The sequence below is a fragment of the Chryseobacterium salviniae genome, assembly GCF_035819015.1.
Lineage (GTDB): Bacteria > Bacteroidota > Bacteroidia > Flavobacteriales > Weeksellaceae > Chryseobacterium > Chryseobacterium salviniae.
This window is the reverse complement of record NZ_JAYLAA010000037.1, coordinates 1-57671: the sequence shown is the minus strand read 5'-3', so window position 1 is coordinate 57671 and position 57671 is coordinate 1. Positions and strand designations below refer to the sequence as shown.

The 57671-nt window shown below is 36.9% G+C and carries 37 protein-coding genes, 1 tRNA gene and 1 pseudogene (1 of these 39 running past the window's edge); 19 read left to right on the top strand and 20 right to left on the bottom strand.

All coding sequences use genetic code 11. The annotated features are described in order from the left end of the window. The 7 genes from SOP96_RS08935 to SOP96_RS08905 form a co-directional block, all read right to left on the bottom strand. A protein-coding gene (locus tag SOP96_RS08935; protein WP_326320637.1) for a hypothetical protein crosses the window boundary here: on the bottom strand, nt 1-772 show its 5' portion. Its footprint begins 608 nt before the window's first position; 772 of the gene's 1380 nt are visible here — the first part of the coding sequence; its start codon is at nt 770-772; its stop codon lies off the left edge, out of view. Between the two features lie 2 nt (nt 773-774). Continuing rightward, the gene (locus tag SOP96_RS08930; RefSeq protein WP_326320636.1) at nt 775-1557 is read right to left on the bottom strand and encodes an ABC transporter ATP-binding protein; all 783 of its coding nucleotides are present in this window, start codon (nt 1555-1557) and stop codon (nt 775-777) included. Next, entirely contained in the window at nt 1533-2441 is a 909-nt protein-coding gene (locus SOP96_RS08925; RefSeq protein WP_326320635.1) for an HTTM domain-containing protein, read from the bottom strand. The genes SOP96_RS08930 and SOP96_RS08925 overlap by 25 nt, the downstream gene beginning before the upstream one ends. Then, entirely contained in the window at nt 2434-2979 is a 546-nt protein-coding gene (locus SOP96_RS08920; RefSeq protein ID WP_326320634.1) for a hypothetical protein, read from the bottom strand. Before SOP96_RS08920 ends, SOP96_RS08925 begins: the two co-directional genes overlap by 8 nt. 155 nt (nt 2980-3134) lie before the next feature. Further along, on the bottom strand, nt 3135-3410 hold the full coding sequence (locus SOP96_RS08915; protein ID WP_326320633.1) for a hypothetical protein: 276 nt from the start codon (nt 3408-3410) through the stop codon (nt 3135-3137). 70 nt (nt 3411-3480) lie between these two features. Then, nucleotides 3481-4332, bottom strand: coding sequence for a GLPGLI family protein (locus tag SOP96_RS08910; protein ID WP_326320632.1), 852 nt, complete (start codon nt 4330-4332; stop codon nt 3481-3483). 86 nt (nt 4333-4418) lie between these two features. After that, entirely contained in the window at nt 4419-4991 is a 573-nt protein-coding gene (locus SOP96_RS08905; RefSeq protein WP_326320631.1) for a Crp/Fnr family transcriptional regulator, read from the bottom strand. 434 nt (nt 4992-5425) lie between these two features. Here SOP96_RS08905 and SOP96_RS08900 point away from each other — a divergent pair, with 434 nt between their 5' ends. From SOP96_RS08900 to SOP96_RS08880, 5 genes are all read left to right on the top strand, one after another. After that, entirely contained in the window at nt 5426-6808 is a 1383-nt protein-coding gene (locus SOP96_RS08900; RefSeq protein WP_326320630.1) for a T9SS type A sorting domain-containing protein, read from the top strand. Between the two features lie 9 nt (nt 6809-6817). Beyond that, the gene (locus tag SOP96_RS08895; RefSeq protein WP_326320629.1) at nt 6818-17155 is read left to right on the top strand and encodes a SpvB/TcaC N-terminal domain-containing protein; all 10338 of its coding nucleotides are present in this window, start codon (nt 6818-6820) and stop codon (nt 17153-17155) included. Next, on the top strand, nt 17155-17565 hold the full coding sequence (locus SOP96_RS08890; protein ID WP_326320628.1) for a hypothetical protein: 411 nt from the start codon (nt 17155-17157) through the stop codon (nt 17563-17565). Before SOP96_RS08895 ends, SOP96_RS08890 begins: the two co-directional genes overlap by 1 nt. Before the next feature lie 176 nt (nt 17566-17741). Then, nucleotides 17742-18188, top strand: coding sequence for a hypothetical protein (locus SOP96_RS08885; protein WP_326320627.1), 447 nt, complete (start codon nt 17742-17744; stop codon nt 18186-18188). A 282-nt stretch (nt 18189-18470) separates the two neighbouring features. Continuing rightward, nucleotides 18471-18872, top strand: coding sequence for a hypothetical protein (locus SOP96_RS08880; RefSeq protein ID WP_326320626.1), 402 nt, complete (start codon nt 18471-18473; stop codon nt 18870-18872). Nucleotides 18873-19251: 379 nt separating this feature from the next. Here the strand turns inward: SOP96_RS08880 and SOP96_RS08875 are convergent, their stop codons facing one another. Both SOP96_RS08875 and SOP96_RS08870 read right to left on the bottom strand, forming a co-directional pair. Continuing rightward, nucleotides 19252-19644, bottom strand: a complete 393-nt coding sequence (locus SOP96_RS08875) for a RidA family protein (RefSeq protein WP_326320625.1) — start codon at nt 19642-19644, stop codon at nt 19252-19254. A gap of 120 nt (nt 19645-19764) precedes the next feature. After that, nucleotides 19765-20328: a Crp/Fnr family transcriptional regulator gene (locus SOP96_RS08870; protein WP_326320624.1), complete on the bottom strand. Its 564-nt coding sequence runs from the start codon at nt 20326-20328 to the stop codon at nt 19765-19767. A 1140-nt stretch (nt 20329-21468) separates the two neighbouring features. Here SOP96_RS08870 and SOP96_RS08865 point away from each other — a divergent pair. Genes SOP96_RS08865 through SOP96_RS08850 form a run of 4 tightly spaced genes read left to right on the top strand, consistent with a single transcriptional unit; the run spans nt 21469 to nt 30765 of the window. Beyond that, nucleotides 21469-25422, top strand: a complete 3954-nt coding sequence (locus tag SOP96_RS08865; RefSeq protein ID WP_326320623.1) for a DUF5977 domain-containing protein — start codon at nt 21469-21471, stop codon at nt 25420-25422. A 12-nt stretch (nt 25423-25434) separates the two neighbouring features. Next, nucleotides 25435-26991, top strand: coding sequence for a T9SS type A sorting domain-containing protein (locus SOP96_RS08860; RefSeq protein WP_326320622.1), 1557 nt, complete (start codon nt 25435-25437; stop codon nt 26989-26991). A gap of 12 nt (nt 26992-27003) precedes the next feature. Further along, on the top strand, nt 27004-30336 hold the full coding sequence (locus SOP96_RS08855) for an RHS repeat domain-containing protein (protein ID WP_326320621.1): 3333 nt from the start codon (nt 27004-27006) through the stop codon (nt 30334-30336). A gap of 3 nt (nt 30337-30339) precedes the next feature. Beyond that, nucleotides 30340-30765, top strand: a complete 426-nt coding sequence (locus SOP96_RS08850) for a hypothetical protein (RefSeq protein WP_326320620.1) — start codon at nt 30340-30342, stop codon at nt 30763-30765. Nucleotides 30766-30959: 194 nt separating this feature from the next. Here SOP96_RS08850 and SOP96_RS08845 read toward each other — a convergent pair. Together SOP96_RS08845 and SOP96_RS08840 are read right to left on the bottom strand one after the other, a co-directional pair. Then, nucleotides 30960-31039: transfer RNA gene (locus SOP96_RS08845), tRNA-Leu, on the bottom strand. Between the two features lie 76 nt (nt 31040-31115). Beyond that, nucleotides 31116-31883, bottom strand: a complete 768-nt coding sequence (locus SOP96_RS08840; protein ID WP_326320619.1) for an MBL fold metallo-hydrolase — start codon at nt 31881-31883, stop codon at nt 31116-31118. A 53-nt stretch (nt 31884-31936) separates the two neighbouring features. On the opposite strand from SOP96_RS08840, the gene SOP96_RS08835 reads away from it, so the two are divergent. After that, on the top strand, nt 31937-33364 hold the full coding sequence (locus SOP96_RS08835) for a TonB-dependent receptor (protein WP_326320618.1): 1428 nt from the start codon (nt 31937-31939) through the stop codon (nt 33362-33364). Between the two features lie 11 nt (nt 33365-33375). Then, nucleotides 33376-33825 carry a GAF domain-containing protein gene (locus SOP96_RS08830; RefSeq protein ID WP_326320617.1) on the top strand — a complete coding sequence of 150 codons (450 nt, stop codon included), beginning with the start codon at nt 33376-33378 and terminating at the stop codon, nt 33823-33825. 236 nt (nt 33826-34061) lie between these two features. Here SOP96_RS08830 and SOP96_RS08825 read toward each other — a convergent pair whose 3' ends face one another. The 3 genes from SOP96_RS08825 to SOP96_RS08815 all read right to left on the bottom strand — a co-directional run bounded on the left by SOP96_RS08825 (nt 34062) and on the right by SOP96_RS08815 (nt 37012). Continuing rightward, nucleotides 34062-34799 (bottom strand): ABC transporter substrate-binding protein, encoded by a 738-nt coding sequence (locus SOP96_RS08825; RefSeq protein ID WP_326320616.1) that lies wholly within the window; start codon nt 34797-34799, stop codon nt 34062-34064. Nucleotides 34800-34825: 26 nt separating this feature from the next. Further along, nucleotides 34826-36148 carry a magnesium transporter gene (gene mgtE, locus SOP96_RS08820; protein ID WP_326320615.1) on the bottom strand — a complete coding sequence of 441 codons (1323 nt, stop codon included), beginning with the start codon at nt 36146-36148 and terminating at the stop codon, nt 34826-34828. A 309-nt stretch (nt 36149-36457) separates the two neighbouring features. Next, the gene (locus SOP96_RS08815; protein WP_326320614.1) at nt 36458-37012 is read right to left on the bottom strand and encodes a pyruvate decarboxylase; all 555 of its coding nucleotides are present in this window, start codon (nt 37010-37012) and stop codon (nt 36458-36460) included. A 169-nt stretch (nt 37013-37181) separates the two neighbouring features. On the opposite strand from SOP96_RS08815, the gene rpsO reads away from it, so the two are divergent. Both rpsO and SOP96_RS08805 read left to right on the top strand, forming a co-directional pair. Next, nucleotides 37182-37451, top strand: coding sequence for a 30S ribosomal protein S15 (rpsO, locus tag SOP96_RS08810; protein ID WP_066440668.1), 270 nt, complete (start codon nt 37182-37184; stop codon nt 37449-37451). Nucleotides 37452-37693: 242 nt separating this feature from the next. Continuing rightward, entirely contained in the window at nt 37694-39925 is a 2232-nt protein-coding gene (locus SOP96_RS08805; protein WP_326320613.1) for a polyribonucleotide nucleotidyltransferase, read from the top strand. Nucleotides 39926-40037: 112 nt separating this feature from the next. Here the strand turns inward: SOP96_RS08805 and SOP96_RS08800 are convergent, their stop codons facing one another. Next, complete coding sequence (locus SOP96_RS08800) at nt 40038-40805, bottom strand: GLPGLI family protein (protein WP_326320612.1); 768 nt, start codon at nt 40803-40805, stop codon at nt 40038-40040. A gap of 65 nt (nt 40806-40870) precedes the next feature. Next, the gene (locus tag SOP96_RS08795; protein WP_326320611.1) at nt 40871-41146 is read right to left on the bottom strand and encodes a hypothetical protein; all 276 of its coding nucleotides are present in this window, start codon (nt 41144-41146) and stop codon (nt 40871-40873) included. Between the two features lie 568 nt (nt 41147-41714). Here SOP96_RS08795 and SOP96_RS08790 point away from each other — a divergent pair. The 3 genes from SOP96_RS08790 (at nt 41715) to SOP96_RS08780 (ending at nt 43726) form a co-directional block, all read left to right on the top strand. Then, entirely contained in the window at nt 41715-42149 is a 435-nt protein-coding gene (locus tag SOP96_RS08790) for a cold shock domain-containing protein (RefSeq protein WP_326320610.1), read from the top strand. Between the two features lie 63 nt (nt 42150-42212). After that, nucleotides 42213-42608, top strand: a complete 396-nt coding sequence (locus SOP96_RS08785) for a branched-chain amino acid ABC transporter substrate-binding protein (protein ID WP_326320609.1) — start codon at nt 42213-42215, stop codon at nt 42606-42608. 113 nt (nt 42609-42721) lie between these two features. Continuing rightward, nucleotides 42722-43726, top strand: a complete 1005-nt coding sequence (locus SOP96_RS08780; RefSeq protein WP_326320608.1) for a glycosyltransferase family 2 protein — start codon at nt 42722-42724, stop codon at nt 43724-43726. Between the two features lie 256 nt (nt 43727-43982). Here the strand turns inward: SOP96_RS08780 and SOP96_RS08775 are convergent, their stop codons facing one another. Then, entirely contained in the window at nt 43983-45209 is a 1227-nt protein-coding gene (locus tag SOP96_RS08775; protein ID WP_326320607.1) for an aminotransferase class I/II-fold pyridoxal phosphate-dependent enzyme, read from the bottom strand. 155 nt (nt 45210-45364) lie between these two features. On the opposite strand from SOP96_RS08775, the gene SOP96_RS08770 reads away from it, so the two are divergent. Beyond that, complete coding sequence (locus SOP96_RS08770; RefSeq protein WP_326320606.1) at nt 45365-45823, top strand: Lrp/AsnC family transcriptional regulator; 459 nt, start codon at nt 45365-45367, stop codon at nt 45821-45823. A gap of 170 nt (nt 45824-45993) precedes the next feature. Here SOP96_RS08770 and SOP96_RS08765 read toward each other — a convergent pair whose 3' ends face one another. From SOP96_RS08765 to SOP96_RS08755, 3 genes are all read right to left on the bottom strand, one after another. After that, on the bottom strand, nt 45994-47025 hold the full coding sequence (locus SOP96_RS08765; protein WP_326320605.1) for a bestrophin family protein: 1032 nt from the start codon (nt 47023-47025) through the stop codon (nt 45994-45996). Between the two features lie 99 nt (nt 47026-47124). Continuing rightward, nucleotides 47125-49197 (bottom strand): alpha-ketoacid dehydrogenase subunit alpha/beta, encoded by a 2073-nt coding sequence (locus tag SOP96_RS08760; protein ID WP_326320604.1) that lies wholly within the window; start codon nt 49195-49197, stop codon nt 47125-47127. An 82-nt stretch (nt 49198-49279) separates the two neighbouring features. Then, nucleotides 49280-51382 carry a S8 family peptidase gene (locus SOP96_RS08755; protein ID WP_326320603.1) on the bottom strand — a complete coding sequence of 701 codons (2103 nt, stop codon included), beginning with the start codon at nt 51380-51382 and terminating at the stop codon, nt 49280-49282. Nucleotides 51383-51627: 245 nt separating this feature from the next. Here SOP96_RS08755 and dnaE point away from each other — a divergent pair, with 245 nt between their 5' ends. Further along, nucleotides 51628-56304 carry a DNA polymerase III subunit alpha gene (gene dnaE / locus SOP96_RS08750; protein ID WP_326320602.1) on the top strand — a complete coding sequence of 1559 codons (4677 nt, stop codon included), beginning with the start codon at nt 51628-51630 and terminating at the stop codon, nt 56302-56304. A 391-nt stretch (nt 56305-56695) separates the two neighbouring features. After that, nucleotides 56696-57671 (top strand): annotated as a pseudogene (locus SOP96_RS08745) (hypothetical protein); the annotation flags it as partial.

The window sequence follows — 57671 nt, the reverse complement described above, 5'->3', positions numbered from 1 at the left end:
ATACGATGTACATCAATACAAATGTGAGCAGCAGCCAGAAAACTTTTGCAACAATAAATAACGGAGCATTGTAGGAGTGCAGCGTTAGCAATTTTATTCTTTCACTTTTCTTAAGATAGCCTATTGCAAAATAGTTTTGTGTATGGGAAATTTTATGAATATAAAGATAAAGCTCATTGAGCCCGATTATGTTCACAAATCGGTCATTGAAAAGAATAATCAGGATGAATGCGATGAAGATCAGGATTTTGCCGGTTTTTTTAGGCACATAAAATTCCAGGAAATAAATGATAAAGCTAATAAAAAATAAAAAGGGTACTGAAAAATAAAACAATGACTTTAGATAGGCAAAAATATTAATCCCATAAGAATAATTGGAAGCAATTAACGAAATATTTAATATAATTAAGAAAATAATGGAAATGATGAATAGTGCTGCTATTTTATACAGGTTTTTGTAAAAGGGGGTATATGTTGATGTTTCTTCAAAGTAATATGTATTGCTCATGATCTCATTTTCTCTTTCACCAACGATGAAAAAAAATAATAGTAGTGAAATAATAATGTTGGAAAACACCGCACCCATATTTCCGATCCAGAATTTGTTAGGATATACGGAGATATTGCCAATATAAAACGTTACATATTCTGCCTTTTCATTGGGTATCAGCAAAAATCCCAAGACTAAAAGCACTACGGTAAATATCAGGAAATTCTTTTTTCTGATATTGTATTTTGTGTAGAGGAGACTAAGATTTATTAATTCCTTCATCTCTAAAAATATTTTGTATAATATTCGGAAGCCATTTCAAACATTGTTTTTTGATATTTGGCATGTTCTTCCTTATTTTCACTGATATCAGGATTAGGAGATGTTCTGCCTGTTTTTTCAGTGAAGCCTGCGATGCTTTCGTCCCTGTTTCCGATATGGGTAATACTGCCTTCTTTCATAAAAATAAATGTATCGGCCACGTTTTCAATTTCAGCAATGAGATGAGTGGAAATTATAACGGCAGAATTTTTAGAAATCTCCTGCAATATATTATACAGCCTTTTTCTTTCCGTACTGTCCAGATTATTGAAGGGCTCATCCAATATTAATATTTTGGGAGAATTAATTAAAGACAAAGCGATTCCGGTTCTTTGAACGACGCCTCCGGATAGGTTGAAAACTTTTACATTTTTCAGTGCTTCAAGATCGAAATCACTTAGAATAGCAGATATTTTTGTTTTCAGTTCTTTATTTTTGCATCCTTTCAGCAATCCAAAGTAATGCAAGTTATCCACAATGTCAAAATCTTTGATTAACCCGACATTTTGTGGCATAAAGCTAAGCTTAGAGAGATATTCACTATTGTTTTTTATATCTTTCTTATCATACAGTACAGAACCCTGAGTTGGTTTTAATAATGTAGAAATCACCTTCAGAAGAGTGCTTTTACCAGCGCCATTTGATCCCAGTAGGGCATACATGCCCGTATCTAAAAATAAATTAATATTTTTTAAGATATTCTTTCCGTTCTTTATGTAGCTTACATTGTTGATTTCCAGTGCCATATGCGGTTGATGTTTATTTTTTTTTGAAAATTGAATATACTTGCCAGTTTATCCGGATAAAATGCAATCATATTAAACACAATCATTGCAATAGCAAATGTATATAAACCAATCATTAATCCTATCCCGATGTGCATAAATAATATCAGTATCATGGTTATTTTTCTTGTTTTCTTTATGTAAATCAGGGCAGGGTAGAGCAATTCGAGGAACATTATGCCTATTGATAGAATTGTGTAGAGTACTTTCGGGATTTTACCTGCCAGAAAGTTTAGAAGATCCTCATTCATATAATGGTTGAAAGCCATCCACATGGCATTTCCGTTGTACCAGTCATTACCTATATATTTACCAAAGCCTCCGAAAAAATAAATGATGCAAAGCTGCACCTGCATGAGCCTCAGTGTAAAGGAGCAGACGCTCATGCTGTATTTGCTTTCTACAGATGCCAAAGAAAAGAAAAAGTTGCAGTACAAGAGAAAACCAATCATAAAATCGGCTCCATAAGAAAAAAGATAAGTAGAATTCACCAATATCGTATGTATCATGATGATGATTACGGAAAACAAAACTCTGAAATAATTCAGCAGGCTCAAAAAAATTGAGATTATATAAATCAGAATAATCATTGTAAAGGCATTATTGTAGCTAAGGCCCAGCTGTTCAATAAGATCTGTAAGATCAGTTACGGTCAGAAGCCTTTTGTCTACAAACAAAGCATTTATTCTTGGGCTGATGATGCCGTTTTTCGAAAATATTGTAAAGATGTCCGGGATTAAAGACAAGATATTGATTGACAAAATAATCAAAATCAAATTGCTGAACAAAACCGAATGATTTTTTTGAACCTCAAATTCAAATATAAATTTCCTGAGCTTATTCATGGCTAATTATTTTATAAGCTTCAAATGTTTTTACGGTATCACTTTTGTCTCCTGGTTTATATTTTTTCAGGGGGGTAAATTTTTGTACCTTTAATTTTATATTTAGTTCTTTAATAGGTGTGTTATAAGTGATATTGTTATAAAGCGATTTTGCAATATCCTGCCGGATGCTTTTGTTGTGAATGATATCGGTGAGATTTATAAGCATGGTATTAAACTTAAGATTAGACTCATAGGTTCTCATTAGGCCGTCAATCTTTTTATTCCCGTCGTAAAACTCATATTTATTTTTTATATTTCTTATGTTAGGAGAATAATAGGCATATCCTCTTATGGTACCGGAATAATTGGTGTACACTTTAATGAAAAACGGAATATTTACTTTTTTAAGGTTATCAATATAAAATTTCCCCATTACATTGAGATTCTTATCTCTGTTATTCTGCTTCAGATAATTAAAAGAAGTGATATTCACAAAAACAGAAGCGGTAATATGAAATAGAAATAGTATAATTAATACGGTTTGGATTTTTTTCACTTGCATATATTTAAAATTAAATATTGGTATTTGATGCCTGAAAGTGAATTTGTCGATTGAGAAAAATTCAGATTACTAGTTTTTTTGAGAATTAAAATAAAAAAAGAGGCTGCTTTTTTGCGAGACAGCCTCTGAATAGATTGAATTAAACCATCCTATTTAGTAGGAGCCGGTTTTGTAGGCTTAGTAGGAGCTGGTGTAGATGGGCCATTGTCCCATGCCAGGATCCCTGAGTGGTCAGAACTCCATGCTAAGATGAAGCTACCCTCTACAGCGTTTTCAGATGTCAATGCTGTAAATTCAGTGTTTTCAATTACTTCAACATCTTTCGCTGCAGAAGAAGTTTCTCTTGCGTTGGAAAATGAAAATAGAGAAATTGATAACATCAATACAGCAGACATTGCGAAAATTGATTTAGATCTGTTTTTCATGATTGTAATAGTTAATAGTTATACTCCTTGAACAGTTTTTAATCCACACAAAGCTCTACAGATTATTTTTTTATTGTAAAAGTTCAATATTATTCACTTTATCGTTTAGTAATTGTATTACTTTAAACTCTTCACTTTTAAAAGCTTCCGCAACGGTGCGCCCATCCGGCATTTTGCTGGCCAGCTGCTCAGCTGTAAGCTTTCCTTTTAAACTGCCGAGAGGATTTACTTTATAATTGTTATATACTTCGGTAAATTTTTCCTTGCTTACCGTCAGGTTAGATAGATCATTGCTCTTTGGTTTACTATCCAGAATGCCGTATTCGCTGAAGTTGGAAATTTTTTTAATGCCGGTGAGCTTCCAGAAATACTGATTTTGATTATCAGATATCTGTACAATGAGACCCGGTAATCCATTAAACTTATAAGGTCCGTCCTGAAACGGAATTTCAGAAGTAAACCAGGCTGTCCATTCTCTGCCGCCATATGAAAGTACGGCTTTTTGTGCCTCATAATTGCCGATCTTTTTCTTTTCGCCAACTATTTTCCATTCAAGAGGCATCTTTTCGTGGTAATTTAGCTCATCCTGCAATATCTTATTAGAAAAAATTATTTCCTTTATAGGATACGTTTTAGTGACTTTATAAGTAAACTTCGGAAGCTTTATAATTTGGTTCATGTCTACCCGTATGCCGGATTTTCTTGATCGCTCTATCTGATCCTGAATAAGAGAATCCTGGGAAACCATAAGATAATCTCTGTAGATAGATTTACTTTCTCCGATGTCCAGAATGGTTAAAATTTTTTCATTCTTCAGACTGTCGTTTTTATAAGTGAGCTCATAAAAAAATCTGGTTGCATTATTTTGTGAATAACTATAGTTAAATATGAAAATAATAGCAAACAATAGATTTTTATACATGGTTATTAATTTTTATCGAAATTAGATTAATAATTTTCAAATAAGTGTGATTTATGTCACATTTTTAATATTTGATAAAACAGGCGTTAAAAAAAATTTTTATTCCGTACAAAAGTTTCCCTGTTAAGTCCCAGAAAAGATGCCAGCAGGCTGTCGTTAAGTTCCTTTAATAAAGCAGGGAATTCTTCTTTCAGATATAATAATTTATCTTCAAGATTATAAGTAGTTAAAACCTCAAACCGTTTCACATGAAAACTATTGCATTCTTCTAATAAATCAACGTAAATATTTTTAAGGCCTGATGAAGAGTTTATAATGCCATAGAAATCATCACGATTGATGTATAATATTTCTGAATTTTGTATACAGTCAATTACTTCATGGTTTTCTGTGTTACTTTTAAAACTTGCTAAATTGGTGATGAATCTTTTTTCCCAGGCAAACATTCTCGTAATTTCCCTGCCTTTTTCGCTGATACAAAAAGTTCTCAAAAGACCGCTGTTGACGAAAAAAAGCTTATTGCAGGGTGAATATTTGTCAATTAAAATTTGCTTCTTCTTTACTTTCTGGGGAACAAAATGTTTTCGTATGCTATATATATCGGCATCTGATATTTTCCCGTAGTGTTCGAGAAAGGAGATTAGTTTTTCGTGATTCATGGTATTTATTAGTTTTTTATGTTAAACAATTTATAAAAAAATGGTAAAACATAATTATAATGTACAATCTACACATTTTTAATGATATATTCATACAAATGATCCAAAACTAAACTTTTGATAGTAAGATAAAAAATAATGGCATCAACGTCTTTTAGCTGATATTATTTATAGCTGTATCTGCTGCCGAAAAATGTTATGTGCTGGAATTAAGACCGTAACGTAAATAATTTCTTTATAAGATTATATTCAATTAAATATTTTTCAACATAAAATGCTTATTATTAAATTTTTTGTTTACTTTTGAAAAAACAAAACTAATCACCATAATGAAACACCAACTTTACAAACGTTTTCTTCATTTCCCGAAAACACGGCAATCTTTCTTTTAAATCTATTTTACTTTAAATAATTAAACCAACATAATCTACATTATGTCAAAACTTCCATGCGTAAAAATGGCATTGTTGTTCACGATCATGTGCTCATCCAATGCATACTCTCAACTCGTAGGATCAGATGTTCAGATCTGGGAAAAATATACACCCGCAATAAGAGAAGCAAGTACAATTCCTGAGGAAAATCTCCTGAATTTTCATCCCGGAATTAAAAACAGGCTTTTCAAAAAATACATTAAACACAGTAAAAATAAAAGCCATACTCTAAGCCTGGTTCATACTTCAAAAGAAGATGAGAAAATATGGGAACGGGAAGAAAAGAAAAGTGCCTTAAACAGTAATTCTTATGAAATAAATGCCGGGAAAAAAGTCTTCAGAATCAAAAAGAAGCCAAGCATTTTTACCCTCAACAGCAATGCTGAAAGAGATAAAGAAAAAAATGACAGCGTACAGATTTCTTTTGATGACCGTAACCTTTTTGAGCTCATCTTTATTCCTAAGAAATCAAAGCCGATGGATTTGAATAAGATACACTCTTATTTGTCTATAAAATATGGGATATCACTTGAAAAAGGCAAATATTACGGCAGCGACGGAAAAGTTATCTGGGATCCTGAAAAGCATAAGGAATTTACCCATAGGCCTACAGGTTTGGGAAGAGATGATGGATACGAGCTTTATCAGAAGCAGTCTTGTAATCAGGAAGATCAGTTTTTAAGCATCGGAAAGACCGATATTAAAAACCTCAATGCAGAAAATCAAAGCCCGTTCGATCACAACAATTTTGTAATATGGTCTGATGACGACAAGAAAATGTCTTTTAAAAGAGACGGTAATTTTGATGTTTTGGAAAGAAAATGGGAAATTAATTTCATAGGCTCAACCATAACAAAGAATAATTATAAAGTAAGAATTGACAAAAAAGCAGTTAATCCGGATGATGTACCATTGGTGTACTGGATGATTTTACAGAATACAAGTGGAGAAACCACCAAGGTTCAGGGTGTTGCAGACCAAAAGTATGTAAGCTTTTCCGCAGTAGATTTTCTTCAGGATAAAAATGACGATTATTACAAAACATTCACCTTTGCCGTTACACCGCTGCGTTCTGATATAAGGGAAGATATAAAAGGATCTGAAACTTCAGAAATCAGACCGGAGCAAATATCGCTAGATCTTGAGCAGATCATACTTTATCCTAATCCTGTAAAAAAAGGAGAAATGTTTACCGTAAAATTCCCGGCTATGGAAAATCTGAACATTTCAATATATGATGGAGGAGGCAGATTGGTAAGATTGGAAAAAATTGATCATAAAGCCAAATCATATACCAGCTCACTTTCTGTCCAAAGCTCTTATCTCATCACACTTACAAGAGACGGAAAAGTCATTAAAACATTTAAACTTATTGTTAACTAAGCCATAATCATGAAAATACGACTCAATAGACTTCCTTTTACCAAAAGGTCGGTGCTGCTTATTTGCTTTTTTGCAAGCATGTTTCTATTTGCAAGCCTGCCGAAAGAAAACAGGCAAAAAATAAGAGAATTCAAACTTAAAATGGTGGAAAAATATTTTCCGCATAAAGAAGAGGTTTTTGCGGAGGGAACAGAGCCTGAAACAAAAGAATTGCTCAAAAAAAATGCAATGCCAGACAAGGTTGGAAATGCTGCAGATATTATGCAGTTTGAAACAGGGTTTTCTAATGCTGTTGCAGACCCGCCGGAAATTTCGGCACAATTTGAATCTATAGAAAAGCAAGGCCTTATCGGTGAGTTTTCAGAAGAAGACACCGACAATCCTTCAGATAACTTTTTTACCATCAATATTCCGGAAATAAAGAACTCTTCTTCAAAAGTATTTTTGCAGTATGAATTGTTTGGGCTGGATAGCTATCATTCTGTATCCCGTTCCATTAACAGGAACATTGCGTTTGGTGGAAATATCATTGTTCCATCAAATAAATGGAGTACCCAGAAGGAACAGATCAGCATCAATGCTCTGCAAAATGGGAAGAACAGCATTCTATTTACGTCTTCTATCGGTGGGATTAAATACAAGATAAAGAATGTAAAGATAATCTTTGAAAAAGCGGATCGTTCAGCAGAGACAATATCGGCTTTGTTGTCAGGTAATCAATTATATCTTAAAGGAGTTGGGAGCGCCTCTTCGAAAAATTTACTTCAAATCAATAATGCACCCGTTTCACGGATAAAAGATGAGTTTGAAGCGGTTATCAATTTAACTGAAGAAGATAAGGCGAAAGGTTTTGTGTCGTTAGCAAACGGCGCTGAAATTAAGCAATATAAAATTCCGCAAAATACCACATCTTTTAAAACCATCGCAGACGAAAAATTCAGTCCTGTAACAATTGAGTTAGGAAAAGATTCTGAGTTTACAAAAAATTATGAAGGGACAACGATTAATGTAGAAAAAAATTCAGTTGTAGAATCTGCAGCTATTCAGGTTTTAAAGCTCAGAAAAAAGGATTTTCCTGCGATTATCGGAGAAATTAAAAATATGACACCCAATGCATATGCATATCGCTTCAAGAAAATTTCAGGCGTATTAACAAAAAAAATAAAGCTGTCTATACCGTATGATGACAAAAAGCTGGGTGCCAGATCAGCAAAAGAACTGAAAGCTTTCTATTTTGATTATGCTTCTAAAAAATGGAAAGTAGATCCCACAGGAAAAGTGGATCCTGAAAATAAAGTGATAACTGTTGAAGGAGACGGTGATACAGATTATATCAATGGGATTATTTCTGTTCCTGAATCTTCTCAGCTTGAAGCGTTTACCCCAACAAGCATCAGCGGCCTCAAAGCAGCAGATCCAACAGCTGGGCTACAACTAATGGGTGTTCCTACAGCTACTCAAAAAGGTGATGCTTCTGCAAATTATCCCATCAGAGTACCAAGCGGTATCGGAGGATTGCAGCCCTCCTTGTCTATAGGTTATAGCAGCGGTGGCGGCAACGGATGGATGGGAGATGGCTGGAGCATCAGCGGTGTTTCTGCAATAACCGTCGATACACGTTGGGGTACACCAGAATTCGACGGAGCCGGTGAAACAGAATTATATTCATTGGACGGAGAAATGCTTGTTTATCCCAATTCATATCTTCCGCACAGACATAATGATGTTAATGAAAATAATACGGCAATCACAACAGACCGTCAGCAAAGAACCGATTTCAATACTAATGGAGTTAAACAGTTTTACCTGAGAAAAAACCATGATTTCAGTTTAATTGAAAGAATAGGAACAAGCCCGGGTAACTACACCTGGAAAGTAACATCTACGGACGGAACGAAGAGTTATTACGGAGGTTCACCGGATTCTATGCTTTCCGGATCAGGAGGCCTTGTGCACTGGGGCCTGAGAATGGTTGAAGACGCTCACGGAAATACAATGGAATTTACCTACTATAATGAGGGAGCCAGTGGTGGAAGGTTTTTCCAGATCAAAAAAGTTGCTTACGGTAAAAATAAAGATTACACGGTAAATTTTAACAGACAGGCCTCTGTTACCAGAAAAGATATTAATATCAATGCTAAGCAAGGATTTGCAAAATCGGAACCTTACCTGTTGGATAACATTGAAGTTAAATATAAAACAGAGCTTGTAAGAACTTATAAGATGGATTATATGGATGGGGAGTTTTTCAAAACACTTCTGAAACGCATCTATATTGTCCCTCATAATCCGTGTTCAACCACATTAGCAAGCAAACAGGAAAATAACAGCGATAATAATACTGCCAAAAGTGAAAGAGAAGATATTGATGACGGAAGCGGCGGAAACGGTGGTACCAGCGGTGGTATTGAGCCCACCTGTAATGAAATTACTGATAGCTACACATTTGATTACTATAATGACGTGCGTGACGGCCAGGGAAATATGAGAATATACGGCCCGGATACCCATATCGGTTTACAAAATGATAAAACAACCTATCCGGGTATTGTAAGCGGTTTAATTACCCCATCAAAAATTAATGGAAATATCAGTTCAGAAAAAGGCCTGAATTTCAGAATTGCAGCCGGATTGAATTTTTATTATCCTTCTAATGACGGTTATGGCCATTTAATGTTTGGTTTTCCATTTGGATATTCCAATGCCGAAGCCAGAAATGCACAGCAGCTGATTGATTTTAATGGCGATGGTATTCAGGATATGATATACAGAGTGCCTGATGAAGGGCTTTTTCTAAGAACCGGTTATCTTAATGCGTCGGGGAATTTAGGCTTTAATTCTTCGCTGCCAATTGGGAATTATAGTGGAGACTTCTCATTTACAGAGACTAAAACCAGCAATTACGGCTGGGATATGGGAGCAATTATATACAGTAAATCCCAAATCAGTTCTTCTTCCACAAGTACCACCAAAACATACCTTATCGATGCCAATTCAGACGGTCTTACGGATATTGTGAATAATGGTGAAGTGTGGTTTAACAGATTTGACAGAAATACGGGTAAATCTGAAATGACTAAGCACTCTGAGCATACAGAAAATATGATTGTAAAGGCGAAAGCTGTGCAAAATCCTTTGAGTGCGTGCCCGGACCCTAAGAGATGTCCGCAGGACCCCGTACTTCCGCCCGTTCCTATTACGGATGTGGTAAAAGTATGGGTAGCTCCAAAAGATGGTTATGTGAGATTTACGGATACGGTAACATTGTCAGCATATGGCCAGCTGCAGTCTCCTCCGCAGAAAATGTATTATTCTGTTGAAATACTTAATCCTGTACCTACCGGAAATCCTCCTACCTATAACAACGGAAGAATTTATTTATCCGAAGTTGTTGCAGGAGCGATGACGCAAAATATTTATATTGAAAGGTACAATGATTATTTAAGCCAGATTCAGACTCTTCCCCAGAATGGAGTTAACAGCCATAATGGTATCAATAGCAGCAACAGGCTTTTTGTGAAAAGTGGCGATAAGATTTATGTAAGGCTGCATAAAAATACAGACCAGAATTATCAGGTAAGCTCAAATCCCCTTATTACTTATGTAGATCCGAATACAGGTACTCCAATTAATAATGATTACGGATTGTCGCAGGATCAGTTTCAATTAAATAACGGCAGTTACGGAAGCAATATGTTGTTAAATAATATATCAGCGCCTATTTACTTTGATGCTGACGGAACTGCATCAATTGAAATACCGAGCTTGCATTTTTCTTATTTAACAGATAAAGTTACATTCAGGGTGTATACCGAAAATGCTGTCGGAACAATTACCGATCTGATTACCCCGGAAGTGTATGATTCGGCGAACCTTACAACGACAGCGCATTCTATTAATTTAACGACCAGTGCAGCCGATCCGGTACACTTAAAGTTTGTGGTAGAATCTGATTCACATACTAATTTTTACAATGTCAACTGGAATGGTCAAATTTCGGTAGAATATCAGGCATCTACAAGTTACAACCCAAACATATTTGTTCACCATATACCGGTTCCTGAATATCCTTCATTTGTGGTTACACAGCTAAGCAATAAGCTCCACGTGAACCAGCTGCCAAACCCGGGAATTTCTGGGACGCACAATTTTGGAATCCAGATTAACAAGAATATCTCGAATTTTTCCGGTCTTGGGACAGGGTCTTTCTATTATATTATAAAAAAAGGGAATGACATCTTGGCTAAGCGTAAAATAACGATATCAGCCAGCAATAATCTTATTGAAGAACACGATATGTCCAATGGGCAGTTAATTAGTGGCCTGTCGCCGGTTGCGTTTTATACGGGAGATCCGGCATCCGGAAATAGCAATGATCTGATAACCGTTCAGGTATATACAAAAACAGGTGGTGACTTTGCACTGTACAATAATTATAATGCTCAATTTCTGGGAAAACCGTTTGTAGTATATTATGATTCTGTAAATGTTTATTCCAACACCTCTGCAACAGCAGTTAATACTGCAATGTATAATACCAAATCTGTTTTTTATAATAACTGGGGTCAGTTCCTGTATCAGCCGGGCAGCTTTAGTGATTACACTTATGGCCCAACTATACAGACAACTGCATTTGCATCCAGTGTCACTACTCAAAACACATACCCACAGTGTCAGGGTATCACCAATAATGCAGATTTAGCACAATGTATACTTAATGCAACGAGTAATCCTAATGCGGGTAATAATACAGTATCTAATACGGTTGCTATTATGAAGCCAAGCTTGGTACAGGCAAGAAATGGCTTCAGGAGATATTGGGTTGGAGTAGGGCCTAATCAGTTTTCTGCTGAATTGGGTTTCAATAATGATGAAACAGTTAGCTACTTCAGCAATCCTGTTCCTGTTTTGCCACCGGTAAATCCCGTTACTTACACGTCAGGTCAGCTATCTGTTGATACAACGATGAAGGGGATTAACAAGGTAAACAAAAGTGGTTCCTACAACAATACAGAAGGTCTGAGTTATGGAATGGGTAGCGCCGGTAATTCTGTTACTCAGCTTTCCGGAATAGGCAGTGTGGAAACCCAGACGTTTTCCGATCTTAATGGAGACGGATATCCGGATGTTGTATATCCTCAATCCGTTCAGTTTACCAATTCTACCGGAAGTTTAAATAATATGCTTGTTCTCGATTCGGGTGATTTCCCTACGAGATCAAACAGTTATCAGAAAGTGAATTCTTTAGGATTTTCCTACAATGCGTTTTCGGCAACAGGAAGAATTAAATCACAAGGAAGTTTGGGAACAAGCACGCAGCCCGATACCGGGATGCCATGGTCGGCAGGAGCTTCTGTGAGTGCCGGAGTAAATAACTATTACGATTCATATGATTCAGGTAAAACCTTTTGGATGGATCTTAATGGTGACGGTCTTCCGGACAGGATTAGAGATGGAGATTCGCAATACATGGCTTATGCCTTAAATTTGGGAAAAAGCCTGAGCAGTTATTCATCTTATGAAAACCTGATCACTTACCGTTCCAGACCTAAAGGCAGCTTCAGCCTTGGAATAGGAGCTTCACTTGGAGGTTCTGCAAACCTGAGTGCATTAAGCAGCTTTGGGTTCGGTATCAGTGCGAGTGCAGGTGCATCGGCATCTACCGGAACTGCCGAAACAGTATATGAAGACATAAACGGAGACGGATTGATTGATATTCTTGAGGTGAATAACTCCAATAATTCATCAACGGTAAGATATAATCTGGGAAGCAAATTTGATACCCCGACACCGCTTCTTAAGTCTTCAGGATCAATTGATTTTACCGATGAAACAAGATCATTTAACGGTTCTTTTTCATTTGGAGGAACTTATATGTTCAATATAGGGCCAATAACGCTCATTCCGCCAATTGTAGTGTTAATTCTCTGGATTAAAGCAGGAGGAGGAGCTACCGCCAATGTGGGCCTCAATGTTTCTGAGACCAGAAAAGCATTCAAGGATATGAATGGTGACGGTTATGCTGATCTGGTGGTTGATAACAACAGTGGTTTTACGGTAAACTATTCACAGGTAGGCAGAACCAATAAACTGAAATCAATTACCAATACCATTTCAAAAGGAAGATATAATTTAGATTACGAATTTTCAAGAGCAAATTACGATAGCCCGCATGCAAAACTGGTCGTTAATAAAATAACTGTGGCAGAACCCGATGTATTTTCTCAAAATTATACCACAGACCAGGGTAACAAAATGGAAACCAGATATTCTTTCGGCAAGAGAAAATATGACAGAAGAGAAAGAGATGATTTCGGTTTTGAGATCGTTACAAAACAAGAAATGAATGGTGGTTCAACAGAAAGAACCTCTACTGATTATTATTACAATAATAGTTATCTGATGAATGGAATGCCGAAGAAAAGCATTGTAACAGATGGCAGCGGAAATATGATTTCTGAAACCAATTTTGAATATAAACTGCAAAGATTCATCAACAATACATCGCAAATAGATTTAAATTCAGACTTGGGTACAAATTATGACACTGGTGGTAGGGAAGGTAGAAAGATGGCGAGAGCACTCCTTTACAAGAAAACCAGGACAGTACATGAGTCAGGTGGAAGCATTGCTGTTGAAGAACGATTTAAATATACTCCAAAAGGATTAATTTCAAATTATCAATACAGCAGTCCTTCTACAAGTTACAATACCAATATGTCTTATATGTCATTGAACAATAATATCATCCTCACTTCAGAAGTGGATGTTTACGAAGGTACCGGAACCGGAACATTGTTAAGACAAAGAAGAATTGGTGCTGTAAACCAATATAATGGAGATATAGGGCAATATATAACTTACGACGGAACTGATGATTTAATAACAAATGTAGAATATTATCCTTCAGGAAACATCAGAAAAATAACGTATCCGCCAAATAGCCTCAACCAAAGGTATTGGATTGAATATACTTATGACGATGCAGTTACCGGTAAGTATATAACAATGGTAAAAGATGTGCATAATATTCAGTCTACATCCACATACAATCCGCTGTTTGATGTCGTGACAAGAAAAGTAGATACCGGTGGTAATGCAATGGTATTTTATTATGACGGTTTCGGAAGAACTTCTTCCATCATGGGCCCTAATGAAATCGCAAGCAATTCTACCGTTCCAACGGTTAAATATAAGTACTGGACAGATCACGCCGGAATTCCGAATAACAATACTGCGGTTAAAATTTACCGTGCTTCAACATCAAATTTTGACCCGGAATATGCCAGTACAAATAATACGATTATGACGGATACCTATGCTGACTTTTTAGGAAGAGTAGTGCAGGTGAAAAAAGATATTGAGATTGATGGTTATGAGAGACGTTCCATTTCCGGCCCGGCGGTTTATGATATGCTCGGAAGAACAACAAGACAATACCATCCGAAATATGAAATCACGGGTAATAATAATCTTTATTTGAATGGCTTCAACGGACCAAACACTTCTCAAACCTATGATAGCAGAGATAGAGTAATTACGGCTACTGATGAAGATGGTAATACGCAGACAACTCATTATGCGATCACAAATAATTTACTGAAAACAACAGTAGAATTTATAGATCAGAAAACCGAATCTTACACCAATGCCGAAGGTAAACCGGTTCAGAAAGACGATTATTTATACAGTCAGCCGCTTTCAACAACGTTTAAGTATAACAGTATAGGTGAGTTGACCTATGTTCAGGACCCTGAAGGAATGGTAACGAGATATTCATACAATCTTGCAGGTAAACGTATCCAGCAACGCCATCCGGATAAAGGAACAACAACGTATCAGTATGACAAGGCAGGCAATATCAGCAGAATGACCACGGATAATTTACTGAATGATCCTACCATCAGTTCAAATTATATAGAGTACCTCTATAACTACAACAGATTGGAGAAAATAATGTTGCCCGACCTTCCAAACGGAAACAGCAACCCCAACAACGTAAGCTATTCATATGGTTTGTCCACAGCAGGAAATAATGCAGGTAAAATGACTGCAAAATATGATGGTTCCGGAGATACGTATTATAAATATGGAAGAATGGGGGAGATTATCTCAGAAACGAGAACGGTACGCGGTGATCATATTCCGGAAATGTACTTCAAAACCTATTTCAATTATGACAGCTGGAATCGAGTAACTAAAATTAAATATCCGGATGATGAAATTGTTTCATACCATTATGACAAAGGGGGTAATTTAAAATATGTTAACAATAATTACGGTGAAACTCTCATAGAAAATATCAACTATGATTACTATGGACAGCGATTGAAGTTTAAAAACGGAAACGGTGCAACACAGTATTATGGCTATAATTACCAAAACAGAAGACTGGATAAGTATTTCCTGATGGATAATTCGAATCAGATGATGCTGAATAATACCTATAAATACGATCAGTTTTCCAATATCACCATGATTCAGAATCAGGCTGAACCTTTGGCAAACGGCTTAGGAGGTGCATTCCAATTTAGTCTTAGTTATGATACACTCAATAGGTTAATAGGAACAGAAACAAGACAGGTTATTATTCGTGATAAAGAAGAACAACCCATGCCAATAAGCTCCTATGTACCGTCAACCTATCATTTAAGGATGGAGTATAATAACTCAGGAGGTATTGTTATAAAGCAACAGCACCATGAAAGAGATCAAAATGTAGTACCGGAAAATACGTACGAGAATAAATACGAGTATATCCCTGAAACACATAAAGTGAGCGTAGTAAATGATACCCAGACAGGAAACTATGATGCATTCGAATATGATTACAACGGAAATGCAACAATCCATGCGGATCCAAACGGCACAAAACGAATGTTCTGGGATGAGCAGGACCGCCTGAAAGCATTTTACAATGACGGGAATGGTATCTATCAGTATTACACCTATGATGATAAGGGAGAGCGTGTTATAAAATACGGGCTTGAAATTCCTACACAATTGTATCAGAACGGAGCGCCGGTCGAGATTAATGAGCTGAAACTATTTGAATATAAGCTCTATCCAAACCCTTATGTAACGGTAAGTTCAACAGGACAATACACCAAACATTATTTCGAAGGTTCAAGAAGATTTGCCAGCAGATTGATGGATGGAGCCAATCGCTTTGAAGATCCTTCAGTGCTTTATACCAACCGTACGGCAGACGAGAAACCCGCAGAAAAACCGGCAGATGTAAAATCGGATTTCGAAAAATATCTCGAAAAATCAGGTCTTGGAGATGAGGTGTCAATAGAATTGAGAGAAAGGCCATGGCAGACCGGTTTGTATTATTTACATGGCGATCATTTGGGAACGGCAACGTTCGTAACTAATTCGCAATCGGACGCAACACAATATTTTGTAAATTTACCCTTCGGAGAGACCATGTATGAAAGAATGGATGGATCATATGATAATCCGTACAAGTTTAATGCGAAAGAATTGGATGAAGACACGGGCCTTTACTACTACGGAGCAAGATATTACAATCCGAGATTGAGTATTTGGTATGGGGTGGATCCATTGGCGGAAAAGATGCCAAGCTGGTCACCTTACAATTATACTTTTGATAATCCGATTAAATATATTGATCCTGACGGTAAAAGTCCAGTAGATATTATTTTTAACCTTTATGATGTATCTTCCGGAAAATATAAAGAGTATGCGAGAATTAAATCTGAAAAATATAATATGAGTGTTAATATCTCCGCACCATACCCTTTTCACGGAATATCATTAGCCCCTGATACATCTCAAAGAAGAACCTACGGGAATTATAGAGGAATTTCTGGAAAATATAAATTTGACGAATTGGCATCATTACATGGGGATCCGGATGCATTATCAATAGGCCTGGGAGGAAATATTTCAGGAGGTGCTGGATTTGGTTTAAGTGTTTCAGTAGCTTTAATGCTTAAAGGTCCGGATGCTGGGAAAGCAGGACTATATGGTACTGCCAATAATTTGGAAGGTTTTGAAGCATCAGCTGGTATTCAAGCAAGTTTTATGTTCTCAGATATTTCTTTGAAAGAATTTAGACTAAATACATTGGAAGGTTATGCTGAGGGAGTTCAAGGCGGAGGAGGCCCTGTAGGAGTTTCTATGTTTAAAAGTTATGATGGTGAATATAAGAGCAAAGGAGGTTGGTTCTCTGGTAAGACATTTCAGAAAAAGTCTTTGCTTTATCATGGATACAGCTATGGATTAGGAGTTGGGCCAGAAGATGTTTCAGCATCAGCATCAGCCTTTTCTGGTGATACTAAATATCTTGGAGAAGTTACAAATATTATAAAGTCTAAATAATGAAAAGAAAATATTGTTTTTTTATCTTAATGATTTTTTTATCATTTATTTTGATAGAATGTAAAAACGCTCCTGTTGAATGTAATACTTCAGTTATTCAAATTGAAAACAGATGGCACGATGATAATGGTGGAATACATTTTCTGGATGTAAAGGCTAAGAAAGATAGAATATTTATTTGTAGTAGAATTAATAATTTTCAAAAAGGCAAAGATGTGAGGATAGCTTACAGTTACGGTGATATAGATATATATTTAAATGGTAGAAAAATTCAAGCCATTTTTACTTATCGAAACGGAGTTGTATATCGGGTAGGAGTTGGTAAGTATGTCTATGATGAAGCTTTAACCAAGCGAATATTGAAACTACTAAATATAAGCAAGCGATGTTGGGGAGAAGATTGTCAGTAATTTTAGAAAAAGAATTTAATCTTAATTTCCTCTCTGCCTCACGAATCCTTTTGCGGGGTAGTTTGGACCGCATTTTTCTTGAATTACTTTTGGTGAAATTATATAAGGTATTATAATTTCAGGACAATCAGAAATGTAATTTGCTGAAAAATTGATACAAGATTAAAAATAAACATATGAAATATTTAAGATTTATCATATTATTTATAGTCTTCATTGCAATTGTAATGTATGTATCTTCAAATGGATCAGACAAATCTGAAAGCAAGAATAAAGTTTTAGATAATAATGTTAGTTTTGCTGGAAACGTAACTGATGTTAAACAGTCCAACAATCATGCATTTGGTATTATAACTTTAAATCTCACTAAAAGCAATGTTAAAGATTTTAATGGGCAATTACAAGATGGGATATATCCTTATAGAATTCTGGGAAACACGGCTGATTTGTATACCATTATACCTGATGGAATTCAGATTGGGGATAGCGTAAGTTTAAAATCAAATGAAAAAAACTGCCATTATTATTATGTTAAAACAAAACAGAAGTCTGAAGGTTATGTGTGGGTAATCACAGAACCAACTGATATAAAATTTGTCAAAGAAAATTCTATTTTTAGATAGCGTTTCTGTAATAGTTAGAATATTTATTTACTATTCCAAAAATGAAATTAGAAAGAATGGCTTGGATTTATAATCTGAGCCTTTTCTAATATAGTCATCATATATTTGAAAAGGCATATTAAATAAAACTAACGAAGATATAATAAAAAAATGTGAAAGTGGATTATTTGATGAGCTGAAAAATTATCGGGATAAAGGAAATAATATGATTGAAGTACAAGTTAAATATCCTAGTAAAGAGCATGTAACTAATGGAGGGACTAAAAAGCAAAATTAAATATAATGAGAAAATCAATCATATTCTGCTTGTTGATACCAATAGCTATATTGTCAAGCTGTACGATAAACAAAACAAAAGATTTGTACATTGATAAAGAGGAAGTTTTGAGAGTGGAAATAAAAATTAATGATTTTACTATTCCACTTGATTCAGTGTTAATAAAAGATTTTATTGACGATTTTAATAAATGTAAACATGATCATTCTGTTAAATCAGTTGTCTATAATTTAGATTTGAATATTTATAAAAAGAACGACGATATTTTATATTTTAAATCAAATGGTAACAACGAATATGTCAACAAATCAAAAATTTTTGAATGTAAAGAAAATTTGATTCTTAAATATTGGAAAATAAACGAGGAGAATATCCCTTTACTTAAACCTCCAAAAAGCTTAAAATAGTATAATTAAATTATTTATTTCATAATTAAGATTCTTGTAATTCCTGAAAAATGATACAAGATTACAATAATACATATGAAATATTTAAAATGAATTCGTCAATACTTAATCTGTTTTACAGTTATTCAATTTGATTGTAACTGTCAGATTAAGTATTGACTCATTCACATTACAGAGAGCTCAAAAGAGCTCCATTACTTCGGTAATAGGTCCGGCTTATGGTTTTTTAATAGATTCTCAGGATGACAAAAGCGTAATTTTTTAAATCTTTATGTTATAATGTATCTATAAACCTTCGATTAATATTAGAAACCATATTTATCCTTTTTAATATTATTTTAATGATAATGATGGATTCATTTATTAAATATGGAGCATCCTATTTTACCACAGTAGCTTCCAGCTCTACATTCAGGGTTTCATTCAGCTTAACAACCTGTAAGAGTGTGACTGTCTGTTTCATTCCATGCCTGGCTACGAAATCCTGAAACAGATCGAAACAATTATTGATGAACTCATCAGATGACGTTGAATAAACCGTAAGCCTTACAATATTTTTGGCTTCATAGCCTGCTTCATCAATTACTTTCTCAAGGTTCTGTATAGCTAAAGCGAGCTGAGTCCGCATATCTGCATTGCTGGATGTCCCATCAGGGTGCACCGCAGCCTGTCCCGAAACATATAGCGTACCCTGTACATTTTTTACTTCAACAGCCTGTACATAACTAAGCTGATTTTGCCATTCCCATGGACTGAATTCTTTTTTTTCCATTTTTTAATCTTTATTTTACAACATCCTTAAATGTATTGATCAATCATTTAATTTGTAAAGCAAAGTTCATAAGAAATGAAATAAATTCTTTGTGACAAATCTCACAATTCCGCTGAGCTGTTACGTCTTAAGCCTGCTGAGTGTTTCCCTGCTTACACCAAGATATGAGGCAATCATGGTATGCGGAACGCGCTGGAAAAGCTTCGGATATCTGTGCAACAGCTTGTCATAACGCTCTTTGGCATTGGTGCTGATTAATTCCAGAATCCGCTGCTGGGAACTGATATGTCCTTTATTAGCCTTTTGTAAAAAAAAGTAAGTTATTTTAGGAATGTTGCTGCATAGCGCATTATAGCTGCTCAGGGACATGCGGAGAACCTGTGTATCTTCAAGGGCCTGCAGAGACATTGTTGCGGGCAGCTGATTAAAAAAAGCATAATAATCCCCTTCCCACCAGTCTTCCATCGCAAAAGCTACCACATGCTGCCTGCCCAGATGGTCTTCATAATCAAGCTTTAACAGACCTTTCACCACCCAGAAGGCATATTCCACCCTTTCACCTGTCCTGATCAGAAAATCCCGCTTTTTAACATTAATTACTGAAAAATGAGACAGTATCTCATTGAATTCATCATCTGTTAATGCAATGACCTTTTCTATATGTGCTCTGAATAACTTCTCCATATATTACTCATTTCAGTCTGAATATTTTTCATATTGTCTCTTGGACGATTATTTTATTCATCAGTAAAATTATGTAAATTATTCTATAGAACATTCCATTTGAAATCGGGCAATGCATCCACCAACTTTTTGAATTCAGTAATAATATCTTTTCGTTTTACTGTATTTCCGTTTAGTTTAACATTTTTCGCAGTAATATCCAGCGAAGCAAATCCACGTTATTTTTATTTAAGCACTTATAACATATTTTTCTATGATCGGCCTGTCGCTGGTTTCATCCCAAATTAATTTCCAATTTTCTGTTTCAATAACATTAATTTCTTTTTGGCTTTCTTTTTCTCTGGTTGCAGATGTACCTGAAAACGTATATCAAATCGATTTCTTTCAGTTTCCTCGTAAAATATTAACGAGAAATTTGTTTGTTACTTATTGACCATAGAAGTAATAAAATAAAGGGCACCAACTATCTTTAGTTGGTGCCGTTTTCGTTTGTACCAGGACCGAAGAGATATCGAAACATTGGTGGAAGATTTGGAAAGAATTATAGAATTAAATAATTCTGCCATTTGACCTTGATAGGACTATTTTCAAATCATTTATTACAAGATATGGATGACATTTTGAAGGTGCTACTGGTATTTAAGTTATAAAAACGAAATCAGAAAATTTTTATCTATATATGATAATTTTCTGATAAATAAAAACATATCATAATATCTTCTTCTCATAAAAAGCCTTATAAAAATTAATTAGTACATTAAATATATAGTTGCCTATTTTAAATTCAACTTAATTATAAATTAACAAACCTAGGTAATTTAAATTAATGTATTATTGTTGTATAGTTCAAGAATATTATATCTATTTGTTTTACAGCTTTTTTAATGTTGTAAAATTGATTTGTTATGTTTAGTATGGCCTTTCCATATTACCTTTCTATTACACCAATATTTTTAAATCATTAACTTTTGAAATATTCTTTTTTCACGTTTTTTTATGCTATAAATTCGTTCGATAAAATTAATCTGTCCCTTTTTAATTAATGCAATAATCCGTAGGAAGGCTTCTATGCTCTACCGGAGTTTTATGTTAAAATAAGGAATTTTAATTTAAGATAGAATATATGAAATAAAACAGACCATGAAACAAAAGGTATTATTACCACTAATTTTAACATTACTTAGCATTAATAAGGCCTATTCACAAGAGGTACCAAAAGTAATGCCCCCTTCCCCCAATGCTTCTGCATTAGCCCAGTACGCTAATCAGCCAGTTAGTAATTATACGGGCGTTCCTACTATTTCTATACCATTATACAGCGTAAAGTCAGGGGAAATAGAACTACCAATTTCAGTAAGCTATCACGCTTCTGGAATAAAAGTTTCCCAAGAAGCCGGTTTGGTGGGGCTTGGTTGGGCATTCAATGCCGGCGGCGCTATTACCAGATCTGTTAATGGGGTAGATGATCTGGATTCTTTTAAAGGTTATGTTACTCTTACCGATTTACCTTCTGCAAATAACGACAATGTAATAATAGATGATGGCTCACAATATTACAATGATTACAAGGAAATTAATACGGGAGCAAGAGACGCTAAGCCTGATATCCTTTATTATAATTTTGGTGGAGAAACAGGAAAGATGATTTTCGAAAAAAGGCAGCCCAATACTAATAAAATAAAAGGAATACCTCTTAAGCAAACCAATTCTACATTTGTTTATGACTTTGATACCAAACAATGGGAAGTAACGGACGGTAACGGCTGGAAGTATTATTTCACGGTAAGAGAAATTTCACGAGGTTATAGCGCTTCCGATGATCGCGCAGCCCCTGCCTATCTCGTTGATGACCTGCAGCGATCTGAATCGTTTGACAGATTAGACCCAAGTATCAATTATGACGAATACATCTCCGCATGGTATATCAGTAAAATAGTCACTCCAAAAGATGACTCGATTATTTTTGAATATGACGCGAGTGCAGGGCGTAAAAGTATCAGCCAGCTTAGCTTCTATGAACAGGAAAGTTATTACGGTAATCCTCTCATTAATTATGGGAAATCATGGTATGGAAACTTTCTTGAAAAAAAGAACAGTATATCGGTGAGTATGACAGCATCGGATAACATTAATTTGACTAAGATCAGGTTTAAAAACGGATATATTGACTTTCACACCAGCGATAGGGAAGATCAGCGTCCCGCCAACAATTTCGGTACTTATTCTCCAAAGCCTCAAAAATTGGACTCTTTTGAAGTTTTTAATGGAAATGGGGAATCAATCAAGAAAGTTGAATTCGGATACAGTTACTTTGGCGACTCTTATTCCGGGAAGAATAAAGAAAATTATTGGAGGCTAAAATTAAATCGTGTTCAAGAGTCATTTTACGATAATAGTACGGCTACCTATAAAGGGAATCCGCCTTATACTTTTACCTATAGCCCCGTTTTGTTTCCCGATAAGACTTCAGCTTCAATAGATCATTGGGGATATTTTAACGGATCTGATAATGACCATCTTATGTGGTATGATGATGTGACACAATATTTAAACGGACAAGGCCCTATTTTGGAACAAAGCCCAAACCCATCATATTTTTCCAAAACCTATCAAAGTTTTACCCCTGCTCAATTAGAATATGGATTCACTGCAAATGGTCAACGTTTTCCTTTTCTGGATGGGGGCTATAGAGAGAGTGATCCGATTTACATGAAGGCTGGGATCCTGACTCAGATCAATTACCCTACGGGGGGAGCAACTAGATTTACCTATGAGCCCAATAAATATAATAATGGGGATTCAGATGTTTACAATTATGAGACCGGCTCATCTTCAGTATATGCTGACGGAGATAGTTCGACAGACGAGGTTAGCAGTTTTTATCTTAGTAATTATACACGTGTTAAAATTAATTGCAATATTTTTAACACAGGCCAATCCAGTACATTGTATGGTATAAAAGCTTTGATACAAGATTCTGATGGTACAGACATTATACGTTTTACTCCCAGTGTCAATTCTTTCAGCAGAAGTATCCAGGCAGTGTTACCTCCTGGTCTTTATTACATCAAAGCCAATACCTATGCTCCAACGCAAAGTCTGACAATAAGTATTTTCGTTAATTTTTTGAATAAGACTCTGACGACAGGTGGAGTTGTCGGAGGAGGATTAAGAATTTTAAAACAGGAAAGCTTAGATAAAGACGGAAGCGTAAAATTAAGCAGAAATTACAGCTATACTCTAGATAATTCTGCTTGGACTTCAGGAGTGCCAATGAGCGATATCCAGCATATTTATAGAGATGGTGGATCAAGTGAGTACACGAACGAATCTCCGGCTTTTAGAAATGTGGTAGTTTGTTCTTCAGAAAATAATACACCATTAAGCTCATCAGCGCAAGGTAATTATGTCGGATACTCCCAAGTTACTGTTTCCGATGTGGATCAATCAGGAAATACGCTGGGCAGATCTGTTTATTCATATTCGAATAATCCTGATGAGGAAGGAGGCAGCCACCTGCCTGGCATGCCTATTAAACCGCATATGGATAATGGAAACTTATTAAAAGAAGAATATTATAATGCCAGCAATATCCGGTTAAAAGTCATTGAAAACAGTTATGAAAAGGATGTTTCCACATTAAAAGTAATTAAGGGAATCTTCACAAAAACTGTATTGAAAGACCCTCCCAATTCATCTCCCAGCCGACCTTTTTACGCAAGGCTTTACCGTTTGTATTCAGAATGGTGGCATCCTAAGCAGACCATTGAGACGAATTATGATATGAATGGGAATAATCCTTTAGTGACAACAACAAATTACAGCTATGAGAACCCGCTTCATAAGAATGTAACGAAGATAACTACTACGCGAAGTACCGGAGAGATTGAAATAATCAGGAATAAATATGCTCAGGATCTATCTTCGGGTATTGATGAAACACAGGCAACCATAACAGCCGGGATGGCCGCACAAAATAATATCAATCCTGTTATACAGACAGAGGTAACCGTTGACGGAAAACTGGTTAAAGGAAACATTAACAATTTTAGAGTCAAAAATTATCTGGATCAAAATAATGTTTCCAGAAGCATGTACCTGCCTAATAATGTGAAAACTTTAAAAATAGGAACTGCAAGCGATTATGACAAAAGGGTTGATTTTGTAGATTACGGGAGTTATGGAAATATAACAGAAGCCAGGAAAAGCGACGGGATACATTCTGTATATATATGGGGATATAAGGAAGAATATCCTGTAGCAAAAGTGGATAACACTACGTTGTCTGCAGTTGAAGCCGTCTTAACAGCTACAGAGTTAGCGAATATTAAGAACGGAATGTATGACGAGGCAACAATGATCTCGGTTTTAAACAAAATACGAATCGCTTTGCCTGATGCCTTGGTAACAACATATACATATAGTCCTTTAGTGGGAGTGACAAGTATCACTCCGCCTTCTGGTGTTATTGAATATTACAAGTATGATTTTCAAAATAGATTAGAAAGAATTGTCGATATAAACGGTAAGATTTTAAAAGAGTTTAAGTATGCCTATGCGCCGGTCACTTCTAGTACTTTTTACAATTCCTATCAAGACAAAACATTTACACGTAATAATTGTGGAACAAGTGGAATCGGGAATCTATATATTTATTCGGTTCCAGCTGGTACCTATTCTTCAGATTTAAGTCTTTTGGCAGCAAACCAAAAAGCGTTAGATGATATTAACGCAAACGGGCAGAATGCGGCCAATACGAATGGAACCTGTACTCCGATATCTTGTAGCCTTTCATTTAATACCTCCCAGGGTATAGCTGGTGGTGGAAGTATTAGTGTTTCTAATGGTACGAATTATAAAGTTTCTTTTGGATTCTCCAGCGGTTCAAATTCTACTAACTTGCCTTGGAATACCGGAGTGAAGTTGGCAACAATTGTGGGAACCTGTAAACCTATAGCAGAATACTCATCGTATAATGGCCAGGTATATTACACTATTCAAACAAATGGCGATGTAATTATAAAGACACATTTAGGAACTATCCCTCCCAATAATACATCATATAGTTACGATTTATTTTTCCCAATCCAGTAAAAACCAGCTAAGATGCAAAAAATATTTATGGGTGCATTTTTTATATGTACATCTTTAAGTGTATGCGGACAGGAAGTTCTATGGCAGAAAGACATCAAATCCTCTACACAGGATTTTCTAAGCCAAGTGACTCAAACGGTGGATCTTCAGTATTTGATTACAGGAAGCTCCATACAGTCCCAAAAACTTACAACGGACAATAAACAGAACAACGGTTACGATTTCCACATGGTGAAGCTCAACCAGCAAGGCGAAGAAGTCTGGGAAAAATACTTTGCAGGAAAAAACCATGATTACCTTTCTGCTTCCCTGTCCACTCAGGATGGAGGCTTTGTCATAGTAGGAACTTCCTATTCAGGAAAAGGACTCGATAAAAAAGATGATTCCAAAGGTGGAGCAGATATCTGGCTCATCAGAATCAATGAATTCGGAGACGAATTATGGCAGAAAACCATAGGCAGTACCTTCCATGAAGAAGCCAGATCCGTGATCCAAACCACTGACTTAGGATTCTTTGTCGCAGGAAACGTCCAGAACTCAGCACAAGGTTACGGTTCCAAAGATGTTCTCATCGTCAAACTGGACAAAAACGGAAAAGAACTTTCCCAACTCATTCTCGGTGGAAAAGGCTTAGACGAAGTAGAGAAAATGATTCCTACCAAAGATGGAGGAGTTTTATTAGGAATCTATTCCAGAAGCAATCAGGGAGGATCAAAAAACACCGAAAACTATGGAGAAGGCGATTACTGGATCATTAAGCTTAACAAAGACGGTAAAGTAGAATGGGAAAAGAACTATGGAGGAAAAGGAGACGATCACCTAAGCACCATAGCGATGACCACCTCAGGGTTTATTATAGGAGGAGAAAGTCGCTCCGAGCGATCAGGCAATAAAACCTTAGGCATTGAAGAAGGCACAGATCTTTGGCTAATCTCCCTAAATGAAAGAGGTGAAGAAATCTGGCAGAAATCGTACAACTTTAAAAACAGAGATGTCTTAATGGGAATGCATGTCATCTTAGGACAAAATCAGAGAGAAAAAAATAAAGACCTTACCAAAGGAATCTTACTCGGAGGCTATACCCAGGCAGAAGGAAGAATAGAAACTGATGATGAAACCTTCTGGATGCTGTATATCGATGAGAACGGTAATGAACAGTGGAGGAAACATGTCAAAGGAGAATCCAGAAAAAAGGAAGAACGATTATCAGATATTAAATTAAATAGAGACGGTTCCATTATTCTTGCAGGAACCAGTGCAGAAGAACCCGGTAAAGAAAATTGGAAGATCGTAAAGATCGGAGATCAGCAGGTTGATCTGTTGATCGAGAAACAAGATATCAGGATCTATCCAAACCCTGTATCAGACTACGCCTATGTAGAAATTGGCTTTAATTTCAATGAAGCGGATATCATCATGTATGATATGTCAGGAAGACAGCTTCAGAGCTTAAAAACTAAGAACAAGGTAACGAAGGTCAATACTCAGCCTTTGATTCAAGGAGCTTACCTGATTACCATAAAGACGGATACCAATAAAACGGCGAGTGCTAAATTGATAAAAAAATAAGCAGACAAAACCATGAAGAGAATAATTTTACCGATCAGTACATTGTTTTTCTCTGTATCCATTTTTGGACAGGTGACAACTACTGAGAATTATATACAAACGAGGACTTATCTTGAACCTGTAACTGTTACGAGCCCAGCTGCTAAGCAATCTCAAACTGTCCAATATTTTGATGGTTTGGGAAGATCGAAGCAGGTTGTCAATGTAAAAGCAACTCCTCTGCAGCAAGACTTAGTTACAGCGGTTAGATATGACGGATTTGGAAGGCAGGAAGATTTCTGGCTAGCGGCACCAATGAGTACTTTAAATGGAGGTATCCAGACTGCCGTTGATGCTACTGCTCAAACATATTATAACGATGTAAGGCCATTCACCCATCAGAATCTTGAAAAATCTCCCTTAAATAGGCCTCTTTCAAATACACAAACTGGAACAGTTTGGGAAAGCCATCCTGTTCAGTTTAAATATGAATCGAGTGAAACTAATGACCATGTAAAGAAATTAGTAGCTACTACAACTTGGGCGGATGATGCTACTAATTCGAAAACAAAATACATTTCAGATTTTGGTCCAGGTCAGCTGTATAAAAATACAACAATTGATGAAGATGGTAATACTACGATAGAATTTAAAAACGGACAAGGGCAGATTGTATTGAGTAGAAAAGTAATAAGTTCAATAGAAAATGCTGACACTTATTATGTATATAACGAATATGATGAGCTTGTATTAGTTGTTTCACCGCGAGCAATTTTTGAATTCTTTAATGAATTTGGTGCAGGAATGGACGATGAAATTCCTGATAATATTTTGAATAATTTATGCTACCAGTATAAATATGACAGGAGAAACCGTGTGGTAGAAAAAAAAATGCCCGGAAAAGGTTGGGAATCTATATTGTATGATAAGCAAAATAGAGTAGTGGCAACACAAGATCAAGAATTAAAAAATAAAGGGCAGTGGTTGTATACCAAATATGATCAATTTGGGCGAATTGCTATTACAGGTATTGGAACAGGAGGAAACAGGGCTACAGAGCAGGTTGTGGCAGATACGTATGGTTCAAATAATGTCAACAGATTGAATGCTCCATCTTTTGCAAGACAAGGAATGGACGTTTATTATGGAAACCAGGATAATACTTATCCGAATTCGACACGATGGGTTACTTTGCTTTCTTTAAACTATTATGATACTTATCCGGGATATGGATTTAATCCGTCTTTTCCATCTGATATATTAGGAGAGGCTATACTTACGGGAGTGCCGGACAATAATGGACTTAGTACAAAAGGTCTACCGGTAATGAGTACAATTAAAAATATTGAAGATGATAATTGGACGAAAAATTACAGTTACTACGATAGAAAATCCAGACTTATTCGAACTTATTCCATCAACCATTTGGGAGGGCGGACTAAAATAGATTCTAAACTTGATTTTGTGGGAATTACATTACAGACTATTACAACTCATAAAGGATTAGATACTGATACAGATAAAGTAATTATAGAAAATTTTACGTATGATTCTCAAAATAGATTGTTAAGTCATAGACATAAGGTGGATAATAATTCCGAGGAATATTTAACTCAAAATGAATATAATGAACTTTCACAACTTAAAAATAAAAAAGTCGGTGGAACAATAGCCAACAGCGGGATACAGTCAATTGATTATCAGTATAATTTAAGAGGGTGGCTGACCAATATCAATGATATAGAAAATCTAAACGATAAAAAGTTTGCGTATCAGATAAAATATGACAGCCCTGAAACAACTCCTTTTTCAAAGAAAAAATATAATGGAAATATTACAGAAGTAAACTGGAGAACCTCAACGGATGATATTTTTAGAAGATACCAATATGGCTATGATAATCTGAATAGAATGACTTACAGTATATTTTCAGAGCCTAAGTTGGCTATCCCCTATAAATATTTGTATGGTGAAGATGTTTTTTATGATTTGAATGGTAATATTACAACCTTACTCAGAACAGGTGATCAATACTCCCCCACAGAATTAATTGATGATCTCACTTACCAATACAATGGCAACCAAATTGTAGTCATATACGACTATTCTCAAAACCCTTCCGGATACCCTGGTGGCGGGAATGTGATTTCCTATGATAATAATGGAAATATGAAGAATATGCCTGACAAAGGAATTACTTCAATTGTTTACAATTATCTCAATTTACCTTCGAATATTGTTGAAGATACCGGGTTTGAAAAAAATACTTTTAAATATACTTATAATGCAAATGGTACAAAGTTAAAAAAGGAAATTGTCTCAACATTATCATCACAAGTCAGAATAGTCTATTACATAGATGGGTTCCAATATGATAATAAAGGTAGTTTATGTTTTAATTGCCCCACGACCCAACCGATCCTCAAATTTATTCCTACATCTGAAGGCTACTACAATTTTGAAAATAATAAGTATATTTACAACTATACAGACCATCTAGGAAATGTTAGGTTAAGCTTTCAGCAAAATGGTAGCAGCACAGAAGTTCTTGAAGAAAATAATTATTATGCATTCGGTTTAAAACATACTGCTTATAATATTTTGCAAGGAAATCCTAGTTATAACTACAAGTACAACGGCAAGGAGCTTCAGGAAACGGGAATGTATGATTATGGCGCAAGATTCTATATGCCGGATATTGTTCGTACACCTCAGATCGATCCATTGACGGAAAAAATGCCGGAATGGTCACCATATTCTTACGCTTTTAATAATCCTATCCGAAATACAGACCCAACCGGAATGGAACCGGAAGATGTAATTAACGGAGATAATGAAGAATCTAGAACATTAAAAGAACCTAGTCAATGCTGTTGGGGAATGTTCAGATTTATGCCTTTGCTTGAAGGAGGATCAAATATAAAACCTACTGTTATAGAAGTAGCTACAAAAACAGGAGAAACAGCAGGAAAAACTTCAGAATCTTTGGCTAAAACTTCAGAGGGAGCACAGAAGTCCAATGAGAGAGTTAGGTATCAAAATGAGGTCGAAAGAGCTAAAGATAAGATGGATGGAATAAACAGAGCCCAGGAGAATTTAAAAAGAAGTGCGCCTCAAGGATCTAAACAAAATGCTATACAATCAACAAAAAAATCTCAGCAAAACCTTAATAATGCTTTGAGAAGAATTGACCTTAGCAGTATGGATGAGTTTGATGTTAAAGTAACTCCAACGACAATTAAAAAAGACAATATTAGTGTTCCTAAACCACGTCCTGTTCAACCGACTTTCACTCCAAAAAAGTCAGCGCCTAAGCCGGAACCACAAAAACCTCCAGTTGATGATTATTATAGAATATATTCATAAATTATGATTACAGAATTGCATAAAGCTAAAGATTTAATGGATAATGAACAATATGAGTTATCCATTAACATTTTAAATAATTTGAAAGGTTTACCTTTAGAGTCTGAAAATTTTAGATTGTTATTTTTGTCAAATTGCTATTATAATATAGAAGAATATTATTTGGCAATTGATACAGCTAATAATTTGCTACAAAAAGATTCTAAAAATGAATATGCTTCTCAAATAAAATATTTATCCTATTATGAATTGAAAGATTATGATCATGCCCTGAATGAGATAATAAATTTTTTATCTAATAATAAAGCTAATCTTTATAAAGTAACATTGGAAGAGTTACTAACAGATATAAAGAATGGATTTATTAATGATAAAGATATAATCCATAAAATAAAAGAACAAGCAATAAAAAATAGTGTTCATATTTAAAATTGGCAATTATATATTTTAATGTACCAAATCAAAAATTTTAGTTGACTAAATTCAATCTATTTGTTTACTTTTAGTGGTAAATGTACCAGATACAACTTTTATTAAACATCAGTTTGTAAGTTGACTTTTTAAAATTATTAGATACAATAAAAATGGCACCAACTGTCTCCAGTTGGTGCCGTTTTCGTTTGTACCCAGGACCGGGATCGAACCGGTACTCCTAAGAACTGGTGTTTGAGACCAGCGCGTCTACCAATTCCGCCACCTGGGCCGGTATTTTCCATGTTTGAATCGGTGTGCAAATATAGAAACTTTTTCTCAATACCGAAAAAAATAAAAGGAAAAAATTAAAAATTTATTTCAAGACCGTCGTAGGCAAGGTGCATTCCGGGCGGAAGCTGTTTGTCTTCAACGTCGTGCAGACCCAAATGATGGCTGATGTGTGTTAAAAATAATTGTTTAGGTTTAAGTTCCTCAAATAGCTTAATAACATCCGGAAGAATAAAATGCGCAGGATGCGGATCAAATTTCCTGATGCAGTTTAAAATCAATACATCAAGATCTTTTAATTTTTCCTTTTCCACATCGGAAATAAAGCCGGCATCGGTAATATACGCAAGCTTTTTAAACTTAAAGCCAAAAACGGTAATTTTATAATGAACCACTTCAACCGGAGTAATTTCAGTATTTAAAACGGTAAAAGAACTGTTTTCAATTTCATGAAGCTCAAATGCCGGAGCACCCGGATATCTTTCATCAGCAAATGCGTAAGGAAAACGTTTCTTCACTTCATTTCCTACTCTCTGATAGCAGTATATTGGCATATCTTTACCGCTTTTAAAAATCAGCGGGCGCATATCATCAAGGCCAATTACATGGTCGTTATGTTCATGGGTAAGCAATGCAATATCAACAGTATTTTCATGATTAACAAGCATTTGTTGCCTGAAATCAGGGCCGCAGTCGATCAGTATTTTCTTATTTTCATCGGTGGTTACCATTACAGAAGATCTGAGGCGGCTGTCTTTTGGATTTTCTGAAGTACATACCTCGCAGGTGCAGCCAATCACGGGTACACCCTGGGAAGTTCCCGTTCCTAAAAATTTCAACTTCATTTCTTTTGAGGTTGTTTTAATTTTGGTAAATTTACGAAAAATTTAATGTCCTAATGTATCAGAAACTAACTCCTAAACAAAAAGCATTAACAATTAATCTAGATCCTACTATTTATGGTACTTTCGCGGAAATTGGAGCAGGGCAGGAGACTGTTCGGCACTTTTTTAGAGCAGGGGGAGCTTCAGGTACAATCGCTAAGGCAATGTCGGCTTACGACAAAGATTTTAGTGATGCAATCTACGGAAAAGAAGTAAAAAACCGATACGTTACCCAAAACAGGCTTCGAAAAATGCTTCGCTATGAAGTAGCGTTGATTGAAGAACGGATTTCCAGAGAAAACCACCCGAACAGAAAGTATTTTTCTTACGCAAATACCGTTACAACCATTAACTTTGATAAAACGGTGAAAGGCCATGGCTGGGTAGGAATACGTTTTCAGGCAAATGAAAATGAAGATTACAACGAAATTGTTATTCACGTAAAATTCAAAGAAAATGATGCCACATTACAACAGGAAACTCTTGGTAATCTTGGTGTAAACCTTATTTTCGGGGCGTTTCATTATTACGACAATCCGAGAAATTTAATTGAATCCTTATACGACGATGTTGCCAAAGACAACCTTGAAATTGATATGATCGACTTCAGCGGTCCGGCCTTTACCTATGTCGACAACAGGCTGATGTCTTTACAGCTGGTTAAAAACGGAATGACAGATGCGGTGATTTTTAATTCGGAGGGGAATAATATGCTTCCTGCGGATGTTTTATACAAGAAAAATATTTTTGCCGTAAGAGGAAGTTTCAGGCCCGTTACAAAGGTGAATATCGATATGCTGAAAAACGGACTCGATATGTTCCTGAAAGATGCGATATGTACAACCGACGAAACCGAAGTTCTTATTGAAATAACCATTTCAAACCTTCGTGCAGACGGGGATATTGATGAAAGAGATTTCCTGGACAGAGTCGATATTCTCGGCAAGCTCGGCTATACCGTTATCATTTCCAATTACTCCGAGTACTATCGTCTTATTGATTACTTTGCTTCCTACACAAACGGAAACATTGGTGTAGCCATGGGAGTGAATAACCTTCTGATGGTTTTCGATGAAAGATATTATACAGACCTTTCAGGAGGTATTCTGGAGGCTTTCGGTAAATTCTTCAGAAACGGAATGAGAGTATATCTCTACCCATACAAAGATCCCGAAACGCACGAACTTTTAGATTCTTCCACCTTAAAAGTAGAAGAAAACCTGAAGGAACTCTATAAATATTTCAAGCATAATGAGCGTATTGTGGATATCACCAATTACAATCCGGAATTTCTGGAAATTTATTCAAGAGATATCCTTAAAAAAATTGCCTGCAATATCAAAGGCTGGGAAACCCAGGTTCCGGAAGGCGTTGCAGAAATGATTAAAGAACGCGGAATGTTCGGCTATAAAGAAGAATTTTCACTAAAACAATTCTCTTAAACAATATAAACATGTCAGAATTAAAAAAAAGACTTCTATCCATTCTGGAAAGTCCAAAACATAATACAGAGGAGAAACTTGAAAAAGTTTGCCATCTTTTAGATCAGGAAATTTCTTATTTCAACTGGACCGGCTTTTACTTTAAAAACGGAGATCAAGACGAGCTGAAACTCGGCCCTTATGTAGGAGCTCCCACCGATCATACCATCATTCCTTACGGAAAAGGGATTTGTGGGCAGGTAGCCGTTTCAAATGAAACATTTGTCGTTCCGGATGTGAGCGAAGAAAGCAATTACTTAAGCTGTTCTATTGATACAAAAGCGGAAATTGTGGTGCCGATTTTCAAAGACGGCAAGAACATAGGCCAGATTGATATCGATTCTCATACCATTAATCCGTTTACGGACGAAGACAGAGAATTGCTGGAATGGCTTTGCAACGAAGTAGCAAAGATTTTGTAATTAAAAAAAATCTTCTTAAAATAACGACTCCGGCCCGAAGGGCCGGAGTCGATTTATTTCATTTCATCAATAAATTTACATTTTAAAATCATACCACTCAAAAAAAAGCAATCTGTGAATTCTGTGGTAAATACAATTTAATTAACTGATTCAAAAATTTAAAAAAAGCTACCTTATATATTTGTATAATTCGCTAAATCTGCAGGTAATAAAAACCAGCTGTACAATTTTGCAGATTACATTTTAATTGCTTCCACTTCGGTAATCAGATCTTTAAAATAATTTCCGCATTTTGCAAGATGGGTTCCGTACCAGGAAAAAGCCTCACCATCCACGATCATGATTTTCTTATCTGGGTAATATGCTTTCAGTTCCTCAATATGCTTTTCTTTAAAAGGAAACGGTTCAGACGACAGCATGATAATCTCAGCCTCGGCTAAATCTTCAGTTTCAATCACAGGATAACGTTTACGATCTTTAAAAATATTTTCAAACCCTATTTCACCCAGAATCTTATCAATAAACGTATCAGAACCAATCGTCATATAAGGATTTTTCCAGATAAGATACGCAACTTTTATGTTGGAATTAATCTTAGCTTCATTCAGGACATCATAAATTTTAAGATTGAAGCGCTGCGCTTTTTCTTCTTTGTTGAATAGCCTGCCTAAAGTTTTCAGCAGATAATAATTATCCTCTATATTTTCAACATTCGTAACTATTACTTTACAATCATTCATTAAAGCTTCCACCTGATCCTTTACATTTTCTTCTTTGTTGGCTAAAATAAGATTGGGCTCTAACGATTTTATTTTCTCAATGTTAATATTCTTTGTACCACCGATTACGGTAACATTCTTTACCTTTTCAGAAGGATGAATGCAGAATTTTGTCCGGCCAATCACTTCATTTTCCGTTAAACCTAAATCAAATAAAGCCTCAGTAATAGAGGGAACCAGAGAAACAACTTTCATAATGCTATTTTAGAGGTTGCCTAAAATTACAAAAGTTTACCGGTTAAGAAAAGTCCCGCAACAGAAAAATAGATAATAAGCCCCGTCACATCTACCAACGTGGCAACGAACGGTGCCGAAGAAGTAGCCGGGTCAAGATTTAATTTTTTTAAAATAAACGGAACCATAGAACCTGATAAAGTTCCCCATAGAACGATCAGTACAAGAGAGAAGCCTACGCTTAATCCTACAAAAGCCCAGTGTATTCCATAATCGAAAAAACCAGCCTTATGCCAAATCATAATTCTCAGAAAGCCTATAATTCCTAAAACACCCCCAAGGAAAAGCCCGGTAAATATTTCTTTTCGCATCACATACCACCAATCCTTCAGTCCGATTTCCTGAAGCGCCATTGCCCTGATGATCAAGGTTGCAGCCTGCGAGCCTGAGTTTCCTCCACTGGATATAATTAAAGGAACAAAAAGCGCCAGAACAACCGCCTTTTGAATTTCATCTTCAAAATAGCCCATCGCTGAAGCAGTAAGCATTTCTGAGAAAAAAAGGATAATCAGCCACATTCCCCGCTTTTTTACCATTTCCATGAGGGAAGTCTGGGTATAAGGAACGTCTAACGCTTCAAGTCCCCCGAATTTCTGGATGTCTTCCGTATTCTGCTGCTCAATCTGGTCTAGGATATCATCAATGGTTACAATGCCCACCAGGACGCCGGCCTCGGTAACAATCGGCAGTGCAGCCCTGTCGTATTTCTCAAAATACTGAACCGCGTCCTCTTTTGAAGTGGTTGTGGTGATCGCAACGAAATGATTATCGGTAATTTCCGAAACCAAGGTATCTTCTTCGGCGAGCAGTAAACTTCCTAAGGCAATATCATCAATCAATCGGTTTCTTTCGTCCACTACATATAGATAATTCATCGTTTCTACCTTACTTCCGACTTTTTTGATCTGTTGAAGGCACCTTTTAATAGTCCACTCTTTACGAATCTGGATGTAATAAGGCGTCATCAGACGGGCAATGGAATCAGAATCATAGCCCAATAATTTCAGGGCAATTCTCCTTTCCTGCGGATTCAGATGATTGATAGAATATTTGATAAGCTCATCCGGGAAATCTTCAAACAATGCCGTTCTGTCGTCGGGAGTCATTGCATTAAGGATCTCGGATACTTCATCGCTTCCGATGCTTCGGATCGTTTCTTCCTGGAAATCAGGATCGAGGTGCGAAAAAACATCTGCTTTGTATTCTTTCGGAACTTTAAGAAATGCCAAAAGCCTCTCATCAGCGTGAAGTTCACTAAGAGTTTCGGCAATATCGGCGGGGTTAAAGATAAGTTCGTCCTTAGAATTCAAAACGTTATTTTTAGGCTATGCAAAAATAACTCAAATTTTTAAAACAAGAGAACGTTGCCAGAAATTTAAGGATTAATTAAACTCATTCAATAAAAGTAAATTGATTAAATAAAAAAACACCCACAGTGCTGCGAGTGTAAGAAGAATTTTGAATTGAGATAGTTTGAATGAATTGTATTACTAAAATACTAAAATAAATTATATTATTCACTGTATGATGAATATAATTTTATGAAATTCAATGAGGTGCATAATATTTTAGAAGAACCTGTCAGATAAATTAAAAACGAATTGAGAAAAGTACCGGGATTAAAAACCGTTTTCGCCGGAAGGTTTTATTTTCCGCAACTGTTTGAGGATATTTTTAATAGCTCCGTTGGTGCCGATCTTTACGGAATTTACCGTAGATCCTAAAAGACGCATATTTTTTCTGTAGGTATCGTAATCTGTTTCCGTGATAAGGTTTCCCTCTGCATCAAAAAGTTTCATGCTCACCACAACCTGGTTGGAGAAAACATATTTCCCGATTCCTACCTTGAAATATTTTACCTTAGATAGAACGGCGAAATCCGCATCATTATTCAGGCAGTAATCTGAGATCGTTTTTTTGTCGATGCTGTCATAAGAAATCTGGGTTTCGGTTTTCAGCATCTTGTTTTTTCTTTCGCTCAAATTGTCGGAAACGGCACTGAAAAAGGCAACGTTGGTTGGCTCCTTAATCTCTTCAATATCAGGTTCAACCTGCGGGTTGAAGTAAAGAATTCTCTTTATTTTAGCCTCATGGCCGTTTTGCGCTTTCAGTAAAGAAGAGCCTGAAAAGATAATAATGGCGAATAGTATGAAAACAGTAGAATTTCTCATCATGAATACCATGCAAAAGTACTGCCTTTTAACAGGATATCATAATTTTTTTAAGAAATATTTAACATATTTTTCTATCAAAATCAATCTATGAAATCAATAATGTTTGCGGAATCAAAAAAATGTCGTACTTTTGCAGCCGTTACATAATAATCATTTAAATAATATTGGAATGTACTTAAATACAGAAAAAAAGCAGGAAATTTTCGCAAAACATGGAAAATCTGCACAAGACACAGGAAGTGCTGAAGGGCAGGTTGCACTTTTCACTTTCAGAATCAACCACCTTTCTGCTCATTTGAAGAGCAATCACAAAGATTACAACACAGAAAGATCTTTGGTGAAACTGGTAGGTAAAAGAAAAAGATTATTAGATTATCTTAAAAAGAAAGATATCGAAAGATACAGAGCAATTATTGCTGAATTAGGTTTAAGAAAGTAATCTACAAAGATTTTCAAAAAGCAGCTTCGGAAGAGGCTGCTTTTTTTATGCATTCTTTTCAGGCTGACTAAGAATAGGAATATAAGAATGGGTTACCGAAAACATAAATTAGTCATCATTTTGATACGGATTTTGTCCGGATGCGGTGCTATATCCAAATAATTACATTAAATTTGCATCGAAAATTTAAAAAGTTTAAATATTAATCGTACTCAATACGGGGTACAAGAAGACAATTTTTTATGAGTATACCTCAAGCGTTTACAGAAACGATTACTCTTGCAGACGGCAGAGAAATTACTATTGAAACGGGGAAGCTGGCAAAGCAGGCAGACGGATCCGTAGTTGTAAAGTGTGGCGGAACAATGCTTTTAGCGACTGTTGTTGCCAATAAAGAAGCCAATCCCGGTGTGGATTTTTTACCGTTAACGGTAGATTACAGAGAAAAATTTTATGCAGGAGGAAGAATTCCAGGGAACTTTTTCCGAAGAGAAGCAAGGCCTTCTGATCAGGAGATTTTAACGATGCGTCTGGTAGACAGGGTGCTGCGTCCGCTTTTCCCTGAAGATTTCCATGCGGAAGTTCAGGTGATGATTTCATTAATTTCTTATGACGGGAAGACTATTCCTGATGATCTGGCAGGTTTGGCAGCTTCTGCAGCCATTGCCATTACCGATATTCCTTTCAACGGACCAATGTCTGAAGTGAGAGTGGTAAGATTTGACGGCGAGCTGGCTATTAACCCAAGCTACGAACAATTAAAGGATTCTGAGCTGGATATTATGGTAGGTGCTACCAAAGACTCTATCGTAATGGTAGAAGGAGAGATGAAGGAAATTTCCGAACAGGAAATGTTGGAAGCCATTATCTTCGCCCATGCTGAAATCAAAAAACAAATTGAAGCTCAGGAAAGATTAGCTGAAAAAGCAGGTAAAGCTTTCCCTAAAAGAGAATATTCACACGAAGTTCATGAGGAAGCCATCCGCGAAAAAGTATGGAAAGAATGCTATGATAAAGTATATGAAGTAGCAAAAACACCATCCGGAAAAGAAGAAAGACACGAAAAATTCAAGGCTGTTCTTGATGAATTCCTGGCTCAGTATGTAGACAATCCTGAAGAGCTGGAAAGAGTAACGCCTTTCGCTAAAATATATTACCACGATGTAGAAAAAGAGGCCATGCGCCAGATGATCCTTGAAGACAATATCCGTCTTGACGGCCGTGATCCGCAAACGATCCGTCCGATCTGGTCTGAAATTGATTATCTTCCGGGAGCACACGGTTCTGCGATCTTTACAAGAGGCGAGACCCAGTCTTTAACGGCAGTAACCTTAGGTTCCGTAAAAGATGCCAATATGGTAGACAGTGTGATTTCTCAGCACGATGAGAAATTCTTCCTTCATTATAACTTCCCTCCTTTCTCAACAGGAGAAGCAAGACCTTTAAGAGGAACTTCAAGAAGAGAGGTAGGACACGGAAATTTAGCTCAGAGAGCACTACAGGCTGTAATTCCTGAAGAGAATCCTTACACCATCAGAATTGTTTCCGATATTCTTGAATCCAACGGTTCGTCTTCCATGGCAACGGTTTGTGCAGGAACATTGGCGTTGATGGATGCAGGGGTGCAGATTACTAAACCTGTTTCCGGGATTGCAATGGGATTGATTACCGATACGAAATCCGGTAAATTTACCGTACTTTCCGATATCTTAGGAGATGAAGACCACCTTGGGGATATGGACTTTAAAGTAACCGGAACGGCAGACGGTATCACGGCCTGCCAGATGGATATCAAAATTCAGGGGCTTTCTATGGACATCATGGAAAAAGCTTTGATGCAGGCAAGAGACGGAAGATTACACATCTTAAATAAAATCACGGAAACGATTGCTGAACCGAGAGCCGACGTAAAACCTCACGCTCCGAAAATGGTGGTAATGGAAATTCCGAAAGACTTCATCGGGGCGGTAATCGGGCCTGGTGGAAAAATCATTCAGCAGATGCAGAAAGATACGGATACGGTGATCGCAATTGAAGAGATCGGAGAAATCGGACGTATTGAAATTGCAGGTACTGACAGAGAGAAGATCAATGCTGCGGTGGCGAAAATCAATGAGATCACTTTTGTACCGGTTGTAGGACAGGTGTACAACGGAAAGGTGGTAAAGATCATGGATTTCGGTGCCTTCGTAGCAATCGCAAAAGGAACGGAAGGGCTTCTTCACATCTCGGAAATCGAGTGGAAGCGTCTGGATAAAGTTCCGTATCAGGAAGGAGATGAAGTGGAAGTGAAATTTATGGGCTATGACGACCGTAAGAAAATGAAACTTTCCAGAAAAGTATTGTTGCCAAGACCTCCGAAGCCGGAAGGGAAACCAAGGCCGGAAGGTGAAGGAAGACCGAACAGACCGGAAGGACAAAGACCTCAGGGTGAAAAGCCTGCGGAAAACAATGATCATTCAGCTGAAGCATAAGATCAAAGATCATCAATGATATGAACCACCGGATTTCCGGTGGTTTTTTGTTTAGGAGGGGGTTGGGAGCACGGATTGTAAATCCGCGCTATCGGGAATCTTTCGCCAGCTGTTAATTAGCTTCATTATCTTCCCATTCATATTTTTGCTCCACGGTGAATCTTTGATTGTTTTTCACATGAGCTCCCATGCTGGAAGAAATACTGTTGGTAACTTTTGCAAAGATCTTATTCATTCTTTCTTCCTTAGCTACCACATGTTCCTTTAAGCTGATTTTATCTTTATTTAAGAATTGTGGTTTATAAACAATTTTACTCTGATCGTCTTTATCAACCGATTCTGCTTTCCATATTTCGTGATCCATATTATCGGGTTTTATTTCTAATATTAACCCAGGCAATCCATAAAATTTAAAAGGACCTGCGGAATAAGGAAGTTTTTTAGTAAAATATGCCGTAATATTTGTTCCTCTGAATACTCCTGTCGCCTTGTAACAGGTGTAACCGGCTATTTTTTTTGTTTGTTTTTCGTCAATCACCCAGTTTACTTTTGGAACTTTATCATAAATAAAAAATCCTCTTCCATCAATGGAGGATGTAAAAAAGAAATTTTTTTCAACATCGTTATTTAAGTCAGAAACGAAATATTCCTTTGAAGGTTTTCTGCCATGATCCAGATTGACTGCCATCGTCCAGTCTCCGGTCAGCTTATTTTGAACAATAACAGAATCCTGGATTGATAATACTTGATTGTCCTTTATATACAAATCCTCATGCGTTGTTGTGAATGATGATAATACTTTAAGGTAGCGTACATGAATTTGCTGAGAAAAGATAAATGAAGAAGCGAGGAGTGATATTAGTAGGATTGTGTTTTTCATAGTGATGATTTTTATTATAGCCCTTTCAATGTTAACTGAAAGGGCTATATAATTAATTAGATTGATTAAACGACCCAATAACCTGCGATTTGAAGAGCGAATTTAATCCCATTTTGCCACTTCTGACAGCTTTCCAGATTAGGCTGATCTGATGTTACTGTTTGCTGTCCTACCACTTGTCCTCCCGACCAGTAAGTAATCACAACACCACAAGTTTGCACTGGTTTTTCTTCCTTAATCTCTTTTTTTTCATTTGGATTTTCAAGTTTGTTATCAACTGCTCCTTTTGCACTTACTAAGCCTGCAACTCCTAAAGCTGCAATTAAAATAATTTTTTTCATTGTGAATGTTTTTAAATTCATCGCTAAAATAAAAAATAATTCATATCATGTATGAATTATTTTTTTATGTTAAGTCGCAGTGTTGCTGTGTTTTGATAGGGATGTAACCGTAACATTGTAAAGATTCCTCGTTCCTCGGAATGACAAAATGCAAGAATGTTTACAACTGAATTTTAATTATTTCAATATGCTTAATGTTGAAATAAAGTTTAACAACGCATATATGTTCCCAACTCTGTTTTTTCAAATCTTATTTGAAGAATCAATTGTTTATACACCTATAAACAAGGCTTTAAGCCAAAAACAAATTGAGATCCAATTCATTAATAGGAAGTTTGGATGTTTTTTCGTATCTTTGTATAATAATAAAAGGAAACAACCTTTCTCTGTAACAGTTTAGACTTCTATTTTCAATCGGTTTTTTTGCTTTTACAGCTGACGGATTTTTAATACTATTTCATTTTAAGTGCTTATTGTAAGGCATAATCAGAGATCTTATTCAAACTTTTTATTTCTTTTCCAGCAACGGAAAATGTATTCATGTAACAACTAAATTTTATAATAATATATGGCGGATTCTTTTTCTAAAAAAGAAAATTTCAAAAAGAAAGTTCAAAAACAAAAGGAAAAAGCTCTGAAACGTGAAGAGCGTAAATCGAGCAACAACAAAGGTAAAAGTCTTGACGAGATGTTTATGTATGTAGACGCAAACGGCCAATTGACTTCAACTCCACCGGATAACGGGGAAAAAGAGGAGATCAACATTGATGATATCCAATTGGGAGCCGCTCCTATTGAAGCGGAAGAACTCAGAAAAACAGGGATCGTTACTTTTTTAAGCGAAAAAGGATACGGTTTTATCACGGAAGATAAAACGAAGGAAAATATTTTCTTCCACAGTAACAACTGTGCAGAACCTGTAAAAAAAGGAAACAAAGTTTCTTACGAGAAAGAAAAATCACCGAAAGGATTTTCCGCTGCGGAAATTCAGCTGGTGAAATAAAATTACCCGGAAGCTTCTTCCGGTGTACCGAATAAATTTTTTATATTTGTCGAAATTCAACCTATGAATTTCGACTTTTTTGATTTTTTAGACCTGTGTGGTAATGCGCTTAACCTGTTTAATGGTGGTTCTTCAGACTCAATTCATTATGATCTGTCTGATAAGAAGAAGAAAAGAAAATATGTCTTTGAAAAGATAAGCGCAGTATTGTATCTCATTTCAGCTGTTCTTTTCTTTTTTGTTTTTAGAAATCCTACTGTTTCAGGAAATTATACCCGGTCCGTTGCTATAGCTTCGGTTTCAGGCTTCGCCGTTTCGGTGGTTATTTTCTTTGTGATTTATCTTCTTGGAAAGTATTACTTTAAAAGCGTTTTTCAGTGGCTGTTTTTCAGTCTTTCGGTAACCACACTGTGCGTATCGGTATGTCTGTTGATATATTTTAAATCAGGGATATTCTGATTACTTCGGTTCTTAACTGATCATTTCTGTTAAATCTTCCTTTGAAATTATAAATTATCATAAATGCGTTGCGCATTCCTTCATGAATAAGTAATTTTGAGAAATTTTCAGATTTGAGTCCTACCATTTCCATAGTTATTGCTATTTTTAACCGTAAAGATGAGCTTTTTGAGCTCCTCACTTCCCTTACTTCACAGACTGATAAAGACTTTGAGACGATCATCGTAGATGACGGCTCACTGGTTGATCTTCGTCCGGTGATTCAAAATTTCGAAAGCTTTTTAGCAATAAAATATTTCAGGAAAAACAATTCCGGTCCGGGACTTTCAAGAAACTACGGGGCGAGAAGAGCCGTCAACGAATGGCTGGTTTTTGTCGACAGTGATGTGATTGTAGAAAAAGATTATATCGAAAATATTAAAAAGGATATTCTTGAAATCCCGTGTGATGCTTTCGGGGGTGCAGATAAGGCGCATAAAGGTTTTAACCTGATGCAGAAAGCGATTTCCTATTCGATGACCTCCGTTTTTACCACCGGCGGAATCAGGGGGAATAAAAAAGCGGTATCGAAGTTCCAGCCGAGAAGCTTTAATATGGGCGTGAAAAAAGAAGTGTTTGAAAAGGTAGGCGGTTTCTCGGAAATGCGGATAGGAGAGGATCCTGATCTTTCCATGACGCTTTGGGAAAACGGATGCACGACTGCTTTTTTTGATAATATTGCTGTTTATCATAAAAGAAGGGTGGATTTTGGAAAATTCTCAAAACAGGTATATCAGTTCGGGTGTGCAAGACCTATATTAAACCAACGGCACCCGAATTATGTGAAAATATCCTTTGCTTTTCCAACCTTGTTTTTATTAGGTTACGTGATGGGCTTCCTGGAATATTTTATGATGGGAAAAGGGATTATTCTTGCCTTTTATGGGCTGTACACTTTCATGGTGCTTTTTCATGCATTATATGTCACTAAAAATATCAGCATTGCCGGAATGGCGGTGATCTCTACGTATATCCAGATGTTTTCCTACGGGTACGGATTTTTAAAATCATGGATTCTCCTGAATATTTTCAGGATGAAACCTGAGGAAGCATTCCCAAAGCATTTTCATAAAATGTAGTAAAACCCTGAGCAAATTTTAACATTAAAAAGTTAAGTTATTAAAAGCTTTTCACTGATCAATTTATTTATTTTACAACAAGTATATTGATTCCCAACCAATTTTTGTAATATTTAGAAGAATAAAATTTGTTTATCTGTTAAGGGATTTTAAGATAAATTATTTGACTCTTTTAATCAGATATGTAATGGTTATCAATTTACGTTTTTAATGTTAAAAAAAGCTGTCGTTATGAACAACAGCTTTGGAAAGGGAATTAAGATGTAAATATGGTTTCATGGTTGAGAACGCCTGTTTTGAGCATGCATTCCCGCATCTTTTCGTAAGTTCTTTCGATATCGTGATCGAGGCCGATGGAAAAACGGATCAGCCCGTCGGAGATTCCCATTTCGGCCCGTTCTTCCTCCGGGATTTCTGAAGAAGTCGAGCTTCCCGAACAGGAGAATAAGGTTTTATAAAATCCAAGGCTTACCGCAAGATAGCCCAGGTTTTCCTGCTGCATCATTTCCATTAATTCATTGGCTTTTTCGGTAGTTCCGGCATCTACAGTCAGCAGCCCTCCGAAACCATATTCTTCATGCATCATGCTTTTCATTAATTCATGGTTTTTGTGGGATCGCAGTCCGGGATATGAAACTTTCAATCCGTCGTTTTCAAATCTTTCAGCCAGATACATCGCATTATGGCTGTGCTGCTTCATCCTGATATGAAGGGTTCTGAGGTTTTTCAGGATGCTTGCGGAACGAAGACTGTCCATAGTAGGGCCCAGAAGCATGCACGCTCCGGTATTCACATTCTTGGTATCGTTAATAAAATCCTGGGTTGCACAGTAAACACCGCCCACGGTATCGCTGCTCCCGTTAATGAATTTCGTAAGGGAATGAATCACAATATCCGCTCCCAATAAAGAAGGAGAGATAGAAAGTGGTGAGAAGGTATTATCGACAATCAGCTTCAGGTTGTGCCTTTTACAGATTTCAGATAATTTTCTCAGGTCTGCAATCTCAAGTAGGGGATTGCTCACACTTTCACAGTATATAATCTTTGTGTTCGGCTGAATGGCGTTTTCAACAGCATCAAAATTATTGATGTCTAAAAATGTTGTTTCTATATTAAACGGCGGAAGAAAATTTTTCATGAAAGCATAAGTTCCTCCGTAAATGGTTCTGCTGGAAATAATATGATCCCCGCTTTTGCATACCTGTAGCAGCACGGAAGTAATTGCGCCCATACCTGAAGCGGTAACGTTCGCTGCTTCCGTATTTTCCATTTTGGCAAGCGCTTGGGAAAGGTACAGATTCATGGGAGAAGAATGCCTTGAATACAAATAGCAGCCTTCCGCATTTCCTTCAAATGTATCAAACATTGTTTTGGCAGAGAGAAAGGTATAGGTAGAACTGTCTGAAATGGATGGGTTCACCCCGCCAAATTCACCGAAATACTGTAGATCCTGAATTTCATTTGCCGCGTTAAAATCTTTCATAACTATCTAATTTTTTCCGATGCTAAAATGAAAGTATTCCCTATTTTTTACAAGACATAATTCATTTTATAGAATATAAATCTATCAAAGTATATTTTAATAGAAATAAAGTTTATTATATTTGATGAATGTAAACTTTTAACAAAAAATTATCTATGGCATTTGACGATACAGACAGAAAACTGCTCCTTTTTTTGCAGGAAGACTCCAAACAAACCACTAAAGAGCTGTCCTACAAGCTGGGGCTATCTGTAACTGCTGTGTATGAGCGCATCCGAAAGCTCGAAAATACAGGAGTTATTTCCAAATATGTTGCTATTCTCGACCGCCATAAAATCGACCGCAACTTTATTGTACTTTGTCATGTAAAATTAACTCAGCATAAAAAGGAATATGTTTTGAAGTTTGAAAGGGAAATTATGACCTTGCACGAAGTAACCGAATGTTTCCACGTAAGCGGAGACTATGATTATATCCTGAAAATCGCAGTAAAGGATATGGAAGACTACCGGAACTTTATGCTCTCCAAACTTACCACTTTACAGCATATTTCAAGCACCCACAGCTCTTTTATGATCTCTGAAGTGAAGAATACTACGGCCATTGTACTTTGAATTCATGGTGGTTTTTATATATTTTCAGGAGCTTTTTCCCGCTTTCCGCACTCGCTCATTTATGATTTCGGGGCGGCGGCGAAGCCGCCGCCCCGAAATCATAAATGAGCTCAGACAAAGCTGCAATCGGGGCTAAACTGCAGTCCTTTATTTCATTAAAAGTCTTTAAATTACACCAGGACACCGTTTTTAGATGCGATCGGATCCGGAAGCTCAGTGTCACCAGCCATTTGCAAAAGATCAATTTCAATTGTTCTGCAGATGGACAGCATCGGTATATCAAACATCAATCCTTCAAAAGGATTTTCAGAATAATCTCCTACCAGCTCCATGATAATGTAGATCCATCCAATGGTAATGCAGAAAGGTATGGATGCCCAGACTCCCCAGTCGCCCAATTTGGCAAACTCACTTACCAAACCTAATGGCAGCAGCATGATAAAGATGACATTAAAGACAAAAGCCGTACTGGCAAACTGCCTTGGCAATGGGAATTTTTTGATTCGTTCTGCCTGTCCCTGCAACGTATAAAACTCATTCAGGCAGTCCTGCAGCTGCATATGATTGAAACCTGAAACGATACCCATGTTCTTTAATTCGTTAATGTCTTTCGATTGCTGTGCAATAAGATAAGTTGCAAAATTCTTGTATTCAGACTGCAGTGCTGCCTCATCTTCGGATAAATATTTATTGAGGAATATTGGCGTCCTTCCATAATCGGGAAATCCGGCTTTAATTAAACGGTTCCGTTTCTGGTCGACATTTTTTAGCTGATCTTCTTCTACTTTAATATGTTCCCATTCCGTAGGGATCAAAAGCTGTTCGCGCAATTGATAAAGCCACGCAATATGGCGGTAAACTATTTTTTTCCGGCGGTCTTCAAGATCAAACTTGCCGATTTCTTCGTTTCCGGTATCAAAAGCCGAAACCATGGAGCCGAGCATCCGGCTGGAATTGACAATTCCGCCCCAGATTTTTCTGGCTTCCCACAATCTGTCGTAGGCCTGGTTGTTTTTAAAACCAACCAGAAAAGCTTCTGCCGTACCGATTAACGCTACCGGCACCCACGGAATAATCATCCAATGCCAATTAAAAAAATGGAAAAGAACGGCAATTAAAGTACACCAGATAGAAATCATAATAAGATGAAAACCCGATAAATTGAGAACCTGCCTGTAATTGACATATTTTGTAGTGATCATAAATGGTAATGCTTTTTCTAAAGATTATTAAAAGTAACAAAAAGCATACAAAAAAGCCCCTAAAAATTTTTAGAGGCTCAATTTTTTATTTATTGTGAATTAAAACTTCAGCATTTCTTTAATTTTAGCGCTTAGCTTCTCTGCGTTGGGCAGCATTTCTTTTTCCAGCACAAGGTTAATAGGAACTGCCGGAACATCTAGCGATCCCATCGTTTCTACCGGAGCATCCAGATACCTGAAGCAGTTTTTGGAAATCCTGTGTGCAAAAGCTTCCGCAAAAGAGTTGTTAAGCTGCTCTTCCGTTAAAACGATGCATTTTCCGTGCGCTTTTACTCTTTCAAATACAAGCTCTTCATCCAGAGGAATTAATGTTCTTAAATCGATAACTTCCACTTTTCCTCCAAAGTTTTTTGCGGCTTCTTTAGCCCAGTAAACACCCATTCCGTAAGTAACGACTAATAAAGTTCTGCCTTTTTCCGTTTCCTCTTTATCCGCTTCAATAATTACTTTTCCTTTGCCGAAAGGTAAAATATAATCTTCTGCAGGTTCAATGGTTTTAGCATCTTCCGTTCCCGGAACTTTGCTCCAGTAAAGGCCTTTATGTTCCAGCATAATCACCGGATTCGGGTCATAATAGGCCGCTTTCAGCAACCCTTTAAAATCTGCTGCGTTGCTTGGATAAGCGATTTTTATTCCCTTGATATTGGCAAGAATACTTTCCACGCTTCCGCTGTGGTAAGGTCCGCCTCCGCCGTAAGCACCAATAGGCACACGGATGATATTGCTTACCGGGAATTTTCCCTGGCTCAGATAGTTTGATTTTGAAATTTCGGTAATCAATTGGTTGATTCCCGGATAGATATAATCGGCAAACTGAACTTCAACGATCGGTTTCAGGCCAACCGCGCTCATTCCGGTAGTGGAACCAATGATATAAGCTTCCTGAATAGCAGTATTGAAGACCCTTTTACTGCCGAATTTTTTCCCTAATGTTACCGTCTCACGGAAAACACCACCGATTCTTTCTCCAACGTCCTGTCCGTACAATAGAGCTTCAGGATGTTTCCACATCAGCTCCTGAATCGCATGGATGGCAGCATCTACCATCACAATTTTTTCACCACCTTCAGGCTCGCGTGTTCCTTTTTCTTCCGTAATCGGAGTGGGGGCGAATATATGATTCATTACCGTTTCAGGCTTCGGATCTTCAGCATTTTTTGCTCTTTCGAAAGCTTCTTCTGCCTCAAGACGGGCTTTTTTAGTGATTTGTTTTAATAATTCCTCGTCAACACCGGAATCCACCAATTGGTTTCTAAGGATTTCTCCCGGATCTTTAGCTCTGTGTTTTGCTAAATCTTCATCATCCCGGTAAAATTCTCTTCGTACTCCTGAAGTATGGTGTCCGATAAGAACGGTTTTTGCACAAACAACCAAAGGTCTTCTTTCTGTACGTACAAAATCGACCGCTTTTTTCATGACTTCAAAGCTTTCTATGAAGTCGGTTCCGTCTACTCTCATTCTGCTAAGGCCTGTAAAACCGGCTACGAAATCGTAAGCGTCACAGGTTCTTGCTTCCTCTTTGGTTACGGAAATTCCCCATTCATTATCCTGCACCAGGAAAATAATGGGAAGCTGATGCAATGCTGAAAACTGAAGCGCTTCACTCACTTCACCTTCTGTAACGGAGTTGTCTCCGAGGCTGCATACAACAACAGGGTTGTTTTCAAACTGCTGCAAATTAAAGTCCTCAATATATTTTATACCCTGTGCCACGCCTGCTGTAGGAATGGTCTGCATTCCGGTTGCTGAGCTTTGATGAATAATTTTAGGTTTATCTTCATCTCTGCTTGAAGGGTGAGAGTAATACGATCTTCCTCCCGAAAAAGGATCTTCCGCTTTAGCCAGCAATTGAAGCATCAACTGATAAGGTTCAAAACCGATTCCCAAAAGAATGCTTTCATCCCGGTAATATGGGGATACCCAGTCTTCTTTTTTTAACTGATACGCAGTAGCCAGCTGAATCGCTTCATGGCCTCTTGACGTACTATGAACGTATTTGGTAACATTTCTGTTTTCTTCGTAAATGTCTGCCATTGCCTTGGCAAGCATCATATGATTGTACGCTTTTAGCAGAATCTCCTGAGAAACTTTTTCGTGAAGTGTATTTTCCATAGAAAGCAAAGATAAACAAAAAAACAAAAACACTAACAAGTGTTAGTGTTTTGCGGATTTTTATTTTAAAATAACAATAAAGCTATTCTTTAATTATTTTTTTGGAAACAGTATCCTTGTCTGTTTTTACTTCAATAATATATATCCCTTTGATGTAAGGAGTCAGGTCAATGGTTTCTTCCTCGTTTTTAACTGTTCCGCTCTGAAGCTTTTTCCCTGAAAAATCGTAAACATTAAATGTTGATTTTTTAGGGGCTTTTAAAACTTTTACAAAATCTTTTGTAAGAGTTGGTGCGATGATCATTCCAGTATCTTTTAAAGGATCAGTGGTTGACAAAGAAGATTGGGTTTGGCCGGTTACTATGATGGAATAGTTCTGTGATGCCGGACTTCCGGAATCGTTAATTAATGTTCCTTTGTTGGTGATTTCAATTCTGTAGCTTCTGCCGGCAACAGGATTATCGATAACAACTTGTTCCACATTATCAACTGTATTGTCTGCTTTTGTTGCCGGAGTCAAAGGGCTGTTGGCATTAAGTTTCCAGGGATAATACACCGTGTTGGTAGTAAGATCGACAATTCTCAGGTCAAGATCATTAATTAATTTTGAAGATCTGTTGTTGTAAACATCAGATACAAACTGATAATTGGGTTCATACTGAGGATCTATCCAGCTGATGGTCGCTTTTAACGGCTCATTGTTGCCTGCTATTACCGTTTTACTGTTTTTAACACCGCTATTTAATGTTTCATCGTTAAAAATTACTGTATTGTTTGCTTTTCCAACCAATAATTCAGCTCCTTTTTTAGCATCAATAAAACCCCATCCGAACCATGGATCGGGGCCTGCGTTTCCTGCTTCTGCGGCAGAATGAACAGTCAGCACTTTAGCTGATGCAGCATTAAGTAATGCATTGTTGAAAAGCTGTTTGTAAATCTGTGTCCATAATCCTATAATTCCTGTAACCACGGGTGCTGAGAAAGAAGTTCCGCTTCCTTCCGACCAAAGAGAGCTTCCTGAAGCTGATGTTGCGGCATATAAAACATCTGTTCCTACGGTAGAGATATCAGGTTTTATTCCGCCATCATCTCTCGGGCCTGCACTGCTGTAAGTGGAATGTGCTACATCAAATGAATCTGTATAACGGAAATTGTTGGTTGCAATAATGTCTGTAGCTCCCACAACAATAATATTCTTCGCCAATGATCCTGGGCCAATACAGTCGTAGCCTTGCGAACAGTTGTTCGGTGGAGGAGTATCATTTGCACCAAATGCAGTTTGTCCGTTCGAAGTACTGTAATATTTAGGAATGTTTGCTGATGCACCATTCGGGCCCATACCGAACGAGTTTCCGGCGGATTTTACAATAATGAAAGAGGGGTTGCTATAAACCAGTGCATCGTAATTATAATCATTATCATCATAAGTTCCCTGAAAATCGTAAAATGTATTGCCGCTTTTTGAGCCGTTATAAACATAATATAAATTCCCGTTATTATCATAATCTTCATCCCAACCGGCATTGATGCCATAAGAATGGTTGGAAATATTAGGGGATGCAATAATAATTTTTTCAAAAACATTACTGCTGGAACTGTTGCCTGGCAAAGTGGTAGTGGCAAACATGTAGCTGTCCATTGTAGAATTGACGGCAACCCCTTTTGCATTTCCTACAGAAGTACCTCCACTAGATAAACTGATACTTTTTCCTCCGATAAAGCTTCCTACGCCGGTAGAATGATCCGAATAAGCCTGCGAGCTTGATTCCTTATTGGTAATTCTTCCAGGTGCGTTATTAAAAGCAGTATGTGCTCCGTAAATTCTTCCACCATCGTAAATGGTATATTTAATATTTTCTCCGTTAAAAGCCCCTGCCAGTCCTGCAACATTTCCGGCAGTATTCAGAAGGTCGGAATTGGAATTGAGGAGCTGTCTCGTATCATGTTCTTCCAGAAAGTATGGGACACCAAAATGAAAGCCGCCGAGTCTTGATTTCAGAGAATCTATTTTTTTCTGGGTGTTTGTGTCCGGATTTTTTCCATAAACTTTTTCAGCATAGATGTCAAATTTTTTCTCATTCTGAATCTTTTGCTGTTCAAATTCTCTTGTTAAAACTTCATTGTTTTTCTGTGAATACACCCATATACCAAACAGTGTACTTAATAGAATTAGATTTTTCCTCATGCCGATAGAATTATATAAAATAACTACCACAAATATATGTAAGATTCATAATTTGTAATCTATATTCACTCCTGGATAATGAATATTAATTAAATTTTAATTATTCTTAAAGCTTTAATAAAACTTAAAAGATGATGTTTAAGATAAATATGATCTACTGATCATTTAATAAGTTTAAAAGTTGATGTACAATCAAAAAATGAAGTAACTTTACATTCTCTTTTTAAATAAAAGCTAGAAATTACATGTATTTAGTTTTTGACACAGAAACCACAGGTTTACCAAAAAATTTCAATGCTCCGCTTTCAGACTCAGACAACTGGCCAAGAATGGTTCAGATTGCATGGCAGCTGCATGACCATGATGGAAAACTTATTGAAAATCAGGATTATATTATAAAACCGGAAGGGTATGATATTCCTTTCAACGCAGCAAGAATTCACGGGATTACAACGAAAATTGCCAATGAAGAAGGACGTGACCTTGAAGAAATTTTAAATGAATTCTCTAAAGTTTTAGAAAAAGTAAAGGTTGTTTCCGGCCACAATGTAGAGTTTGATTACAATATTGTCGGGGCAGAATTTTACCGGAAAAATATTAAAGACAACCTTCAGGAAAAGCCAAAAGCGGATACTATGGTTTTGGGAACCGACTTCTGCCAGTTGGGCGGTGGCCGTGGAGGGAAATTCAAGCCACCCAAACTGGAAGAGCTTTACGAAAAACTGTACGGGCATAAGTTTGAGGAGGCTCACAATGCGGCAGCCGACGTCAACGCAACCGCTCAGGTTTTCTTCGAAATGATGAGAATCGGAGTGATTCCTGCTGAGGTTTTAAAGATTTCCGAAGATCAGCTTGCGTATTTTAAAACGCTTTATCCTGACCCGATCAAGCCTTTTAGTATTGTTATCAGAAGGCAGGTTGCGGATTTCCATAATAAAAAGAAACAGCAGGATTTTGGAAGCATTGATGAAATTGATCTCGGAAAATATTTCAATTTTGATAATCACAGTGTTTTTTCAACATTATCGGCAACTTCAAGCATCAACGATCTGATTAAAAAAGCGACCGATGATAACTTCCCGGCTGTCGGAATGGTGGATCTGGGAAATATGATGGGGGCTTTCAAATTTGTTTCCGCAGTGGAAGGAGCAAATGCAGAACGTGCTAAAAAACATAAGGAATATATAGCTAAAAAACAGGAAGCGGAAGAGAAAGGTGAAGTGTTTAATGAAGCTGAACCAGTTTCGGAACCATTAATTCCCGTAGTAGGCTGTGAGTTTTATATCTCTGACCGGTATGAACAAAAGCAGTTTACCAAAGATGATCCTGACCGAAGAACACAGGTTGTCCTTTTGGCAAAAGATTTCAACGGATATAAAAATCTGGCAAAACTTTCCAGTATCGGCTTTTTGAAAGGATTTTATTTTGGAGTTCCAAGAGTAAGCCGCGAGCTGATCGCACAATATAAAGAAGGCGTTATTGCCTTAACTTCAGGCATTCACGGGGATATTCCGGATGCCATCTTAAACACGGGAGAACAAAAAGGGGAAGAGCTTTTTAAATGGTGGAAAGAGACTTTCGGGGACGATTTTTATGTTCAGATCCAAAACCATAAACTTCCTGAAGAAGAGCATTTGAATGATGTTCTGCTTCATTTTGCGGATAAATACAATGTTAAAATTTTAGCGCAGAACGAAACATTTTACACCAATAAAGACGATTCCAATATCCAGGATATTGTAAGCTGCATCAAAGATGGTGAAAAGCTTTCAACGCCTGTAGGTAAAGGTTTCGGGAAGAGGAGAGGTCTTGCAACAGGAGAATATTATATTAAAAATTCAGATGAAATCAAAGAAGCATTTCTGGCTTATCCCGATGCATTTGAAGCATACGAAGAGTTCACCGCAAAATTTAAACCTTATACGCTTAAAAGAGATGTTTTGCTTCCAAAATTTGATATTCCACAGGAATTTATTCATGCTGAAGATGATGCTGATGGAGGAAAACGCGGAGAGATGGCGTATCTTACCCATCTGACCTATGAAGGCGCAAAAAAGAGATATGGAGTTGATGGAATTACTGAAGATATAAAAGAACGTCTTGATTTCGAGCTTGAAGTAATTGCCAATACCGGCTATCCGGGATACTTCCTAATTGTTCAGGATTTCTGTAATGAAGCCCGTAAAATGGGAGTCTGGGTAGGGCCGGGAAGGGGGTCTGCAGCAGGATCTGCTGTCGCATACTGCATCGGAATTACCAATGTAGACCCGATTAAATATGATCTCCTTTTTGAGCGTTTCCTGAATCCGGAAAGGGTTTCCATGCCGGATATTGATATTGATTTTGATGATGAAGGGCGTGACCGGATTATTAAATGGGTTATCGATAAATATGGTCAGAACCAGGTAGCCCAGATTATTACCTATTCGGTTCTGGGTGGGAAATCTGCCATTAAAGATGCCGGAAGAGTATTGGATGTGCCTATTCCTGATACGAACAATATCGCCAAGCTGATTCCTTCCACCCCCGGAATGAATATTGCGAAAGCGCTGTCAAAATACGATAAATTAAAGCCGGAAGAACAGATGCTCGTTGATGAGATGAGGCTCGTTTTGGATAGTCCTGCCGATCCACGTCATGATGTACTGGCAAGTGCGAAAAAAATGGAAGGCTGCATCCGAAATACCGGAATTCATGCCTGTGGCGTGATCATTACACCGGAAGACGTAAGTAATCTGGTTCCGGTAACGATTGCGGCAAAAGATGCTGACATTTTGGTGTCACAATTTGATAACTCCGTTGCTGAAAGTGCAGGTTTGCTTAAAATGGATTTCCTGGGTCTGCGTACCCTTACGATTATTAAAGATGCCTTAAAGCTTGTAAAAGAAAGACACGGAGTAGATATTGATCCGGATGAAATTCCTTTGGATGATAACAAAACGTACCAATTATTTAAAGAAGGACGAACCATCGGGATTTTCCAGTATGAAAGCCCGGGAATGCAGAAATACATGAGGGAGCTTAAGCCAACGGTTTTTGCCGATCTTATTGCCATGAATGCTTTGTATCGTCCGGGGCCTATTAAGTATATCCCGAACTTTATCAACAGGAAACATGGCATTGAAGAAATTGTCTATGACTTGCCCGAAACTGAAGAATACCTAAAGGAAACTTACGGAATTACCGTTTATCAGGAGCAGGTAATGCTGTTATCTCAGAAGCTGGCGAACTTTACCAAAGGTGAAGCCGATACCCTGAGAAAAGCAATGGGTAAAAAGCAAATCGACGTTCTTAATAAAATGTACCCGAAATTCATCGAAGGCGGAAGAAAAAACAATCTTGATGAAGAAAGACTGGAAAAAATCTGGAACGACTGGAAAGCTTTTGCAGAATATGCATTCAACAAGTCGCACTCAACCTGTTATGCATTTATTGCTTATCAGACAGCCTTTTTGAAAGCCAATTATCCGGCGGAATACATGGCGAGTGTAATGAGCAATAACATTAACAATACAGATTCGATCACCATGTTCATGGAAGATTGTAAAAGTATGGGAGTAGATGTTTTAGGGCCTGATGTTAATGAATCTCAGTATAAATTTTCGGTAAACGAAAAAGGGCAGATCCGTTTCGGCTTAGGTGCGATTAAAGGTATCGGTGAAGGGCCGAGTGAAGCCATTACAAGAGAAAGAGCCAACGGAAGATTTAAAAATATTTATGATTTCTTTGAAAGAATCCCTCCTTCGCAAATGAATAAGAGGGTAGCGGAAAGTTTGGTCTTGGCAGGGGCATTTGATGAGCTTGATTCTTTCCACAGAGGCCAGTATTTCGACATTGATATGGCCGGAAGAACAAATCTTGAAAGATTAATAAGATATGGGCAAAGCTTCCAGGAAAGTAAAAATGAGATGGAAAATTCTCTTTTTGCCGATTTTGCGGAAGAAGTTCAGATTGAACAGCCTAAACTGGCGCCGTGTCCGGAATGGCCGAATATGCATAAGCTGAACAAAGAAAAGGAAATTATAGGATTTTATCTTTCTGCACATCCTTTGGATGAATTCAGGTATGAATACCAGTTTATGCAGGGTCAGCTCTCTAAAAAAGCTGTTTTGGAAAAAGAGGAAGAAGTGAAACTGGTTGTGGATGAAGTTCCTATCCTTGAGCAGGATGCCCCAGAAGATGTGGCTGAACTTGTAGAAATTGTTTCCGATGATATTGTTGCAGGTGAGGATGAGGAAATTATTGAAGAAATTACCAAAAAAGCAGAACCCAAAGGTGTTTTCCATTTCCTGAATCTTGATGAGGTAGATGCCTTTAAAGAGCAGGCGTTTGCCGGCAAACAGGAAGAGTTGTTTGAAGAAAAGAAAAAAGACTGGAAAACAATACAAAAAGAAAGAGAAAATGGCGGCGGCGGAAAAGAATATACCGTAGCGGGACTGATTACTGAATATCGAGTGCAGGATGGTTTCAGAAGTGGTGAAAAAGTTGCTTTTGTAACCCTTGAAGATTATTCGGGATCTTATTCTTTCAGACTCGGAGACAGGGACTATATGCGTTTGAAAGAAAAGCTGGAAGTGCAGCGTTTTGTGATTTTTAAGATTAAATTTGCGCAGGTAAAGGACGGAAGGGTTTTCGTAAATGTAACAGATGTAATTGAACTTCAGGAAGCATTTGAGCGGTTTGCCAAAAGTATTTCTCTTGTAATGGATGTGATGGATTTCAGGCCCGAAGATCTTACTTTTTTCAGAACTGTTTTAGAACGAAGCCAGGGGAATCAGAAATTGAAGTTTTACATTAAAAATTTTGAAGACGATCGGGAAGAGCATCTTGAGGTTCAGTCGATGAAGTATTCGGTGCATCTCAGCGGGGAACTGATTAAAGAAATTCAGTTACTTAGTAAGTATGAATTTTATCTAAACTAAATTGAATATATAGAGCAGTCTTCTTCAGACTGCTTTTTCTTTACTCAAAGAAAATCAATAATAATTCCAAAATTGTTGAATTGTTTATAAATCTAATATTTGATTAATTTACTGTTAATTAAAATGATTATAAATTAAAAATAATTCATAAAAAATTAAAATTAAATGTATTGCATATAATTTATTTTGTATTTTTAATTCCAGAATTTTTAATTAAAAAAGTATGAAAAAACTCTCTTTTTGTAAAGAAAAGTTAAAACGGCATGGCAGATACTACATCTTATTATGGGTGTTGTTAGCTTGTTTTACGGGCTTAAAAGCTCAGCTTGTATCGAATTACAGTTTCTCTCAATCAAATGGAACTTATACCCCAATTTCCGGGGGTACGAATATGGTATTATTGCCTACTGCCACCAGTGCATGGGATTCCCAATTTTTTCATAACAGTGCTAATGGTATCAATGGTACAACGACGAGTGGAACTTACGCTGCATTCCCCATTGGGTTTAATTTTACCTATAATGGAACGGTTTACGACGGCTTTTATATGAGTACTGATGGTGCGCTCAGATTAGCCAGTACGACAGCGGGTTCTCTCGGATCTTTAGGGACGAGTGCGCCAATCAGCACTACCACAGCTACAGCAATTAATTTAATATCTGCTTTTGGAGCTAATTTAATTGGAGGTATAAGGGCTGGGAGTTTAACAAGAACCACGGGTTCTCCCGTTCTAACACTTACAGGTACGAGTACCGCCGTGGCATCAATGATCACTCCGGGTATGCGCGTAGTTGGAACCGGTATTCCACCTGGTGCTACCGTTGTATCTGTAAGCGGATCAGACGTAACGATATCTTCTAATGCTACTGGGAGTTCTACTAGTGGTTCTGCTACCTTTGTTGATGTTGATAATATTTCTTATATCACTACTGGAGCTCCGGGGTCACAAGTGCTCACGGTGCAATGGAAAAATGTAAGCCGTTCATCTGAAAGCGGTGACAGGCTAAACTTTCAAATTAAGCTATATGAAGGTACTAACGTTATACAAACAATTTATGATGTTTCTGCTTCTACCCAGGTTACAACATCTTCAACCGTGCAGGTTGGTTTAAAAGGGGCTTCCAATGCAGATTTTAATAATCGTTTGGGGACAGGAGCAACCGCATGGTCTGCATCTGCGCCAGGTACAGCCAATAATTCTACAATTGCCTTTCAGGGGGCGGCTGCTACGGGAGGAGAAATAGTTCCTGCGAGCGGGCTAACTTTCACATGGACGCCACCAGTGCCTTGTACAGGTACTCCTACGGCGGGTACTGTAACACCTGCTTCCCAAACTTTGGTTAATGGTCAAGTGCCTGCTGCTRTCT

Coding starts and splice junctions, on each gene's coding strand:
- SOP96_RS08930 (WP_326320636.1), bottom strand. CDS start 1,557: ATGGCACTGGAAATCAACAATGTAAGCTACATAAAGAACGGAAAGAAT.
- SOP96_RS08925 (WP_326320635.1), bottom strand. CDS start 2,441: ATGAATAAGCTCAGGAAATTTATATTTGAATTTGAGGTTCAAAAAAAT.
- SOP96_RS08915 (WP_326320633.1), bottom strand. CDS start 3,410: ATGAAAAACAGATCTAAATCAATTTTCGCAATGTCTGCTGTATTGATG.
- SOP96_RS08910 (WP_326320632.1), bottom strand. CDS start 4,332: ATGTATAAAAATCTATTGTTTGCTATTATTTTCATATTTAACTATAGT.
- SOP96_RS08905 (WP_326320631.1), bottom strand. CDS start 4,991: ATGAATCACGAAAAACTAATCTCCTTTCTCGAACACTACGGGAAAATA.
- SOP96_RS08900 (WP_326320630.1), top strand. CDS start 5,426: ATGTCAAAACTTCCATGCGTAAAAATGGCATTGTTGTTCACGATCATG.
- SOP96_RS08895 (WP_326320629.1), top strand. CDS start 6,818: ATGAAAATACGACTCAATAGACTTCCTTTTACCAAAAGGTCGGTGCTG.
- SOP96_RS08890 (WP_326320628.1), top strand. CDS start 17,155: ATGAAAAGAAAATATTGTTTTTTTATCTTAATGATTTTTTTATCATTT.
- SOP96_RS08885 (WP_326320627.1), top strand. CDS start 17,742: ATGAAATATTTAAGATTTATCATATTATTTATAGTCTTCATTGCAATT.
- SOP96_RS08880 (WP_326320626.1), top strand. CDS start 18,471: ATGAGAAAATCAATCATATTCTGCTTGTTGATACCAATAGCTATATTG.
- SOP96_RS08875 (WP_326320625.1), bottom strand. CDS start 19,644: ATGGAAAAAAAAGAATTCAGTCCATGGGAATGGCAAAATCAGCTTAGT.
- SOP96_RS08870 (WP_326320624.1), bottom strand. CDS start 20,328: ATGGAGAAGTTATTCAGAGCACATATAGAAAAGGTCATTGCATTAACA.
- SOP96_RS08865 (WP_326320623.1), top strand. CDS start 21,469: ATGAAACAAAAGGTATTATTACCACTAATTTTAACATTACTTAGCATT.
- SOP96_RS08860 (WP_326320622.1), top strand. CDS start 25,435: ATGCAAAAAATATTTATGGGTGCATTTTTTATATGTACATCTTTAAGT.
- SOP96_RS08855 (WP_326320621.1), top strand. CDS start 27,004: ATGAAGAGAATAATTTTACCGATCAGTACATTGTTTTTCTCTGTATCC.
- SOP96_RS08850 (WP_326320620.1), top strand. CDS start 30,340: ATGATTACAGAATTGCATAAAGCTAAAGATTTAATGGATAATGAACAA.
- SOP96_RS08840 (WP_326320619.1), bottom strand. CDS start 31,883: ATGAAGTTGAAATTTTTAGGAACGGGAACTTCCCAGGGTGTACCCGTG.
- SOP96_RS08835 (WP_326320618.1), top strand. CDS start 31,937: ATGTATCAGAAACTAACTCCTAAACAAAAAGCATTAACAATTAATCTA.
- SOP96_RS08830 (WP_326320617.1), top strand. CDS start 33,376: ATGTCAGAATTAAAAAAAAGACTTCTATCCATTCTGGAAAGTCCAAAA.
- SOP96_RS08825 (WP_326320616.1), bottom strand. CDS start 34,799: ATGAAAGTTGTTTCTCTGGTTCCCTCTATTACTGAGGCTTTATTTGAT.
- SOP96_RS08815 (WP_326320614.1), bottom strand. CDS start 37,012: ATGATGAGAAATTCTACTGTTTTCATACTATTCGCCATTATTATCTTT.
- rpsO (WP_066440668.1), top strand. CDS start 37,182: ATGTACTTAAATACAGAAAAAAAGCAGGAAATTTTCGCAAAACATGGA.
- SOP96_RS08805 (WP_326320613.1), top strand. CDS start 37,694: ATGAGTATACCTCAAGCGTTTACAGAAACGATTACTCTTGCAGACGGC.
- SOP96_RS08800 (WP_326320612.1), bottom strand. CDS start 40,805: ATGAAAAACACAATCCTACTAATATCACTCCTCGCTTCTTCATTTATC.
- SOP96_RS08795 (WP_326320611.1), bottom strand. CDS start 41,146: ATGAAAAAAATTATTTTAATTGCAGCTTTAGGAGTTGCAGGCTTAGTA.
- SOP96_RS08790 (WP_326320610.1), top strand. CDS start 41,715: ATGGCGGATTCTTTTTCTAAAAAAGAAAATTTCAAAAAGAAAGTTCAA.
- SOP96_RS08785 (WP_326320609.1), top strand. CDS start 42,213: ATGAATTTCGACTTTTTTGATTTTTTAGACCTGTGTGGTAATGCGCTT.
- SOP96_RS08775 (WP_326320607.1), bottom strand. CDS start 45,209: ATGAAAGATTTTAACGCGGCAAATGAAATTCAGGATCTACAGTATTTC.
- SOP96_RS08770 (WP_326320606.1), top strand. CDS start 45,365: ATGGCATTTGACGATACAGACAGAAAACTGCTCCTTTTTTTGCAGGAA.
- SOP96_RS08765 (WP_326320605.1), bottom strand. CDS start 47,025: ATGATCACTACAAAATATGTCAATTACAGGCAGGTTCTCAATTTATCG.
- SOP96_RS08760 (WP_326320604.1), bottom strand. CDS start 49,197: ATGGAAAATACACTTCACGAAAAAGTTTCTCAGGAGATTCTGCTAAAA.
- SOP96_RS08755 (WP_326320603.1), bottom strand. CDS start 51,382: ATGAGGAAAAATCTAATTCTATTAAGTACACTGTTTGGTATATGGGTG.
- dnaE (WP_326320602.1), top strand. CDS start 51,628: ATGTATTTAGTTTTTGACACAGAAACCACAGGTTTACCAAAAAATTTC.